The sequence below is a fragment of the Streptomyces sp. NPDC002564 genome, assembly GCF_042889645.1.
GTDB lineage: Bacteria > Actinomycetota > Actinomycetes > Streptomycetales > Streptomycetaceae > Streptomyces.
This window is the reverse complement of sequence record NZ_JBIARE010000002.1, coordinates 1-56,258: the sequence shown is the minus strand read 5'-3', so window position 1 is coordinate 56,258 and position 56,258 is coordinate 1. Positions and strand designations below refer to the sequence as shown.

49 protein-coding genes and 2 pseudogenes (1 of these 51 running past the window's edge) are annotated in these 56,258 nt (G+C 73.1%); 33 read left to right on the top strand and 18 right to left on the bottom strand.

The genetic code is table 11. From position 1 onward, the window contains the following. A protein-coding gene (locus ACFYXE_RS07060) for a hypothetical protein (RefSeq protein WP_389309764.1) crosses the window boundary here: on the top strand, positions 1–830 show its 3' portion. Its footprint begins 283 nt before the window's first position; 830 of the gene's 1,113 nt are visible here — the last part of the coding sequence; the start codon falls outside the window, past its left edge; it ends in the stop codon at positions 828–830. An 84-nt stretch (positions 831–914) separates the two neighbouring features. On the opposite strand, the gene ACFYXE_RS07055 is transcribed toward ACFYXE_RS07060, so the two are convergent. Continuing rightward, the gene (locus ACFYXE_RS07055) at positions 915–1,676 is read right to left on the bottom strand and encodes an isocitrate lyase/phosphoenolpyruvate mutase family protein (RefSeq protein WP_389309762.1); all 762 of its coding nucleotides are present in this window, start codon (positions 1,674–1,676) and stop codon (positions 915–917) included. 172 nt (positions 1,677–1,848) lie between these two features. On the opposite strand from ACFYXE_RS07055, the gene ACFYXE_RS07050 reads away from it, so the two are divergent. The 3 genes from ACFYXE_RS07050 (at position 1,849) to ACFYXE_RS07040 (ending at position 2,977) form a co-directional block, all read left to right on the top strand. Continuing rightward, positions 1,849–2,076: a hypothetical protein gene (locus ACFYXE_RS07050; RefSeq protein WP_361167027.1), complete on the top strand. Its 228-nt coding sequence runs from the start codon at positions 1,849–1,851 to the stop codon at positions 2,074–2,076. 156 nt (positions 2,077–2,232) lie between these two features. Next, positions 2,233–2,667: a GNAT family N-acetyltransferase gene (locus tag ACFYXE_RS07045; RefSeq protein WP_389309760.1), complete on the top strand. Its 435-nt coding sequence runs from the start codon at positions 2,233–2,235 to the stop codon at positions 2,665–2,667. Between the two features lie 10 nt (positions 2,668–2,677). Beyond that, entirely contained in the window at positions 2,678–2,977 is a 300-nt protein-coding gene (locus ACFYXE_RS07040; protein WP_361167021.1) for a YciI family protein, read from the top strand. A 28-nt stretch (positions 2,978–3,005) separates the two neighbouring features. Here the strand turns inward: ACFYXE_RS07040 and ACFYXE_RS07035 are convergent, their stop codons facing one another. Further along, positions 3,006–4,106, bottom strand: coding sequence for a YCF48-related protein (locus ACFYXE_RS07035; protein WP_389309756.1), 1,101 nt, complete (start codon positions 4,104–4,106; stop codon positions 3,006–3,008). 222 nt (positions 4,107–4,328) lie between these two features. On the opposite strand from ACFYXE_RS07035, the gene ACFYXE_RS07030 reads away from it, so the two are divergent. Beyond that, positions 4,329–4,745, top strand: coding sequence for an SsgA family sporulation/cell division regulator (locus ACFYXE_RS07030; protein WP_361167015.1), 417 nt, complete (start codon positions 4,329–4,331; stop codon positions 4,743–4,745). Positions 4,746–4,853: 108 nt separating this feature from the next. On the opposite strand, the gene ACFYXE_RS07025 is transcribed toward ACFYXE_RS07030, so the two are convergent. Then, a complete protein-coding gene (locus ACFYXE_RS07025; RefSeq protein WP_389309753.1) occupies positions 4,854–5,540 on the bottom strand; it encodes a GPP34 family phosphoprotein in 687 nt (228 codons plus the stop codon). Positions 5,541–5,857: 317 nt separating this feature from the next. On the opposite strand from ACFYXE_RS07025, the gene ACFYXE_RS07020 reads away from it, so the two are divergent. From ACFYXE_RS07020 to ACFYXE_RS07005, 4 genes are all read left to right on the top strand, one after another. Continuing rightward, entirely contained in the window at positions 5,858–7,501 is a 1,644-nt protein-coding gene (locus ACFYXE_RS07020; protein WP_389309750.1) for an ABC-F family ATP-binding cassette domain-containing protein, read from the top strand. A 10-nt stretch (positions 7,502–7,511) separates the two neighbouring features. Then, positions 7,512–9,815, top strand: coding sequence for an ATP-binding cassette domain-containing protein (locus tag ACFYXE_RS07015; RefSeq protein ID WP_389309747.1), 2,304 nt, complete (start codon positions 7,512–7,514; stop codon positions 9,813–9,815). 38 nt (positions 9,816–9,853) lie between these two features. Beyond that, positions 9,854–10,630, top strand: a complete 777-nt coding sequence (gene ddaH, locus ACFYXE_RS07010; protein ID WP_389309744.1) for a dimethylargininase — start codon at positions 9,854–9,856, stop codon at positions 10,628–10,630. Positions 10,631–10,788: 158 nt separating this feature from the next. Next, positions 10,789–11,760 (top strand): acyl-ACP desaturase, encoded by a 972-nt coding sequence (locus tag ACFYXE_RS07005; RefSeq protein ID WP_389309741.1) that lies wholly within the window; start codon positions 10,789–10,791, stop codon positions 11,758–11,760. A gap of 238 nt (positions 11,761–11,998) precedes the next feature. Here ACFYXE_RS07005 and ACFYXE_RS07000 read toward each other — a convergent pair whose 3' ends face one another. Further along, positions 11,999–12,247, bottom strand: coding sequence for a WhiB family transcriptional regulator (locus tag ACFYXE_RS07000; protein ID WP_389309738.1), 249 nt, complete (start codon positions 12,245–12,247; stop codon positions 11,999–12,001). A 136-nt stretch (positions 12,248–12,383) separates the two neighbouring features. Then, on the bottom strand, positions 12,384–13,181 hold the full coding sequence (locus tag ACFYXE_RS06995) for a VOC family protein (RefSeq protein ID WP_389309735.1): 798 nt from the start codon (positions 13,179–13,181) through the stop codon (positions 12,384–12,386). Between the two features lie 291 nt (positions 13,182–13,472). On the opposite strand from ACFYXE_RS06995, the gene ACFYXE_RS06990 reads away from it, so the two are divergent. Then, a complete protein-coding gene (locus ACFYXE_RS06990) occupies positions 13,473–14,696 on the top strand; it encodes a glycoside hydrolase family 64 protein (protein WP_389309732.1) in 1,224 nt (407 codons plus the stop codon). Here the strand turns inward: ACFYXE_RS06990 and ACFYXE_RS06985 are convergent. Next, a complete protein-coding gene (locus ACFYXE_RS06985) occupies positions 14,674–15,120 on the bottom strand; it encodes a MarR family winged helix-turn-helix transcriptional regulator (protein WP_389309729.1) in 447 nt (148 codons plus the stop codon). The genes ACFYXE_RS06990 and ACFYXE_RS06985 overlap by 23 nt on opposite strands. Positions 15,121–15,176: 56 nt before the next feature. Between ACFYXE_RS06985 and ACFYXE_RS06980 the strand changes: the two genes are divergently transcribed. Next, positions 15,177–15,713 (top strand): DUF6790 family protein, encoded by a 537-nt coding sequence (locus ACFYXE_RS06980; RefSeq protein WP_389309726.1) that lies wholly within the window; start codon positions 15,177–15,179, stop codon positions 15,711–15,713. Positions 15,714–15,888: 175 nt separating this feature from the next. Here the strand turns inward: ACFYXE_RS06980 and ACFYXE_RS06975 are convergent, their stop codons facing one another. Beyond that, the gene (locus ACFYXE_RS06975; RefSeq protein WP_389309724.1) at positions 15,889–16,920 is read right to left on the bottom strand and encodes a LacI family DNA-binding transcriptional regulator; all 1,032 of its coding nucleotides are present in this window, start codon (positions 16,918–16,920) and stop codon (positions 15,889–15,891) included. Between the two features lie 258 nt (positions 16,921–17,178). Between ACFYXE_RS06975 and ACFYXE_RS06970 the strand changes: the two genes are divergently transcribed. Further along, positions 17,179–18,687: a hypothetical protein gene (locus tag ACFYXE_RS06970; RefSeq protein WP_389309721.1), complete on the top strand. Its 1,509-nt coding sequence runs from the start codon at positions 17,179–17,181 to the stop codon at positions 18,685–18,687. 131 nt (positions 18,688–18,818) lie between these two features. On the opposite strand, the gene ACFYXE_RS06965 is transcribed toward ACFYXE_RS06970, so the two are convergent. Continuing rightward, the gene (locus ACFYXE_RS06965; protein ID WP_389311355.1) at positions 18,819–19,910 is read right to left on the bottom strand and encodes a multicopper oxidase domain-containing protein; all 1,092 of its coding nucleotides are present in this window, start codon (positions 19,908–19,910) and stop codon (positions 18,819–18,821) included. A gap of 224 nt (positions 19,911–20,134) precedes the next feature. Here ACFYXE_RS06965 and ACFYXE_RS06960 point away from each other — a divergent pair, with 224 nt between their 5' ends. After that, the gene (locus ACFYXE_RS06960; protein WP_389309717.1) at positions 20,135–22,660 is read left to right on the top strand and encodes a ThuA domain-containing protein; all 2,526 of its coding nucleotides are present in this window, start codon (positions 20,135–20,137) and stop codon (positions 22,658–22,660) included. Between the two features lie 89 nt (positions 22,661–22,749). Continuing rightward, a complete protein-coding gene (locus ACFYXE_RS06955; protein WP_389311353.1) occupies positions 22,750–24,897 on the top strand; it encodes an OmpL47-type beta-barrel domain-containing protein in 2,148 nt (715 codons plus the stop codon). Between the two features lie 21 nt (positions 24,898–24,918). Here ACFYXE_RS06955 and ligD read toward each other — a convergent pair whose 3' ends face one another. Beyond that, positions 24,919–25,998 carry a non-homologous end-joining DNA ligase gene (gene ligD, locus ACFYXE_RS06950; protein WP_389309713.1) on the bottom strand — a complete coding sequence of 360 codons (1,080 nt, stop codon included), beginning with the start codon at positions 25,996–25,998 and terminating at the stop codon, positions 24,919–24,921. Between the two features lie 74 nt (positions 25,999–26,072). On the opposite strand from ligD, the gene ACFYXE_RS06945 reads away from it, so the two are divergent. The 3 genes from ACFYXE_RS06945 (at position 26,073) to ACFYXE_RS06935 (ending at position 30,253) form a co-directional block, all read left to right on the top strand. Next, complete coding sequence (locus ACFYXE_RS06945; RefSeq protein WP_389309710.1) at positions 26,073–27,149, top strand: ATP-dependent DNA ligase; 1,077 nt, start codon at positions 26,073–26,075, stop codon at positions 27,147–27,149. 286 nt (positions 27,150–27,435) lie between these two features. Next, on the top strand, positions 27,436–29,229 hold the full coding sequence (locus ACFYXE_RS06940) for an FAD-dependent oxidoreductase (RefSeq protein WP_389309707.1): 1,794 nt from the start codon (positions 27,436–27,438) through the stop codon (positions 29,227–29,229). Between the two features lie 82 nt (positions 29,230–29,311). Next, entirely contained in the window at positions 29,312–30,253 is a 942-nt protein-coding gene (locus ACFYXE_RS06935; RefSeq protein WP_389309704.1) for a DUF3048 domain-containing protein, read from the top strand. Between the two features lie 8 nt (positions 30,254–30,261). Here ACFYXE_RS06935 and ACFYXE_RS06930 read toward each other — a convergent pair whose 3' ends face one another. Continuing rightward, positions 30,262–30,774, bottom strand: a complete 513-nt coding sequence (locus ACFYXE_RS06930) for a MarR family winged helix-turn-helix transcriptional regulator (protein ID WP_389309701.1) — start codon at positions 30,772–30,774, stop codon at positions 30,262–30,264. A 206-nt stretch (positions 30,775–30,980) separates the two neighbouring features. On the opposite strand from ACFYXE_RS06930, the pseudogene ACFYXE_RS06925 reads away from it, so the two are divergent. From ACFYXE_RS06925 to pcaD, 6 genes and pseudogenes are all read left to right on the top strand, one after another. After that, positions 30,981–31,733 (top strand): annotated as a pseudogene (locus ACFYXE_RS06925) (CoA transferase subunit A); the annotation flags it as partial. A gap of 170 nt (positions 31,734–31,903) precedes the next feature. Beyond that, positions 31,904–32,539 (top strand): annotated as a pseudogene (locus ACFYXE_RS06920) (3-oxoacid CoA-transferase subunit B); the annotation flags it as partial. A gap of 307 nt (positions 32,540–32,846) precedes the next feature. Next, positions 32,847–33,650, top strand: a complete 804-nt coding sequence (pcaH, locus tag ACFYXE_RS06915) for a protocatechuate 3,4-dioxygenase subunit beta (RefSeq protein WP_389309698.1) — start codon at positions 32,847–32,849, stop codon at positions 33,648–33,650. Beyond that, positions 33,650–34,213 (top strand): protocatechuate 3,4-dioxygenase subunit alpha, encoded by a 564-nt coding sequence (gene pcaG / locus ACFYXE_RS06910; protein WP_389309696.1) that lies wholly within the window; start codon positions 33,650–33,652, stop codon positions 34,211–34,213. Before pcaH ends, pcaG begins: the two co-directional genes overlap by 1 nt. Continuing rightward, complete coding sequence (pcaB, locus tag ACFYXE_RS06905) at positions 34,210–35,559, top strand: 3-carboxy-cis,cis-muconate cycloisomerase (RefSeq protein WP_389309693.1); 1,350 nt, start codon at positions 34,210–34,212, stop codon at positions 35,557–35,559. The genes pcaG and pcaB overlap by 4 nt, the downstream gene beginning before the upstream one ends. Further along, positions 35,556–36,701: a 3-oxoadipate enol-lactonase gene (gene pcaD / locus ACFYXE_RS06900; RefSeq protein WP_389309690.1), complete on the top strand. Its 1,146-nt coding sequence runs from the start codon at positions 35,556–35,558 to the stop codon at positions 36,699–36,701. The genes pcaB and pcaD overlap by 4 nt, the downstream gene beginning before the upstream one ends. Positions 36,702–36,838: 137 nt before the next feature. Here the strand turns inward: pcaD and ACFYXE_RS06895 are convergent, their stop codons facing one another. From ACFYXE_RS06895 to ACFYXE_RS06885, 3 genes are all read right to left on the bottom strand, one after another. Further along, positions 36,839–37,582 (bottom strand): type 1 glutamine amidotransferase, encoded by a 744-nt coding sequence (locus tag ACFYXE_RS06895; RefSeq protein ID WP_389309687.1) that lies wholly within the window; start codon positions 37,580–37,582, stop codon positions 36,839–36,841. A 112-nt stretch (positions 37,583–37,694) separates the two neighbouring features. After that, entirely contained in the window at positions 37,695–38,621 is a 927-nt protein-coding gene (locus ACFYXE_RS06890; RefSeq protein ID WP_389309685.1) for an SDR family oxidoreductase, read from the bottom strand. A 21-nt stretch (positions 38,622–38,642) separates the two neighbouring features. Beyond that, positions 38,643–39,407 carry an SDR family oxidoreductase gene (locus ACFYXE_RS06885; protein WP_389309684.1) on the bottom strand — a complete coding sequence of 255 codons (765 nt, stop codon included), beginning with the start codon at positions 39,405–39,407 and terminating at the stop codon, positions 38,643–38,645. A gap of 68 nt (positions 39,408–39,475) precedes the next feature. On the opposite strand from ACFYXE_RS06885, the gene ACFYXE_RS06880 reads away from it, so the two are divergent. The 4 genes from ACFYXE_RS06880 to ACFYXE_RS06865 are packed head-to-tail and all read left to right on the top strand — an operon-like array spanning position 39,476 to position 43,012. Continuing rightward, positions 39,476–40,246 (top strand): enoyl-CoA hydratase family protein, encoded by a 771-nt coding sequence (locus ACFYXE_RS06880; protein WP_389309681.1) that lies wholly within the window; start codon positions 39,476–39,478, stop codon positions 40,244–40,246. Continuing rightward, positions 40,243–41,142 carry a CoA transferase subunit A gene (locus ACFYXE_RS06875; RefSeq protein WP_389309678.1) on the top strand — a complete coding sequence of 300 codons (900 nt, stop codon included), beginning with the start codon at positions 40,243–40,245 and terminating at the stop codon, positions 41,140–41,142. Before ACFYXE_RS06880 ends, ACFYXE_RS06875 begins: the two co-directional genes overlap by 4 nt. Further along, positions 41,139–41,930 carry a CoA-transferase subunit beta gene (locus tag ACFYXE_RS06870; protein ID WP_389309675.1) on the top strand — a complete coding sequence of 264 codons (792 nt, stop codon included), beginning with the start codon at positions 41,139–41,141 and terminating at the stop codon, positions 41,928–41,930. The genes ACFYXE_RS06875 and ACFYXE_RS06870 overlap by 4 nt, the downstream gene beginning before the upstream one ends. 35 nt (positions 41,931–41,965) lie before the next feature. After that, positions 41,966–43,012, top strand: coding sequence for an NAD(P)H-dependent flavin oxidoreductase (locus ACFYXE_RS06865; protein ID WP_389311351.1), 1,047 nt, complete (start codon positions 41,966–41,968; stop codon positions 43,010–43,012). Positions 43,013–43,091: 79 nt separating this feature from the next. Here the strand turns inward: ACFYXE_RS06865 and ACFYXE_RS06860 are convergent, their stop codons facing one another. The 4 genes from ACFYXE_RS06860 to ACFYXE_RS06845 all read right to left on the bottom strand — a co-directional run bounded on the left by ACFYXE_RS06860 (position 43,092) and on the right by ACFYXE_RS06845 (position 48,541). Further along, entirely contained in the window at positions 43,092–45,740 is a 2,649-nt protein-coding gene (locus tag ACFYXE_RS06860) for an ATP-binding protein (protein WP_389309672.1), read from the bottom strand. A gap of 148 nt (positions 45,741–45,888) precedes the next feature. Continuing rightward, the gene (locus tag ACFYXE_RS06855; protein WP_389309670.1) at positions 45,889–47,046 is read right to left on the bottom strand and encodes an acetyl-CoA C-acetyltransferase; all 1,158 of its coding nucleotides are present in this window, start codon (positions 47,044–47,046) and stop codon (positions 45,889–45,891) included. Positions 47,047–47,092: 46 nt separating this feature from the next. Continuing rightward, the gene (locus ACFYXE_RS06850) at positions 47,093–47,743 is read right to left on the bottom strand and encodes a TetR/AcrR family transcriptional regulator (RefSeq protein WP_389309667.1); all 651 of its coding nucleotides are present in this window, start codon (positions 47,741–47,743) and stop codon (positions 47,093–47,095) included. A 15-nt stretch (positions 47,744–47,758) separates the two neighbouring features. Beyond that, positions 47,759–48,541, bottom strand: a complete 783-nt coding sequence (locus ACFYXE_RS06845) for an SDR family oxidoreductase (protein WP_361166927.1) — start codon at positions 48,539–48,541, stop codon at positions 47,759–47,761. A gap of 108 nt (positions 48,542–48,649) precedes the next feature. On the opposite strand from ACFYXE_RS06845, the gene ACFYXE_RS06840 reads away from it, so the two are divergent. The 4 genes from ACFYXE_RS06840 to ACFYXE_RS06825 all read left to right on the top strand — a co-directional run bounded on the left by ACFYXE_RS06840 (position 48,650) and on the right by ACFYXE_RS06825 (position 53,438). Then, positions 48,650–49,897, top strand: a complete 1,248-nt coding sequence (locus tag ACFYXE_RS06840; RefSeq protein WP_389309664.1) for an acyl-CoA dehydrogenase family protein — start codon at positions 48,650–48,652, stop codon at positions 49,895–49,897. Then, on the top strand, positions 49,897–50,895 hold the full coding sequence (locus tag ACFYXE_RS06835) for an acyl-CoA dehydrogenase family protein (RefSeq protein ID WP_389309661.1): 999 nt from the start codon (positions 49,897–49,899) through the stop codon (positions 50,893–50,895). Before ACFYXE_RS06840 ends, ACFYXE_RS06835 begins: the two co-directional genes overlap by 1 nt. A 354-nt stretch (positions 50,896–51,249) precedes the next feature. Then, positions 51,250–52,431 carry an anhydro-N-acetylmuramic acid kinase gene (locus ACFYXE_RS06830; protein WP_389309658.1) on the top strand — a complete coding sequence of 394 codons (1,182 nt, stop codon included), beginning with the start codon at positions 51,250–51,252 and terminating at the stop codon, positions 52,429–52,431. 62 nt (positions 52,432–52,493) lie between these two features. Then, positions 52,494–53,438, top strand: coding sequence for a DUF2510 domain-containing protein (locus ACFYXE_RS06825; RefSeq protein WP_389309655.1), 945 nt, complete (start codon positions 52,494–52,496; stop codon positions 53,436–53,438). A gap of 214 nt (positions 53,439–53,652) precedes the next feature. On the opposite strand, the gene ACFYXE_RS06820 is transcribed toward ACFYXE_RS06825, so the two are convergent. Further along, on the bottom strand, positions 53,653–54,237 hold the full coding sequence (locus ACFYXE_RS06820; protein WP_389309652.1) for a TetR/AcrR family transcriptional regulator: 585 nt from the start codon (positions 54,235–54,237) through the stop codon (positions 53,653–53,655). 162 nt (positions 54,238–54,399) lie between these two features. On the opposite strand from ACFYXE_RS06820, the gene ACFYXE_RS06815 reads away from it, so the two are divergent. After that, a complete protein-coding gene (locus ACFYXE_RS06815) occupies positions 54,400–55,233 on the top strand; it encodes a phosphatase PAP2 family protein (protein WP_389309649.1) in 834 nt (277 codons plus the stop codon). Beyond that, positions 55,230–56,150, top strand: coding sequence for a DMT family transporter (locus ACFYXE_RS06810; RefSeq protein ID WP_389309646.1), 921 nt, complete (start codon positions 55,230–55,232; stop codon positions 56,148–56,150). Before ACFYXE_RS06815 ends, ACFYXE_RS06810 begins: the two co-directional genes overlap by 4 nt. The last annotated feature ends 108 nt before the right edge of the window (positions 56,151–56,258 follow it).

Genomic DNA, 56,258 nt, shown 5'->3' with positions numbered 1-56,258 from the left:
GGGAGGCGGCCGAGGCGCTGGAACGGATCGATCCGGCGTGGGGCAGGCGGTTCCGCGACGGCGGCCTGGACGAGGCGGGGGCGGTACAGGCGGCGACGGTGGGGACGGAGGCGGTGCGGACTGAGTCGGTGCGGACGGAGGCGGTCCCGGCGGGAACGGTCGAGGCGGAGGATGTCCGGGCCCGCCGGTGCGACCCGCTGGAGGGCCTCGCCTGGATAGCCGGGTCCTGGCGCGACCAGGACCCGTACACGGTGCTTTCCTTCTTCCGCGCGGGGGCCGGGCAGACGGTCGACCCCGAACGGCTCGCCCTGCTGTACGGGGCCGATCCCGCACAGGTCGCGGCCGGCACGCGGCTGAGGGATCTGGAGTCCCTGGACGGCGGCCGGACCCACTGGGACCGGCAGTGGGAGAGCTGCTGTTACGGGCAGGCGGGCGGGTGGACGTTCCTGCTGCACCACGACACGCCGCCGGGTGCCTTCGCCGACAAGGAGGCGTACGCGGCGCTCGGCATCGAGGAGAGCGTGTGGCTGTCCGCCACCTCCGCGAAGGCCATCTACACCTTCGACTACCTGCGGGGCGGTCGTCGCGTCGACGACGACTGGGGCATGCTGGAACTGATTTGGTACGAGCGCGGCCGAGCTCCCTATCTGCGGGGCGGCGAGCTGGACTTCCTCAACCGTGCCCTGCGCCGTGCCGAGCTGGACCACCCCGAGGTGACCAACACCTTCGAGCTGTACTTCCACGCCCTGGAGACGTCCCTCGGTCTGCGCCTGCCGCGCCGGGACTTCGCCGAGGGGGACGTGCGGGCCGCGTACTGGGCCGAGACATAGGCCTGGTCCGACGAGTGATCACGTGCGGCCGCCCGTGCGGCGGAGGCGGCGGGAGGGTGTGCCTCCCGCCGCGCCGTCAGCTGCTCAGGGCGCCCACGGGCCGAGCATGCCCTTCATGGCGTCGGTCATCGCGAACTGGAGCAGCGGGCCGTAGGTGATCCGGCCGACGCCCAGCCGCCGGAAGCGCTCGAGGTCGTGCTTGACGGGATGGGCCGTGGAGTTCACGGGCACGGCGACGGCGCCGGTGACCGCCGTCAGGAGGTCGTCGTCGTCCTGGATGCCCACCGGGTAGACGCTGTCGGCGCCGGCCCGCTCCAGGGCCCGCAGTCGCTCGACCGCCTCGTCCAGGACGTCGGAGGGCTTCTCCGCGTGCAGGAAGAGGTCGGTGCGTCCGTTCACCCACAGGGGGATGCCCGCGTCGTCGGCCGCCGCGCGCAGGCCGCCGATGAACTCCGCGTGCTCCTGCGTGCCGCGCACCCGGCCGCCCTCGGAGTGGACGGTGTCCTCGATGTTGAGGCCGACACCGCCCGCCTCGGTGAGCCCGGCGACGAGGTCCGCGGGCTGCTGCCCGTACCCGGCCTCCAGGTCGACGGAGACGGGGACGTCGACCGCGGCGATGATCGTCCGGACGGCGGTGAGCACCTCCTCGAAGGTCTGTCCCTCGTGGTCGTCCGCCCCTCGTGAGTCGGCGAGCGGATGGCTGCCGATCGTCAGGGCGGGGAACCCGGCGTCGGCCGCGGTCCGCGCGGACCAGGCGTCCCAGACGGTGGGGAGCACGAGCGGCTTGTGTTCGGCGTGCAGTTCGTTGAGACGCTGGGCACGCGCGACAGTGGTACGAAAGTCCATGCCGAGGACGCTACCCCCGGATCACCCCGAACACCGGCTTCCGGGAAGAACCCTCTCCTCCCGTTCAACTGCTGTCGACCGCCGGTGCGTACGGCGCCGCATGAGGGGCAGACGAAGGGTGAGGCAGCTGCCGTGTTGAGCAGTTGTACCGACCCTGCGCGGAGGTGCGGCGATGAAGCATGCCCTGATCCTGGCGTCGTTCCCCGCGGGGTCGCCCCGTGGCTCCTGGCCGGCCGAGGAGTTCGCGGCGCGCGTGCGCGCCCAGGGGCAGGGGGCCGAGGTCGTCATGGACCTCGCCGCCGACGCCTTCCTGGTCGTCGACCCCGCTCCCCCCGAGCTCGTCGACGTGAGCGCGTCCGGCACGGCTCCCGTCCAGGAGCAGTACACCGCCGCCTCGTAACCGGCTCTCGTCCCGCAGGGGATCGCGGTGGTGCGGGTCGCGGTCGGCCGCCCGGCCCCGCGCGCCGACCGCGGCATGCGCCCGTGGACGCCGACCGCGGCAAGCGCCCGTGGACCCGGTCGTCGTCCGCGAACACCCGGCGGCGATACTTCGATCATGGACTGGGCACTGCGTTCCGCGACGACCGCGGACATCGAGGAGATCGCCGACCTGCGGGCGACGGTGATGCGCCCTGATCTGGAGCGGCTCGGCCGGTTCGACCCGCACCGGGTGCGCCAGCGCTTGCGGGACTCCTTCTCCGCGCACACCTCGGTGATCGAGACGGCCGGCGTCCTCACCGGATGCGTCACGCTGCGGCCCGCCGAGGACGGCTGGTGGCTGGAGCACTTCTACCTGGCCCCGCGGGCCCAGGGGCGGGGCCTCGGCTCTGCCGTGCTCGGCGCCCTGCTGGCGCGGACCGACGCCGAGGGCGTCCCCGTTCGCCTGGACGTCCTGCAGGGCAGCGCCGCGCGACGGCTGTACGAGCGCCACGGATTCACCGTGGAGTCCGAGGACCAGGTCGACGTCTTCATGGTGCGCGCACCCGGGTAGCCTCGCGATCATGTTCATTCTCGAATTGACCTACACCGCGCCGCTCTCCGCCGTGGACGAGCAGCTCGAGGCCCACGTCGCCTGGCTCGACCAGCAGTACGAGGCCGGTGTCTTCATCGCGTCGGGCCGCAAGAACCCGCGCGACGGCGGCGTGATCATCGCCGTCGCGGACGACCGCGCGCGCGTGGCCGAGATCGTCGCGGCCGACCCCTTCACGGTGGCGGGGGTGTGCGAGTACCGCGTCACCGAGTTCTACGCGACGAAGACGGCCCCGGACCTCGCCGCGTACCGCGAGCAGCTGCCCGCCTGACGCCCCCGTCCGGGCACACCCGCCCCCGCTAGCGGCGCGCCAGCCGGGCGATCCGCCCCTTCTCGCCCGCCGCCCAGCAGCCGCCGTCCGGCGTGCAGTCCACGGTGTCGTACGAGCCCGTGTCGACCGTCCGCCAACTGCGGCCGCCGTCCGTGCTGACGTCGGTGCCCGTCGGGCCGACCGCCAGGGCCGTGGTGCGGCTGTGCGGGAGCCAGGTCACGCCGGAGCGGTAGGCGGGCGGCGGGCGCCCCGCGGGGTCCCAGCGGCGGCCGCCGTCCCGGGTGACCGCGGCCGCCCGCGGCGAGGGCTGGTCGGCGCGGTAGTCGCCGCCGACCGCGAGGCCGTGCGTGCGGTCGCGGAAGGCGAGGCCGAAGACGCCCTGGGCCGGGTCGCCCGCCGGGATCGGCGCGTCGGTGGCCCGCCAGGTGAGTCCGCGGTCGGCGGAGTGCAGGACACGGGCGCGCGACGCCCCGCCGGTGGCCAGCCAGACGTCCCGGGGCCCCGAGCTCACCAGGCACTGGCCGCTCGCGGCGAAGCCCGCCTCGCCCTCCTGGGCGGCGGGCATGCCGGTGTCGGGCAGGACCTTCCAGGAGCGGCCGCCGTCGGCGGTGGAGAGGATGCGGAACCTGCCGTCGACCGGGTCGCTCATCGCCAGGCCGTGGCGGCGGTCGAAGAAGGTCATGCAGTCGTAGAACGCCTTAGCGTCGGTGTTGCGGAAGGACTCCTTCCAGGTCGCGCCGCCGTCGTCGGTGCGCAGCACCCGGGAGGCCTCGCCCTCACCGATGGCGAGCACGACGGCGCGACGGCCGTCGAAGGCCTCGATGTCGCGGAACTCCAGATCGGCCGCCCCCGGTGGGGAGACTTCGCGCCAGGTCCTGCCGCCGTCGGAGGTACGCAGCACGGTGCCCTTGGTACCGGCCACCCAGGCCGTGCCACGGCTGACGGCGGCGAGCCCGCGGAAGCGGGCGTCGGTGCCGCTCTCCCGCAGCTGCCAGCGCGGACCCGGATCCGGGTGGCGCGCGGGACCGTCCGCCAGCGCGGTGCCGGGCGCCGCGAGCAGGGTCCCGGCGAGCGCCGCCCCGCACAGTCCCGCCCACACCGGGCGCCTCATCGACTTCGTCTTCCCCATGCCCCTCATGGCGGGCGAAGCTAGCCGACGCGCGGGGCCTCGTCCAGATGGCCGGAAGGCCTCCCCCAGGGGGTGGGCACCGGGAACCGCGGGCGCCGCCACGGTGTCGCGGTGACAGAGGTCACTCGGTCTCACCCCCTCTCCGTGTGCACGGATCTCGCCGTTCCGTCGTCTAGTCAAGTGCCGAACCAAGTCGTCCAGCAGTCAGTGAGGGAGCAGGCGTTGTCCACTGTCATCGAGCAAGCCGTTGAGGCCCGCCTCGTCGCCGCCGCACCGCGGATGCCGACCATCCCCGCCCGGCTCCACTACGACCGGCGCGACCCGTTCGCCGTGCGGATGAGCTTCCCCGCGCCCGCGACCCTGGAGGGCATCGAGGTCTACTGGACCTTCGCCCGCGAGCTCCTCACCGACGGCGTCGAGCACGCGGCGGGCGACGGGGACGTGCGGGTGCGTCCGTACGGCTTCGACCGCACCGTCGTGGAGTTCCACGCGCCCGAGGGCACCGCGATCGTCCACATCCGCACCGGGGAGCTGCGCAGTTTCCTGCACCGCACCACGACGCTGGTGCCGGTCGGCCAGGAGTCCCGCCACGTCGACCTGGACGAGGACCTCGCCGAGCTGATGCGCGACGCCTGCTGAGCCCCACCCTGTGCCGATGGTCCCAGAGCGGCAGGGCTGTGCTCCCTCCTGATTCGGCTTCTTTCCGGACGTCCGACCCGGCCTGCTCCCCGGGCGACGCCCCCGCGCTCAGCCGCCGCCCCCTCCCCCGGACGAGCGCGCCGCCTCGGCCGCCGCGACCGCCGATGCCAGCGCCTTGCGCAGGCCGTGCAGCAGCACCCGCAGCTCCGGCGAGGCGCCCCCGCCGCGGTCGGTCAGCGCCTCCAGCCGGTCCTTGTACCGCCTGCGGTCCGCCCCGGTGGCGAACGGCCGCACCTTGCCGGTGGCCGCGCACACGACGAGCACCGCGTCGCTCTCCGTGACCTCCTGGACCGGCGCCGGACCGCGCAGCACGGCGAGCGCCTCCGCCCGCAGGATCTCCGCGTAGCCTTCGCGCTCCAGCTCCCAGTGGCGCGCGGGAAAGAGGCCGAGGACCCGCCTGCGCCCCTGCGTGAGGTAGCCGTGGGCGGTCAGCTGGTCACGTACCGCGGCGAGGGTGCCGCGGGAGCGGTGGGTCATCCAGCCGCGCCACTTGCGGGGCCTGGACTGCTCGACGAGCTCGGCCAGGGCGTCCAGTGCCGTGTCCCCGGTGCGCGCGCCGACGACCGGGGTGACGATGCCGTCCGACTCGGCCAGGACGCCGCGCAGGGCGAGTTCGGCGAGCGCGGCGGCGCGTACCGCGAGGTGCAGGTCGGGGCCGCCGGTGAACCTCTTCTTGTCGGGATGCCAGGCGAGCAGGTAGAGCCTCGCGGGCAGGGACAGCGTTCCGTGGTGCACGGCGCCTCCTCGGATTCGTCGTCGTGCGGTGTCGCGGGGGCTCGCGGGGGCCTCGCGATAAAACATTGACACGCCACGGGGGCCCTCCTACGGTGTACGAGGTTCTGTTGCCGTCGATAGGAGTAGGACGTTGCTCGTCTGAGGTCATGAGACACCGCGTCACGCAGCCCCGCTGCCGTGCACGCCGTTGTGCGACCTCGGCATACGAGCCGTCCCGTACCCCCGGCACAGGCCTTTTCTCTTTTCCGGCCCCCTTTTCGCCGCGGTGTCTCGAACGCGTTGCCCCCATGTCGGACCCACGCAACCGCGAGGCCTGTATGTCTCCTGTCCCCACCTCCATCAGCTGCACCTCACTCTCCTTCGCCTGGGCCGACGGCACCGCGGTCCTCGACGGCCTCCAGGCCGCCTTCGGGCCCGGCAGAACGGGGCTCATCGGCACCAACGGCTCCGGCAAGTCGACGCTCCTGAAGCTGATCGGCGGCGAGCTGACGCCCACCGAGGGCGTGGTGCGCGTCGCCGGCGAGGTCGGCCACCTGCCGCAGAACGCCACCCTCGACACCGGGCTGCGCGTCGACGAGGTGCTCGGCATCGCCGCGACCCGCGCCGCGCTGCACGCCATCGAGGGCGGCGACGCGCGCGAGGAGCACTTCACCGCGGTCGGCGACGACTGGGACGTCGAGGAGCGCGCCCGCGCCACCCTCGACCAGCTCGGGCTCGGCCACATCGGCCTCGACCGCACCACCGGCGAGGTCTCCGGCGGCGAGTCGGTGCTGCTGCGCCTGGCCGCGCTGCTGCTGCGCCGCCCGGACGTGCTGCTGCTCGACGAACCGACCAACAACCTCGACCTGTACGCCCGCCGGCGCCTGTACGACGCCGTCGAGGCGTGGTCCGGTGTGCTCGTCGTAGTCAGCCACGACCGTGAGCTCCTCGACCTGGTCGACCAGATCGCCGATCTGCGGGACGGCGAGATCAACTGGTACGGCGGGAACTTCAGCGCGTACGAGGAAGCCCTCGCCGTCGAGCAGGAGGCGGCGGAGCGCATGGTGCGCGTCGCCGAGACCGATCTGCGCAAGCAGAAGCGCGATCTGGCCGACGCCCAGGTCAAGTTGGCCCGCCGCAAACGGTACGGCCAGAAGATCCAGGACAGCAGGAGCCAGCCCAAGATCCTCATCGGCGCGCGCAAGCGGGCCGCGCAGGAGTCGGCGGGCAAGCACCGCATCCTGCACGAGGAACGGCTCACCGAGGCCAAGGAGCGCCTGGACGAGGCCGCCGACGCGGTGCGGGACGACGACGAGATCCGCGTCGACCTGCCGCACACCCTGGTCCACCCGGGCCGCACCGTGCTCACCCTGAGCCGGCTCGTGCCGGTCCACGGCGCGCGCGTGGAGGGCGAGTTCGAGCTGCGCGGGCCCGAGCGGATCGCGCTGATCGGGCGCAACGGCGCGGGCAAGTCCACGCTGCTGCGCACGATCGCCGGGGAGCTCGCACCCGTCTCCGGCGAGGCGGTGACCCACGTGCCGACGCGGTTCCTGCCGCAGCGCCTGGACGTGCTGGACGGCGGGCTGACCGTCGCCGAGAACGTGGCGGCGTACGCCCCCGGCGCGACGAACAACCGGATCAGGGCGCGGCTGGCCCGCTTCCTGTTCAAGGGCGCCAAGGCCGACCAGCGGGCGGCGACCCTGTCGGGCGGCGAGCGGTTCCGGGCGACGCTCGCGGCGCTGCTGCTCGCGGAACCCGCGCCGCAGCTGCTCATGCTCGACGAGCCGACGAACAACCTGGACATGGCGAGCGTGCGGCAGCTGTCGGCGGCCCTGGAGTCCTATGAGGGCGCGCTGATCGTGGCCAGCCACGACCTGCCGTTCCTGGAGTCCATCGGCATCACGCGGTGGCTGCTCCTGGACGGAGAACTGAAGGAGATCACCCAGGAAAAGAAGACAGAGGCTGTCGGGTATTCCGCCTAGCTTCGACAGCATGCACCAGGACACGCACCAGCACATCACCATCGACGGAGCCCGGGAGAACAACCTCCGTGCGGTGAACCTGCGCATCCCGAAGAGCAGGCTCACGGTCTTCACGGGGGTTTCCGGGTCCGGGAAGTCGTCGGTCGTCTTCGACACGATCGCGGTGGAGTCGCAGCGCCAGCTGAACGAGACGTTCACCTGGTTCGTGCGCAACCGGCTGCCCAAGTACGAGCGGCCGCAGGCGGACGCGATCGAGGACCTCTCCCCCGCGATCGTCGTCGACCAGAAGCCGGTCGGCGGCCACTCCCGCTCCACCGTGGGCACGATGACCGACATCTACTCCGTGATCCGCGTGCTCTTCTCGCGGCACGGCACGCCGAGCGCGGGCCCGGCGGCGGCGTACTCGTTCAACGACCCGTCGGGCATGTGCCCCGAGTGCGACGGCCTCGGCCACACCGTGCGCCCCGACTACGACCGCATCATCGACCCGGCCAGGTCCCTGGCGGACGGCGCGATCCTCTTCCCGCCGTTCGCCGCCGGGACCTGGCAGGGCCAGACGTACACGAACACCACCGACCTGGACACGCACAAGCCGGTCGGCGCGTTCACCGCCGCCGAGCGGCAGTTCCTGCTGCGCGGCGGCGAGCGGCCCAGCAAGGTCAGCGTCGACAACACGGGCGGTGCCCGCGCCATCGACTACGAGGGGCTCGCCGACCGCTTCGAGCGGCTCTACCTCAACCGCGACCTGTCGGCGCTCTCCCAGAAGACCCGCGACCTGGTGCAGGGCTTCCTCGACGAGGACACCTGCCCGGTCTGCGACGGCGCCCGGCTCAACGCGGCGGCGCTCGCCACCCGCGTCGACGGCCTGGGCATCGCGGACTGCACCCGCATGGAAGTCACCGATCTCATCCGGGAGTTGTCCCGCATCGACGACGCGGTGGCGGGTCCGGTCGCCGGAGCCGCGGTGGCGGCCCTCGAACGGATCGAGGCGATCGGCCTCGGCTACCTGAGTCTGGACCGCGCGACGTCCACGCTCTCCGGCGGCGAGGGCCAGCGGCTGAAGATGGTGCGCCACCTCGGCTCCAGCCTCACCGGCATGACGTACATCTTCGACGAGCCGAGCGTCGGGCTGCACCCGCGCGACGTGGGGCGCCTCGGCGACCTCCTGCTGCGCCTGCGCGACAAGGGCAACACCGTGCTCGTCGTCGAGCACGACCCGGACGTCATCGCGATCGCCGACCACGTCGTCGACATGGGCCCGGCGGCCGGCACCGACGGCGGTCTGGTCGTCTTCGAGGGCACCCCCGACGCGCTGCGCCGGGCCGACACCCTCACCGGCCGTCACCTGCGCCGCGCCACGGGCGTCAAGGAGCGACCGCGCACGGCCACCGGCGGCCACTGGATCAAGGACGCCGACCTGCACAACCTCAAGAACGTGAGCGTGCGCGTCCCCACCGGCGTGCTGACGGCGGTCACCGGGGTCGCGGGCTCCGGCAAGAGCACGCTGGTGTCGGAGGCGTTCACCGCGGCACACCCGGACACGGTGGTCGTCGACCAGTCGTCCATCGGCATCTCGGGCCGCTCCACCCCGGCGACGTACCTCGGGATCATGGACACCGTGCGCAAGCTGTTCGCCCGGGAGACCGGCGCGAAGGCGAGCCTGTTCAGCTTCAACTCCCACGGCGCGTGCGAGCGCTGCCAGGGGCGTGGGGTCATCTTCAGCGACCTCGCGTTCATGGATCCGGTGACCACGACGTGCGAGCAGTGCGCGGGGCGGCGGTTCAAGGAGGACGTGCTGCGGCTGACCGTGGACGGCCGGACCGTGGTGGACGTGCTGGAGATGACGGCCGAGGAGGCCCTCGGCTTCTTCGAGCGCTTCGACGACCCGGCGGTACGCCGCCGCCTGCACGCCCTGCGGGACGTGGGCCTGACCTACCTCACGCTCGGCCAGCCGCTGAGCACCTTGTCCGGCGGCGAGCGCCAACGCATCAAGCTGGCCACGCAGTTGCACCGCACCGGCACGACCTACGTGCTCGACGAGCCGACCACCGGGCTGCACATGGCGGACGTCGACGGACTGCTCGCGCTGCTCGACCGGCTGGTCGACGCGGGCAACACCGTGCTCGTCGTCGAGCACAACCTCGACGTCGTCAAGCACGCGGACTGGGTGATCGACCTCGGACCCGACGCCGGCAAGCACGGCGGGCGGATCGTCTTCGAGGGAACACCCGCGCAACTCCTCTCGGCCGAGGGGTCGTTCACCGCCGAGCACCTCCGAGGCGCTCTGGGCCGGGGACGGCCGCGCGCTGCATGATGAGCGGCACTGCCCCGCCCACGTGAGGAGAGCCGGCCGTGCCCAGCCAGAAGGCCCTGATCCGCCGTCCGAGCCCGCGCCTGGCCGAGGGCCTGGTGACCCACCTGGAACGCACACCGGTCGACACGGGGCTCGCGCTGCGGCAGTGGGAGGCGTACGCGGCCACGCTGAACCGGCACGGCTGGGAGACCTTCGAGGCGGCGCCGGCCGACGACTGCCCGGACTCGGTGTTCGTCGAGGACGCGGTGGTCGTCTTCCGCAACGTGGCCCTGATCGCCCGGCCGGGCGCCGAGTCCCGGCGCGGCGAGACGGCGGGCGCCGAGGAGGCGGTGGCCCGGCTCGGCTGCTCGGTCAACTGGGTGTGGGAGCCCGGCACCCTCGAAGGGGGTGACGTCCTCAAGGTCGGCGACACGCTCTACGTGGGGCGCGGCGGCCGGACGAACGCGGAGGGGGTGCGCCAGCTGCGGGCCGTCTTCGAGCCGCTGGGGGCGCGGGTCGTCGCCGTACCGGTCGCCTCGGTCCTCCATCTGAAGTCCGCGGTGACGGCGCTGCCCGACGGGACCGTCCTCGGGTACGAGCCGCTGGTCGACAGCGCGTCCCTCTTCCCCCGCTTCCTGCCCGTGCCGGAGGAGACGGGGGCGCACGTGGTGCTGCTCGGCGGGTCGCGGCTGCTGATGGCGGCGAGCGCACCGAAGAGCGCGGACCTCCTCGCCGACCTCGGATTCGACCCGGTTCTGGTGGATATCAGCGAGTTCGAGAAACTCGAGGGCTGTGTGACGTGCCTCTCAGTCCGGCTCCGCGAACTGTACGCCTGACCTGCGATGAGGCCACAGTCGCCGGTCGAGACGGGTGGGACCTTGGTCCTCGGGCTCTTTACGGTGGGTTTAACCTACGGCAACGTAACCTACGACACCGTAGGTAGTGCACCGCTCGCACTGCTCGTAAGTACTCCCGTCCCCCTTCTGGAGCCCCCGTGACGATCACCTCTCCCCACCTCGGCAGCGCGGACAGCTGGACCGACGCCCGGCTGCTCTACGCGCTGGAGGAAGTGGTCGAGCAGGAACTCAATCGCCACCTCAAGGTGGCCAAGGACTGGATGCCCCACGAGTACGTCCCGTTCTCGGACGCGCGCAACTTCCCCGGCCTCTTCGAGGACGGCGAGGCGTGGGAGAAGGGCCAGTCCCCGGTCACCGACATCGGGCGGATCGCCCTCGTGGTGAACCTGCTCACCGAGGACAACCTGCCCAGCTACCACCACGAGATCGCCTCCCTCTTCGGCCGCGACGGCGCCTGGGGCACCTGGGTGCACCGCTGGACCGCCGAGGAGGGCCGCCACGGCATCGTGATGCGCGACTACCTCCTGGCCTCCCGCGCCGTCGACCCGGACGAGCTGGAGCGCTTCCGGATGGCCCACATGAGCGAGGGCTTCGAGTCGGACAACCGCCACTCGATGCTGCACTCGGTCGCGTACGTGGCCTTCCAGGAGCTCGCGACCCGGATCTCGCACCGCAACACCGGCCACCAGTCCGGCGACCCGGTCTGCGACCGGATGCTGGCGCGCATCGCCACCGACGAGAACCTCCACATGGTCTTCTACCGGAACCTCCTGAAGGCCGCCTTCGAGATCGCGCCCGACCTCACCATGCAGTCCGTGCGGGACGTCGTCGTCGACTTCCGCATGCCCGGCCACGGCATGCCCGGCTTCGAGCGGGCCGCCGCGCAGATGGCCATCGGCGAGGTCTACAACCTGCGGATCCACCACGACGACGTGCTGCAGCCCGTGCTGCGCTTCCTGAAGGTCCTGGAGATCGACGGGCTCGGCCCCGAGGGCCGCAAGGCGCAGGAGGAGCTCGGCTTCTTCATGGGCGGCCTCGACGCGGAGGCGTCCAAGTTCGACGAGCGGCTCGCCGCCCGCAAGGCGCGGATGGCGGCGCGCGGCGCCTGACCCGCGGGAACCGAAGGCGCGCCCGGGAGGGGTCCCGGGCGCGTTCTCATGTCCCGCGGCAGGCCGTCGCCACTGTCCCGCGGCAGGCCCTCGCCACCGCGCCGTCGACCAGGTCGCGGAGCTGGGCGCGGCCGGTCACGCCGCGCCCTGACAGGTCGTGGGCCCGCGCGTACGCCCGGAAGCCCGCGGGCTCCTGTCGGGCATCGTCCTAGATGCCGAGGAGCCCGCGGGCCGGGACTCAGGCTCGGGATGCGCGTCTGAGCGCGTACCGCTCCTTCTCGGAGAGGCCGCCCCAGACGCCGAATCGCTCGTCGTTGTTCAGCGCGTACTCCAGGCAAGCCGGGCGCATCTCACACATCCGGCAGATGTCCTTCGCCTCACGCACCGAGCTGCCGGGCTCGGGGAAGAAGAAGTCGGCTCCCGTCTGGGCGCACAGCGCCTGCTCCTGCCAGGCCAGTCCGGGCTCGGCTGTCATGTCGATCTGCATGCCGCCGATGCTGTCGCACCGCGCGAAACAAGCGATCAACGAACGATCAACGCCCGTATATCCGGCCGCCGGAGCTCCGCACGGCCGGCCTGCCCCGCAGAGGGCTGCCCACCGGGCGCCCGCGCGAAACCGCCGGTCACGGCGCGCCCTGCTCGCCGGGAGGCGACGGCTCAAGCAGCGCGAAGCGCGCGCCCGCCGGATCGGCGAGCTTGGCGAAGCGGCCGACACCCGCCATCGAGAGGGGCTCCATCCGCACCGTGCCGCCCCCTTCCCGGGCCCTGGCGACCGCCGCGTCGCAGTCGTCCACCTGGAAGTACGGCAGCCAGTACGCCTCCGTCTCCGAGGGGTCGCTGTCCAGGGGCACCACGCCGCCGAACATGTCGTCCGGTGTGCCGTCCGCGGGGTGCACCATCGTGTACGTGCCGCCGGGGAAGGACGTCTCGGTGGCCTGCCAGCCGAACACGGAGCCGTAGAACCCCAGGGCCGCGGAGACGTCCGGGGTGTACAGCTCGGTCCAGACCAGGCCGCCCGGTTCGTTCAGGACATCGAGGCCCTTGAGCTGCCCCTGCTGCCACACGGCGAACGGGACGCCCGCGGAGTCGGCGAGGCCCGCCATGCGGCCGAGGTCGAGGACGTCCACGGCCTCGAAGAGGCTGCTGCCGCCGGCCTGCTCCACGGCCTTCACCGTGGCGTCCGCCTCCGGCGTGCGGAAATAGAGGGTCCAGGAGGGCAGCGCCTCGTCCGCCGGGATCGCCATCGCGCCCGCCGCGGTCCTGCCGGAGATTCCGTACTGGCCGTAGCCACCCACGTCCGCGCCGCCCTGCCGGAGGTCCCAGCCGAACAGGTCGCGGTAGAAGCCGCTGACAGCGGCGAGGTCCGGGGCGCACATGTCCACCCAGACCGGTGCCCCCGTCACGAAACGAGCATTGAGCATGATCGACTCCTTTGTCGCATCTTGCTTCTCTCCTTCCGAGTCTGGCACTGGGCACTGACAACGGCGGCCCCGTCGGCCCGGGCGGCCACCTGCCGCCCTCCCGCGCCCTCCCCCGCACTCCCGGCTTCGTCCGTGACGGCCTCGTCCGGAACGGCCTCATCTCGCCATTTCGTGAAGGGAGAAGTTTTTTGAGAGCGCTCTCAGTCACAACTCTTGACGCCGCATTCGCCCGTCGGGACAGTGGTGCACCACCCCCCACCACCCCCCACAGCCTTGTGCAGGAGACCTTCCGTGATATCGCGTCGAACGTTCCTGACCTCCACCGCCGTCGCCGCGGGCGCCCTCAGCTATCCCGTCTGGGGCAGCGCGCTGAGCCCCGGCGCCCAGGCCGCGCCCACGACCTGCGAGCTGGCCCTGGTGAACAAGTCGCTTCCCGGCCAGGTGCGCGCCTACGTCACCGGGCACGAGCAGGGCACCGGCCGCTGGGTGCTGCTCAAGCCGGACGGCGGCGTCTACCGCCCCGACTCGCCCTCCGCGCCCCAGACCCCGCTGCCCGTCGACTGCGCCATCCCGCTCGGCGCCGCGGGTTCGGCCCCCAAGGTGCTGACGCTCCCCCAGATGTACGGCGCGCGCGTCTACTTCGTCCGCGACGACAAGCTGGACTTCTTCCTCAACCCGGGCCCCGCCCTGGTCGAGCCCGCCTTCGCCACTCCCGCCGACCCCAACTACGGGCGTACGTGGTCGTTCTGCGAGTTCACCTTCAACCCCCAGCAGCTCTACGCCAACATCAGCTACGTCGACCTCGTCACCGCGCTGCCCATCGGCCTGACCCTGGAGGGCGACGGCAGGCACACCGTCGCCCCGCTGCCGGACGGCGCCGTCGGCAGGATCGCCGCCGGCCTCGCGGCGCAGACCGCGAAGGACGGCCAGCCGTGGGACAAGCTGGTGATCCGCGGCAACGGCGGCGTGCTGCGGGTGATCTCGCCGCAGAACCTCATGGCCCCGTACTTCGACCGGCCCGACCAGATGCCGTTCCGCGACCTCTGGACCGGCTACATCGACCAGGTGTGGGACAAGTACCGCGGCACGGACCTCAAGATCGACCTCCAGGGCGGCCGGGGCGTCTTCACCGGTCGCGTCAGCGGTGACGTCCTGACGTTCAACGGCGGGCACTCCTTCACCAAGCCCACCTCGAAGGACGTCTTCACCTGCAACCACGGCCCGTTCGCCAACAACCCGAATGACCCGGACGACAAGAAGGGCCTGCTCGCCCGGCTCGCCGCGGGCTTCAACCGGAGCATCATGCTCACCCACCCCTCGCAGCCCAACGGCACGACCACGGCCGACTACTACAAGGGCGCGGTCACCAACCACTGGTCCCGGGTGGTGCACGCCAACTCCCCCATCGGGTACGCCTTCCCGTACGACGACGTGCGCCCCGACGGGCAGCCGGACGTGTCGGGCGCCGCACACGACGGCAACCCGCGACGGTTCACGGTGAGCGTGGGGTCCTAGGCCCTTCGGCGGGTGTCAGCAGGGCGGCGAGCCGGAGGGTGTCCGCCAGGTAGCGCTCGTAGGGGAAGCCGGCCGCCAGGAGGGCCGCGCGGAGCTCTTCCTCCAAGGGCTTCCCCTCGGCGAGGAAGGTGGCCTGCCCCATCGGCGTCAGGGACACCAGGCGCCGGCGCCGGTGGGCGGGGTCGACGCTGATCGTCACGTGTCCCTCCGCCTCCAGCGGGCGCAGCGCGCGGCTGATGGCCGGGTCGGACAGGCCCAGCGCCTCGGCGAGCTGGTGCTGGGTGGCGGGCTGGATCTCCTCAAGGGTGCCGAGCAGGCGCAACTGGCTCGGGGAGAGGCGCTGCTCGGGGCCGGAGCGGCGCCGGGCCGCCTCCCCCATCAGCATGACCACGCGGTACAGAAGCTCTGCCAGTCCTTCGTCCATGAGCTCACCCTATCGGATACTTGCGAGGTTAATATTAACCATGCAACACTCGATGCATGGACACTCTCCCGTATGCGGTTCAGACCACGTTCCCGCTCCTGTTCATGCTGGTGCCCGCCCTCGGGGCGCACCTGAGCTGCCGACGCCACCCCGACCGGCCCGCGGCGGAGATCTGGCAGCGCTGGTGGTCCGTCGGCGCCCTCGGCATCGGCAGTCTGTGGATCACGCTCTCGTTCCTGGCGTTCCCGGACGGGATGGCCGACGCCATCGGCTTCGCCCACTCGCCGTTCCAGTTCGAGATCGCCTTCGCCAACCTCGGCTTCGCCCTGCTGGGCTTCCGCGGCGCGTCCGCATCACCCCGTGAACGCCTCACGAGCGGGCTCGCTGCCGCCGCCTTCCTGTGGGGAGCGACGATCGGGCACGTCCACCAGTGGGTCGCCCACGGCGACCACGCCGCCGGAAACACGGGCGGCATCCTGGCCAACGACGTCCTCATCCCCGCCGTGATGATCGCCCTGGCGGCACGCGACCTCCGCCGCGCGCGCTCCGACCGCGGCCCCGCCGTCGCAGCGGCCGCCCCGGCTCTGCGGTGACCACCGCCACGTGAGCGGCGACGGCCCGCGCCGGCCACCGACCGGGCCGCACCGCACGCCACTTCGAGCCCCGCGCCCGCGGACAGCTCCGCTTCTGTCCTCCGGCATATCCCGCCACCGATCGCTGATACGGAACCTCGCGTCCGTGGCACACGTCCCGCAGGGTCCAGACCTGTTACGCCGACGCCCTGCGCACCAAGGACGTCGGCAGGACCACACCGGCCGGCTCCGCGGCGGGATCCGCCCCCGCCCGGTCGCGCACGAGCATCCTGGCCATCAACCGGCCCATCTCCTCGATGTCCTGACGGACCGTCGTCAGCGGCGGATCGGTCTGCTCGGCGACCGGCAGCATGTCGTCGAACCCGACCACCGCCACGTCCTCCGGCACCCTCCTGCCGTGCTCGCGCAGCACCCGGAGGGCGCCGGACGCCGTGAGGTCGTTGGCGGCGAAGACACCGTCCACCTCCGGGCAGCGACGCAGCAGCTCGCGCATCGCCCGCTCCCCGCCCGCCGGGGTGAAGTCGCCCTCGGCGACCAGCGACGGATCCACCTCGCCCAGCACGTCACGGAAGCCGTCCAGCCGGTCCACCGCGGAGGTCTGGTCGAGGGCGCCGGTGATGTGCGCGACGCGGCGGCGGCCGAGTCCCACCAGGTGGCGCACGGCCTCGCGCGCACCGCCCCGGTTGTCGCAGTCGACGTACGCCGCGCCCGGCCCGTCCGGGCCCAACTGCGGCCAGCCGGGCCGCCCGCCGAACACGGTCGGCACCCCCGCGCGCCGGATGATGCCGGGCAGCGGGTCGTCCAGGTGCAGCGAGAAGACGAGCGCGCCGTCCACATGACCGCCCGCGAGATAGCGGCCGACCCGCTCGTGGTCGTCCCGCCCCTCGGTGAGCAGCAGGACGAGCTGAATGTCGTGCGCCGTCAGTTCCTTGCTGATGCCGCGCAGTTGGAGGGCGAAGAACGGGTCGGCGAAGACCCTGTTCTCCGGCTCGGCGATCACCACGGCGACCGCGTCGTGGCGCCGGGTGACCAGGCTGCGGGCGGCGCGGTTGGGCACGTAGCCGAGCTCGTCGACCGCGATCCGCACCTTCTCCGCGAGCACTTCCCGTACCCCAGGGTCGCCGTTGACGACACGGGACACGGTGGCTCTGGAGACCCCGGCGCGGGCGGCCACGGCCTCCAGGGTGGGGCGCGGTTCCTCGGTCACCTTCGGTCACTCCTCCCTGACGGTGTCAGGAGGCATCTTCCCGTATCGGCCACGGAGCCCTCCCGGCGAGGGGCCTCGCGGGGGCGGCCGAGGGGCCCGTCGCGGGGCGTGCGGTGCCTTCCGTCGCATGCCTCGGTCGTATCCGGACCGCCCCGTCGTCCGCCCGCAGGGCGGGCCCGCCGCGACCGGCGCGCGCCCCGGGCCTGTTGGGCATCGCGGGGCGGACGGGGGTGTATGGACACGGCCTAGGCTGCCTCCATGTTCACGAAGGTCACGAACTCCATGTTCACGAAGCGGAGAGAGCGCAAGCAGGCCGAGCTGCACGAGGAGTTGGCAGCCGCCCTGCGGTCCCCCGACGCGGCGGTCCGCGCCGCGGCGGCGACGCGGGCGGCGGAGGCGGCCGGCCTGGAGTGGGCGCTGCGCGAGCTGGCGTCGGCCGTGGCGCGCGAACCGTGGACGGACGACTTCGACGAGGGCGTGGTGGACGGCTTCGCCATCGCGCTGCGCCGCGACGCAAAGGTCCGCGGGCGCGCGGAACGGCTCGTCGCGCGGCACCTGGACGACCCGGAGGGCTTCGTGCGGGCGTGGGCCGCCTTCGTGGCCGGGCTCGGCGGCCCGCCCGGCCCGCAGGAGGTCGGCGAGGACCTTCAGGACGACATGCGGGCCCGCCTGACGTCCCTGCGGGCGCACGGCTGGACCGCCGAGGGCCTCGACGGTCTCGGGCCGCCGGGGTTCTTCGCCCGCGACCTGGCGTTCGACCTCGCGGTGGTGCTGGCCTCGCTCGTACTGCTCCGGAACCGGCAGCTGCCGCCGGCGGAGGCCGAGCGGGTACGGGCGGAGACGCGCGAGGTACTGGAACGGGCGCTGGCCTTCCCGCCCGACAGCGACGACCGCCTCGACCTGATCGCGCCGCTGGCCGAGATACCCGACGTGGAGGCGTGGACGGACCGGGCCCTGCGCGGCATCCAGCTCGACGAGACACTGGCGCTCTGCACGAGCGACGACGACGCCCGGGCGGCACTGGGCGTCGAGGCACTGCACCATCAGTGCCTGTGCGACGACATCCTGCGGCGCCGAGGCATCATCGAGGCCCTCGACCATCTGGTGGCACGCGAGCGGGAGCCCATGGTCCTGCAGCAGATCCTCGACTGCTACGGCAGGCTGCACGTCCTCTCGCCCCTGGAGACGCGGCCGGTGGAGCTGTTCCGCACCGCGCTGGGCCACGCCGACGCCGACGTCCGCAAGTGCGCCGCGTCGGGCATGGGCCTGCTGGCCCGCGGCACTCCCGACGAGATCCGCGCCGTCGACACCCTCGTCGGGATCCTCGACCACGACGTGGACGAAGAGGTCCGCGGGTTCGCCGCCCAGAGACTCGCAGGGATGGCCCGCGACGAGGAGGAGCGCGGCACCCGGACCATCGCCGATGCCATGGCGCGCCACGCCGGCTCGGCCTCGCCCCTGATCCGGGCCGCGACGCTCCAGCACGCGCTGGAGGACGGCGCGCCGGACGCGTACGACCGGCTGCTCGTCGAGTTCGACTCCCCCGACGTGCCCTGGCCGTTCCTGGCGGCCTGCCAACTGGTCCTGATCGATGACGACTTCAGCATCCCCGACGACATCCGACCGCGCCTCGTGGAGCGTCTGGAGCGGCTGCGGGCGTCCGGCTGGGCGGAGCGGGACGTGGAGCCGCGCGGCTACCCCGACCCGGACGACCGTGCCGAGATGCTCGCCGAACTTTTGGAGCAGGTAGGCGCGGTACGGGGCTGAGCCGGGCGCCGCGCGGCAACTCCCCGTGCGGCCGCCGGGGGTGATCCCGGCGGCCGCACGGGTCCGCCCAGGGCGTGTTGCGACAGTGACGTCGTGCGCCCGCCGGGCAGACGGGACTTTCGCAACACGCCCTAGTGGTGGTCGTGCCCCTCGGCCGCGTCCTCATTCTCGGGCTTCTCGGGCTTCTCGGGCTTCTCGGGCGACGCACCCGCGTCGCCGTCCTTGGGGGCCGACTTCTTGGAACCGCCGCTCTTTTTCGCCGACGCGCCATGGTGCGGCTCGTAGTCCGGGATCGTGCCGTCCGCCTTCTTCACCAGGAAGAGCCCGGCCATGCCCATGTCGGAGTGGCTCTGCACATGGCAGTGGTACATCCAGGCACCGGCTCCCACGCCCTCACCCGCGATGACCTGGAAGCCGAACGAGTCGCCAGGTCCGGTGATCTTGTCGTCGAGGATCTGGCTCGGGTCGTCGGGGCCGGTCAGCAGGCCGGTGCGGTTGTCCGCCCAGCGGTGACCGTGCACGTGGAACGTGTGGTAGTACTCGCCGTGCGTGATCGACACGAACTCCACCCGGTCGCCGACGGTCGCCTCGAAGGCCGGACTGTCGTGGCCCGCCTTGTTGTTGATGGTCATGTCGTTGAAGACGACGGTGAAGGTCTTGTCCGGCAGCAGGTCGCCCTTGCGCCGCACGATGAGCGCCCCGTAGAGCCCCTTGCGCACGCCGCCGGTGCCGTGGTCGGTGCCGACCACGTGGTCGTGGTAGTGCCAGTAGCCCGCGGTGCCGGGGCGCCAGGTGCCGTCCTTGCGGCGGCCGGGGGCGTGCGTGCGCCAGGTGTAGGTGCGCTTGCCGCCCGGCTCGACGTGGCTCTTGGTGTGCCGGGTGCCGTCGCTGGAGATCTCGTAGTCCATGCCGTGGACGTGCAGACTGGCGTCCACGTCCATGGTGTTCTCGAACTCGATGTGCAGGGTGTCGCCCTCGTTGAGCTCGATGAGCGGACCCGGGATCGAGGCCTTGCCCTTCTCCAGGCCGTAGCCCATCTGCCCGTCCGGGAGCTTCTCCGCGTACATCTTGATGCGCTTGACCTCGCCGCCCGCGGGCGCGGTCCTCGGCGGCGCCTCGGCCGTGCTCGCGTCGGGCGCGCCGGCGACCGACAACGATGTCACCCCGGCGGCCGCGGCCGCGCCGCCCACGAGCATCCGCCGGTTGAAGCTGCGTCTGTCCAGATTCCGTCGGTTCGGCCGGTCCATGACGAACTCCCCACTGCGGTACGGAGACTGACGGGGCGCAGGATGCCCCGGGGACGGCCACACGGTATCGGCCGGATCTTTGTTTATCCACACGCAGGACAAAGTTGGTGCTATCGCGGTGATACCTATTGGCGAGTTGCGAAAAGAGGTCTAGCTTCGTCGGCGCCTGTTGCTGTGACCGACGAGGGGTGGGTGTACTCATGCGGCGCACACCGCATCAAAGGCCCTTGGCTGTACGAGGGTTGACCAGAACACGACGCAGACCGATCCGTTCCCGCCGGGCCTGGGCGGCCGCCCTGCTGTCCGGGGCGCTGGTCACCGGCGCGCTCTCGGCGCAGGCCGCCTCCGCGCGGCCGTACCCGGAACCGCCGTTGACAACGATGTCGCTGCCCTCGCCGCCGGGCGGGGCCAAGGTGAAGGTGCTGGTGTTCCACGGCTCGGCGGCGGGCGGCGACGAGTCGCCGGTCGTCGACGCGGGCATCGCGGCGATCGAGAAGATCGGCCAGTCGGGCCCGGCCGCCCAGCGGTTCACCATCGAGGCGACGGACGACGCGGGCGTCTTCACCGACGAGAAGAAGCTCGGCAAGTTCAACGCCGTGGCGTTCCTGACCGGCGGCGGCGACGTCCTCGACGCCGAGCAGGAGGCGGGTCTGGAGGCCTACATGGAGGCCGGCGGCGGCTTCCTGGGCATCCACGACGCGGCCCGCGCCGAGCCGTACTCGACGTGGTTCACCGGCCTGATCGGCGCCCGGCCCGCCGACGCGAGCCCGACGAACGTGCAGCGGGCGACCGTCGAGGTCGGTGACCGCGAGCATCCGGCCACCAAGGACCTGCCGCTCCAGTGGAAGCGCCCCGACCGGTGGCTGAACTGGACGAAGAACCCCTCGGGCGACGTCCACACGGTCGCCCGCGTCCGCGAGTCGACGTACCAGCCGGGCGAGGGCAAGAACGGCTGGGACCACCCGGTGTCGTGGTGCCGCGACTACGACGGCGGCCGGTCCTTCTACACCGGCATGGGCGGCACCGCGGACTCGTACGACGAAGTGGACTTCCGCAGTCATCTGCGGGGCGCCCTGCTGTGGACCACCCGCATCGCGCGGGCCGACTGCAAGGCGACGATCACCGCCAACTACAAGGCGGAGCGCCTGACCCGGCCCAACCAGCCGGGCCAGAACGACCAGATCGGCGAGCCGCACGGCATGGTCACGGCGCCCGACGGGCGGGTGTTCTACATCGGCCGCGGCGGCGCCGACTCCTCGCAGCCGGTCGTCACCGACTGGAACAACCCCGATGTCGGCAAGGGCAAGGGCGAGATCCACGTCTACGACCCCAGGACCGGGAAGACGACCCTCGCGGGCGCCCTGACGGTCTTCGGGAACAAGGGCGGCGGCGACGAACTCATCAAGGTCGAGGAGGGCCTGCTCGGCATCGAGCTGGACCCGAAGTTCGCGCAGAACGGGTGGGTGTATCTGCACTACACCCCGCACGCGAAGATCAACCGCGAGACGCACATGGCCGAGCGGTACGTCTCCCGCTTCACCCTCGACCAGGCGACCGGCAAGCTGGACCTGGGCAGCGAGAAGGTGCTCCTGAAGTGGCCGGTGCAGATCCACAGCTGCTGCCACGCGGGCGGCGGGATGGCCTGGGACTCCAAGGACAACCTGTACATCGCGACCGGTGACAACAACTCCTCGCAGTTCAGCGACGGTTACTCGGGCAACAACCCGCAGCCGAACTTCAAGGGCGTCTCCTTCGCCGACGCGCGCCGCACGGCGGGCAACACCAACAACCTCAACGGCAAGATCCTGCGCATCCACCCCGAGGCCGACGGGACGTACACGCTCCCGCAGGGCAACCTCTTCACCGGCAAGGAGCAGGACGAGGGCGGCGGCAAGACGCGCGGCGAGATCTACGTGATGGGCGTGCGCAACCCGGCGCGCATCTCGATCGACAAGAAGACCGACACCCTGTACGCCGGGTGGGTCGGACCGGACGCGGGCGCGCCCTCGACGACGTGGGGCCCGGCCAAGTACGACACGTTCGCCGCGATCACGCACGCCTCCAACCGCGGCTGGCCGTACTGCATGGGCAACAACCAGCCCTACCGCGACCGCAATCTGCCGGACCCGACGAAGCCGCTGGGCTGGTACGACTGCAAGAACCTCAAGAACGAGTCGCCCAACAACGACGGCCTGGTGAACATCCCGCCGGCCGAGCCCAACAACATCTGGTACTCGCCGCAGGGCGGCGGCGTGGACTACCCGCGCGACGCCAAGGGCGTGCCGAGCTACAAGACCGAGGAGCAGAAGACGCTCCTGCCGTGGCTGAAGGGCGGCGGCCAGGCCACCATGAACGGCCCGGTGTACCGCTTCGACGCGGCGAGCACGAGTGCCGACAAGTGGCCCGCGTACTGGGACGGCAAGTGGTTCGTCGGCGACTTCTACGACTCCGACCAGCCGCGGCACGCGGTGGTCACCGATCCGAAGACGGTGGGCAGCGGCGGACTCCCGGTGCACGCCGAGTCGTTGAAGAAGATCATCCCGATCGGGAACGACGGCATCAAGAACCTCATGGACTGGAAGTTCGCGCCGGACGGTTCGCTGTACGTCCTCGACTACGGCCGCGGCTTCTTCACCTCGGACTCCAAGTCGGCGCTGTGGCGCGTGACGTACAAGGGCGGCGCGGCGACCCCGGCCGCCGCGGACCTCGCGAGGAAGGCGGGATGATGCGCACATCCGGGACCGCGTCCGGCAGGCGGGCGCGCACCGCGTCCGGGCGGCGAAGACTGTACGCGGCGCTGTTCGTGTCGCTGCTCATGGTGCTCGGGCTGACCTCGACGGCCGCCACGGCACGCACCGACAACTCCGGTCTGGCCGCGGCGCAGACCCTGACCTGGACCGCCGACAACGACATCACCAAGTACAAGTCGGTGCCGACCACGGCGGTGGCGGGCCCGACGACGATCGTCTTCGAGAACAGCGAGGCGACCGGCAACACCACGGGCATGCCGCACACGCTGACGTTCGACACGTCGGACCCCGAGTACAACAACGACGTGCCGCTCAACATCATGGCGAACCCCAACGACGACCAGGCCGGCAAGCACACCGCCGAGGTCACGCTCACCCCGGGCCGCTACCGCTTCCACTGCACCATCCCGGGCCACGGGGCGATGCAGGGCATCCTGGTGGTGACCGAGGGCGGCGGTGAGGACACCACGGCGCCCGTGGCCTCGGCGAAGGTCGAGGGGACGACCAACGCCGACGGCGCGTACGTCGGTTCGGCCACCGTCGCGGTGACCGCGACGGACGAGGGGTCGGGCGTCGACAAGGTCGAGTACGCGGTCGGGGCGGACGGCGCGTGGCAGCCGTACACCGCGCCGGTGGTGGTCGACCAGGTCGGCACCCACAAGATCCGTTACCGGGCCACCGACAAGGCGGGCAACGTCTCCGCCGAGAAGGCCGTCGACTTCACGGTGGTCGCGCCGCCGACGGACGACAAGACGCCGCCGGAGACGTCGGCCACGGTGTCCGGCGAGAAGAACGACCAGGGGCAGTACGTCGGCATGGCGACGGTCACGGTGACGGCGTCCGACACCGGCTCCGGCGTCAACAAGATCGAGTACGCGATCGGCGACGGCGCCTGGACCGCGTACACCGCGCCGGTCATGGTGCACGAGACGGGCGCGCACAAGGTCCGCTACCGGGCGTCGGACAAGGCGGGCAACCAGGCGGCCGAGAAGTCCGTCGAGTTCACCGTGGTCGCGCCGCCGGTGCAGGACAAGACGCCGCCGGAGACCTCGGCGAAGGTCGAGGGCACCAAGGACTCGGACGGCGCCTACCTGGGGAAGGCGAAGGTGACGGTCACCGCCACGGACGCCGACTCGGGTGTCGCCAAGGTCGAGTACTCCCTGGACGGCGGCCCCTACCTGGCGTACGAGGCGCCGGTCGTCGTGGACCGGGTGGGCCGGCACAGCGTGGCGTACCGGGCGAGCGACAAGGCGGGCAACGCGTCCGCGGCGAAGACCGCGTCCTTCACGGTGGCCGAGGGCGGCGGCGTGCCCGCACCCAACTGCCCCGAGTACGACGAGCGGTCGACGGTGTTCGTCGGCACGGTCGACACGGGTATCCCGAACCGCGTCACGAACAACCGGTGCCGGGTGGGCGAGCTGATCGAGGACGAGAAGGACTGGTCCTCGCACGCTCTCTTCCTCAAGCACGTCAAGACCGTGACGGACAAGCTCCTGAAGGACGGTGAGATCGACCGGCGCGAGTACAACAAGATCAACCGCGCGGCCAAGCAGTCCGGCATCGGCAAGCCCGGCCAGACGGAGGGCTACACCAAGCTCCTCGACGGCACGAAGGAGAGCTTCGACCGCTGGGAGCAGGTGGGCGGCGGCAAGTTCGGCCTGAACGCCGACGGCACGATCACCAGCTCCACCTCGGTCGAGGGCATGGGCATGCTGTGGTTCCCCAAGCGCAAGTACGGCGACTTCTCGCTGAAGCTGCAGTGGCGGGACGACGCGCCGGGCAACGGCAACACCAACGCCGGTGTCTTCGTGCGCTTCCCGCAGGTCCACGACCACCCGGAGGAGTCCCGTCCGGAGTGGGTCGCCATCAAGTACGGCCATGAGATCCAGATCCACGACCGGCCCGACGGCGACATGTACAAGACCGCGTCGATCTACGGCTTCGACCGGGTGGGGCTCGCGGGCGCGGGCGTCACCCCCAAGGGCACGTGGAACGACTACGAGGTCCGTGTGGTGGACCAGCACTACTCGATCTACCGCAACGGCGTCCTGCTGAACGAGTTCGACAACGTCGGCGGCCAGGACTTCACGCCGCCCCGCGGCGACGACCCGGGCACGGACGGCCGCCGCTTCGCGTCCGGCTACCTCGGACTCCAGGTCCACGGCGTGACGGACGTGGTGTCGTACCGCGACATCCGTATCAAGGAGCTGTAGGGGAGGACCCGCGGCCCTTCTTCAGGCGCCCTCACCCCTGCGGGGGTGGGGGCGCCCTGTCTGTTCCGCGGGCTCCTCGTGCCTCGCCCGGCTCGGCTGGACGCGTTTGGGCTCGCCCGGCATCTTGGGGTACTCCGGGGGGTACGGGAGGTCGCCGAGGCCGTGGTCGCGTTCGTCCTTGTCGGCCAGGGCCAGGAGCGCCTCCAGGGAGTGGGCCCGGTCGTCCATGCCCGCGTGGAGGTCGCCGACCTCGGCGAAGCGGGTCGGCATGGTGGCGAGGTCGAAGTCCTCGGGCCGGGCGTCCTCGACCTCGTCCCAGCGCAGGGGCGCCGAGACCGGGGCGTGCGGCCCGGCGCGCAGCGAGTAGGCGGAGGCGATCGTGCGGTCCCTGGCCGTCTGGTTGTAGTCCACGAAGATCCGCTTGCCCCGCTCCTCCTTCCACCAGGCGATCGTGACGGCATCGGGCATCCGGCGTTCCAGCTCCCGCCCGACGGCGATGGCGGCCCTGCGCACCTGGGTGAAGGTCCAGCGCGGTTCGATCGGTACGAAGACGTGCAGTCCGCGTCCGCCCGACGTCTTGGGCCAGCCTTCCAGGCCGCCGAACTCGTCGAGCACCGAGCGGAGTTCGAGGGCGGCCCGGACGGCGTCCGCGTAGTCGGTGCCGGGCTGCGGGTCGAGGTCGATGCGGAGTTCGTCGGGGTGGTCGAGGTCGGCGCCGCGCACCGGCCAGGGGTGGAAGGTCAGGGTGTTGTACTGGACCGCCCAGATGACGGCCGCCAGCTCGGTGGGGCACATCTCGTCGGCGGTGCGGCCGCTGGGGAAGGCGATGGTGGCGGTGGGGATCCAGTCGGGGTGGTTCTTCGGGACGCGCTTCTGGTAGAAGAAGTCGGCCGCCGCCCCTTCGGGGTACCGCTGCAGGGTCGTGGGGCGGTCACGCAGCGCGCGCAGGATGCCGGGCCCCACGGCCAGGAAGTACTCCGCGACGTCACGCTTGGTGAAGCCCCGCTCGGGAAAGACGACCCGGTCCGGGCTGGAGAGCCGCACCTCGCGCTCCCCCGTGTCGATCTGCACGGCCGCGCTCTTGCCCTTGGCTGCACCCATGCCTGCCACGCTAGACGCGTGGGACATTCGCCGCACACCAGGCGGTAAGCCGCGTCGCGTCGCAGAATCGGACCATGGACCTGCCGGTGATGCCGCCCGTGAAGCCCATGCTCGCCAAGCCCGTGGCGAAGATCCCGCCGGGCATGCAGTACGAGGCGAAGTGGGACGGTTTCCGCGCGATCGTCTTCCGCGACGGCGACGAGATCGAGCTGGGCAGCCGCACCGGCAAGCCGCTGACCCGCTACTTTCCCGAGCTGGTGGCGGCCCTGCGCGAGCGCCTGCCGGAGCGGTGCGTCGTGGACGGCGAGATCGTCATCGCCACGGACGGCCACCTGGACTTCGACGCGCTCACGGAACGCATCCACCCCGCGGCCTCCCGCGTCGCGCTGCTCGCCGAGCGCACGCCCGCCTCGTTCGTGGCCTTCGACCTGCTGGCACTCGGTGACGAGGCACTGCTCACCACGGGCCTCGCCGAGCGGCGCGCCCGCCTGACGGAGGCGCTCGCGGGCGTCACGGCCCCGGTGCACCTGGCACCGGCGACCACGGACCCCGCGGAGGCGCGGGTGTGGTTCGAGCGGTTCGAGGGCGCGGGCCTGGACGGCGTCATCGCCAAGCCGCTGGACCTGCCCTACCGCCAGAACGAACGTCTCATGTTCAAGATCAAGCACGAGCGCACGGCGGACTGCGTGGTCGCGGGCTACCGCTTCCACAAGAGCGGCCCCGTCGTCGGTTCGCTGCTGCTCGGCCTCTACGACGACGAGGGGGCCCTGCAGCACGTGGGCGTGTGCGCGGCCTTCTCGATGAAGCGCCGCGCGGAACTCGTGGAGGAGCTGGAACCGCTGCGGATGGAGTCCGCGGCCGGCCACCCGTGGGCCGCCTGGACGGACGAGAGCGCCCACGAGACGGCCCGGATGCCCGGCGCCCCGAGCCGCTGGTCGGGCAAGAAGGACCTGTCCTGGCTGCCGCTGCGGCCCGAGCGGGTCTGCGAGGTGGCCTACGACCACATGGAGGGCGGGCGGCGCTTCCGCCACACGGCCGCGTTCCGCCGGTGGCGCGCGGACCGGACGCCGCAGAGCTGTACGTACGCACAGTTGGAGCAGCCGGCCCGGCACACGCTGACGGACGTCTTCGGCCCCTCCGCCCCCGCCTGACCGCCGTCGCGGGGCGCACCACGGACGGCCCACCCGGCCGACCTCCACCCGGCAGCCCCCGGCGACCCCTCGCCCAACAACCCCCTCTCACCCGTCCGGCCGCACGCACGCCCCGCCCCGCGCCCAGGGCTCCTGGCCCTTCCGGCACACCCGCCCCTCCGGCACCCCCGCCCACCGCAATCACGCCAATGTTCGACGCGGCCACCGCGTACCTTCCACCCCACCGGACGCGACCGTATGCTCCTGCGCCTGACACGTACGTTACCGGCGGTAATGGGGGCGGGACATGGGGCACAGTGGTGCCGAGGGACAGACGCGGCGGGGGTTCGTGGCGGGGGCCGCGGCGGTCGGCGGGGCGGCGGCGCTCGGCGTGGGCGCGGGGGCGCTGCCCGCGGCGGCGGCCGTACCGGGCGCGCCGGGAGCGCCGCAGTCCGTGGCCGTCCTCGGCGGTGGCGTCGCCGGCCTCACCGCCGCGCACGAGCTGGCCGAGCGCGGCTTCGCGGTGACCGTCTACGAACGCAGGGCGCTCGGCGGCAAGGCCCGCAGCATGGACGTGCCGGACAGCGCCAAGGGGAACCGCAAGCCGCTGCCCGGCGAGCACGGCTTCCGCTTCATCCCCGGCATCTACCGCAACCTGCCGGACACGATGCGCCGCATCCCCTTCCCCGGGAACGCGAACGGCGTGTGGGACAACCTGATCGCACCCCGCGAGATGATGTTCGCGCGCACCGGCCGCGAGGACATCCGGATGCCGATCCCCTGGCCGGGCAGCGAGCCGGAGAAGCTCACGCTCGACGACATCCGGCGGGCGCTGGCAGGACTGCTCGACACCGCGTTCAACCTGCCGGCCCACGAGGCCGCGTACTTCGTGAACCGCGCCCTTGTCTTCCTGACCAGCTGCGACGAACGCCGCGACGACGACTGGGAATCGACCCCCTGGTGGGAGTTCACCCGGGCGGACCGGATGTCCAAGGACTACCAGCGCATCCTCGTCATCGGCGTCACCCGCAACATCGTGGCGACGAAGGCCGAGGAGGCCAGCACCCGCACCGTCGGGACCCTCGGTGAGGCCTTCGTCCTCAATGCCCTCGGCCAGGGCGCGGACGGCCCGCCCGACCGGATCCTGAACGCGCCGACGAACGAGGCGTGGATCGACCCCTGGGTCGCCCATCTCCGCTCCCTGGGCGTGGAGTTCCGCATCGGCTGGACCGTGCGCGAGCTGGGCTTCGGCGGCGGGCGCGTCACCAAGACCGTCGTGGAGGACCCCGACGGCGTGCGCCGTGACATCGTCGCCGACCACTACGTCCAGGCCATGCCGGTGGAACACGCCCGCCGGACGTGGAGCGCGGACATGCGGGCGGCCGACCCGCAGTTGGCGCGCTGCGACAAACTGGAGACGGACTGGATGACCGGCATCCAGTTCTATCTGACGGAGCGTCCGCCCGTCGTGAAGGGCCACTTCAACCTGATCGACTCGCCCTGGTCGCTGACCGGCATCGCGCAGGCCGGGCACTGGCCCGGGCGGAACTTCCCCGCCGACTACGGCGACGGCGTCGCGGTCGACTGCCTCTCGGTGGACATCTCCGAATGGGACAAGCCGGGGATCCTGTACGGCAAGACGGCCAAGCAGTGCACCCGCGACGAGGTCGCCAAGGAGGTGTGGGCGCAGCTCAAGGCGGCCCTCAACGACACGGGAAAGACGGTCCTCAGCGACAGCAAGCTGCACTCGTGGTTCCTCGACCCCGGCGTCGACGGGCTCGGCACACCGCATCCCACCAACGAGGACCAGCTCCTCATCCACCCCGTGGGCACCTTCCACAACCGCCCCTCGGCGGCGACGAAGATCCCGAACTTCTTCCTGTCCGGCGACTACGTCTCGGTGGACATCGACCTGGCCACGATGGAGGGCGCCAACGCGTCGGCGCGGCAGGCGGTCAACGCCCTGCTCAAGCAGGCGGGTTCGGACCACGAGCCGTGCACGGTGACGCCGCTGCACCGCGTCCCGGCGATCGAGGTCCTCAAGCGCCACGACCGCACCCGCTACCGGCTCGGCCTGCGCAACGCCCTCGATCTGGGCTGACGGCGGGCGATCCGGGCGCCTCGCGGGGCAAGACCTCCGCCAGGGGGTAGGACTCCGGGCGCGTTCGGGGTAGGACATCCGCATGACACGGCGGACGCGTACACGCATACGGGCCGGGGCGGCGGTGGCAGTCGCACTCGCCGCCCTGGCGTCCGGCTGCACGATCGAGCCCGACGGCACGGCAGGGAACCGGCCCGGGTCGGACGAGGGCGGCGGCGTGCTCGCCGTGAAGATCGACAACGTCGGCCCGGCCCGCCCGCAGACCGGCCTCGACGCGGCGGACGTCGTGTACGTCGAGCAGGTGGAGGCCGGCCTCAGCCGCCTGATGGCGGTGTACGCGTCCCGGCTGCCGCCGGTGATCGGCCCCGTGCGCAGCGCGCGCGAGACGGACCTGGAGCTCCTGCGCCAGTTCGACCGGCCCGCGCTCGCGTTCTCCGGCGCACAGTCCAAGCTCCTGCCACTGATCGCCGCCGCGCCGGTGCGGGCCCTGCCGCCGGGCAAGGCGCCCGGCAGCGCCTACTACCGGGGCGGCGGCAAGGTCGCGCCGCACAACCTCTTCCTGCGCCCGAGCGCGCTGAGGACCGGCCCGAGCGCGGGCGCACTGGACAGCACCGGATTCCGGTTCGGGCCGCGCCCGGACGGCGGCACCCCGCAGACCCGGCGCACGGTCCGCTTCCCCGCGGCCCGGTTCACCTTCGACTGGGTGGAGTACGAGGGGCGTTGGCGGATCGCGATGGACGGGCGGCGGGCACGCACGTCCGCCGGCAAGGAACTGTCCGCGTCGACGGTCGTCGTGCAGTACGTGAAGGTCCGCCCCTCCCGCTTCCACGACCGCGGGGGCAACGTCTCGCCGTTCACCGAGACGGTCGGGCGGGGGTCGGCGAGCGTGCTCAGGGACGGGCGGGCGTACCCAGCGCGCTGGCAGCGCTCGTCCCCGGAGGACGGCACGGAGTTCACCACGCCGGACGGCAAGTTGCTGCCGTTCGCCAAGGGGCAGGTGTGGGTGGTGTACGCGAAGGCCTGAGCGGCGTGTCAGTCGGCGGCGGCCGCCGCTGCCCGCCGCGTCTCGCCGACGGGTGCGGCGGCTGCCCGCGCGGGCGGGACCGCCGGGTCGCGCAAGCTCTCCGCCGCGTCCGCGACCCGCTGGATGAGGTCGAGGAAGACGGACTGCTCCGCGGTCGAGAGCGGCGCGAGGAGGACCTGGTTCATCCGGGCGGTGCGCACCGTCAGCCTGCCGTGGGCGCGCCGGCCCTCGTCGGTGGGACGCAGCAGACAGCGGCGGCCGTCCCGCGCGTCGCGCACCTTGGCGAGCAGCTCCCTGCGGATCAGCCGGGCCACGACCTCGGCGATGGTGGACCGGTCGAGGCCGACCCGCTCCCCCACGGTGCGCTGGTCCAGGCCGGGTTCGGCGACCAGGGCGTTGAGGACGGCGAACTGCGGTGACGTGATCTCCTCGGACACCATCGTGGTCCACAGGAGGTGGTGCGCCTGCTGCAGGCGCCGGGCCAGATGCCCGGGGTGGGTGGCAAGGTCCACCGCGGCCATGGGGTCCTCCGCTCGTCGTGTCCCGACCGGTCCTCGTCGTCGCGTCCGGCCAACATGTCTCGTACGTGCACGGAACAATACCCGCTGCCGTCCATCAACACCCCAGGTCTTGTGCGGGAGTTCGACTGCTCCTATCCTCGCCGAAATAGTCAGTGCCCTGAGGAATCCGTCCGGCCGTCCGGGCGGGGAGGAGAGGGGACGAGCGGATGGACAAGGTGACGGCCTCCGCCGCAGAGGCGGTGGCCGACGTGTGCGACGGGGCGTCGGTCGCGGTCGGCGGCTTCGGCCTGAGCGGCGTACCGACCGTGCTGGTGAACGCGCTGCACGCTTCGGGGGTCTCGGGCCTGCGGGTGGTGTCCAACAACTGCGGCGCCATGGAGTCCGGCCTCGCGGTGCTCCTCGCGGCGGGCCGCATCGCCCGGGTGACCGGGTCCTACATCGGCGCCAACAAGGAGTTCGCGCGCCAGTACCTGGCCGGTGAGCTGGAGGTCGAGATGATCCCGCAGGGCACGCTCGCCGAGCGGCTGCGGGCGGGCGGCACGGGCATCCCCGCGTTCTTCACCCCGGCCGGGGTGGGCACACAGGTCGCCGACGGCGGGCTGCCCTGGCGCTACGACGGGCAGGGCGGGGTCGCGGTCGCGTCCCCGGCCAAGGAGGTGCGGGAGTTCGACGGCATCCCCTACGTCCTGGAGCGCGGCATCCGCACCGATTTCGCGCTGGTCCGCGCGGCCCGGGGCGACCGGCACGGCAACCTGGTCTTCCACCGCTCCGCCCGCAACTTCAACCCGCCGGCGGCGATGGCCGGGCGGGTGACCGTCGCGGAGGTGGAGGAACTGGTGGAGCCGGGCGACATCGACCCGGACGCGGTGCACCTGCCGGGCATCTTCGTGCAGCGGGTCGTGGCCCTGACGCCCGGGCAGGCCGCCGACAAGCGCATCGAGCGACGCACGGTGTCCGGGGTGTCCGGGGCGTCTGGGGTGTCTGGTGTATCCGGGGCGCCTGGGGTGTCCGGGATGTCTGAGGTATCCGGAGTGTCCGGGGTGTCCGGGGTTTCCGCTCCCGCGCGGTCCCCCGGCGCCCCGACCGCGACAGCCTCCGCGGATGCCACGGACGGGGCGGTGGGTGCCTGATGGCCTGGACCCGCGAGGAGATGGCCGCCCGCGCAGCGCGCGAACTCCGCGACGGCCAGTACGTGAACCTCGGCATCGGCCTGCCCACGCTGATCCCCGACCAGCTGCCGCCGGGCGTGGAGGTCGTCCTGGAGTCGGAGAACGGCATCCTCGGCGTGGGCCCCTACCCCACGGAGGACGAGGTCGACCCCGACCTCGTCAACGCGGGCAAGGAGACCGTGACCGTGCTGCCCGGTGCCTCCTTCTTCGACTCGGCGCTGTCCTTCGGAATGATCCGCGGCGGCCATATCGACGTCGCCGTCCTGGGCGCGATGCAGGTCTCCGCGCGCGGGGACCTCGCCAACTGGTCCGTCCCCGGCAGGATGATCACCGGCATCGGCGGGGCGATGGACCTCGTGCACGGCGCCCGCACGGTCGTCGTCGTCATGACGCACACCGCCAAGGACGGCACGGCGAAGATCCTCGACGCGTGCACGCTGCCGCTGACCGGCCGGGGCTGCGTCGACCGGATCGTCACGGACCTGTGCGTCCTGGAGGTGACCGGGCACGGCCTGGAAATGGTGGAAACGGCACCCGGGGTGACCGTCGCCGAGATCGCCGCGAAGACCTCGGCGGAGATCCATGTGCCCGACGGCTTCACACCGACGGCGGGCGTCACACCGACTACCGGCGTCACGCCAACTGCGGGCGGCGCGCAAACTGCGGGCCTCACACCGACGGCGGGCCTCACACCGACGGCGGGCGTCACGCCACGGGACGGGCACGGGTCCCGGGGCGCACCCGTCGCATGAGACCGCGCCCCTCGTACTCCCGAAGAGGCACCCCCCTCCCGGACAGGGGCACCCGGCCGTGACGCCCCCTCCTGCCGACCCCGTGCCGCAGCCCCTCCCGCCCCCTGCTCCCCTCCCGCCCCCGTCTCCTCCTCGTACGGAGCCACCAGAGATGCCTCTCACCGCCTCACCCGTGCCCCAGCCCCGACCCCGGCCCGGGCCCTTGCCCGACGGGCTCAGCCAGGACGCCCTGGACGCCGAGGTCGCCAAGGCGCAGGGCGCGTCGGGGGGCGCGCACCATCCGCCGCGCGACTACCCGCCCTACCGCAGCAGCCACTACCGGCACCCGAAGCGGCCTTCGATCCCGCTGCGCGACCCGGAGGCGGTCGAGCTCAGCGGACCCGCGTTCGGCGTCACCGACGTCACGGAGCCGGACCGCGACCTGACACGCGGCCACGCGGGCGAGCCGCTGGGCGAGCGCATCACGGTGAGCGGCCGGGTCCTGGACCGGTGGGGCCGGCCCGTGCGCGGCCAGCTCGTCGAGCTGTGGCAGGCCAACGCCTCGGGCCGGTACGCGCATCAACTGGACCGGCACCCGGCGCCCTTGGACCCCCACTTCACGGGTTTCGGCCGCTGCCTGACCGACGACGACGGCGGGTACTCGTTCACCACCATCAAGCCGGGCGCCTACCCGTGGCGCAATCACGTGAACGCCTGGCGCCCCGCGCACCTGCACTTCTCGCTCTTCGGCACGGCGTTCGCCCAGCGCCTGGTCACGCAGATGTACTTCCCCGGCGACCCGCTCCTCCCGTACGACCCGGTGCTCCGCTCGGTGACCGACGAGTCGGCGCGCCGACGGCTCGTCTGTGCCTACGACCACGGCCTGTCCGTCCCCGAGCGGTCGCTCGGGTACCGCTGGGACATCGTCCTCGACGGCCCGGCGGCCACCCTCTTCGAGGAAGGCGCCCCGCACTGATGCACGCCCCCACGCCCTCCCAGACCGTCGGCCCCTTCTACGGGTACGCGCTGCCCTTCCCGCACGGCGGCGACGTGGCGCCCACCGGACACCCCGACACGATCACCCTGCACGGGTACGTGTTCGACGGCGCGGGGAAACCCGTCCCCGACGCGCTGATCGAGACCTGGCAGCCCGCTCCGGACGGCACGCGCGCGGGGGTGCCGGGGTCGCTGCGCGGCGATCCCGTCTCGGGGCGGCCGGTGGGGCGCGACGGTGTCGCGTTCACCGGGTTCGGCCGGGTGCCGACCGACGCGGACGGCCACTGGGCGGTGCGGACGCTGCCGCCGGGCGGCGTCTCGTACGTCTCGCTCGCCGTGTTCGCGCGCGGGCTGCTCCACCACCTGTACACGCGCGCGTACCTGGTGGACGAGCCCGGTGACCCGCTGCTCGCCGGGCTGGACGCGGAGCGGCGCGCCACGCTCGTCGCCCGGAGCGAGGCGCCGCGCACCTACCGGTTCGACGTCCACCTCCAGGGGGCGGACGAGACGGTGTTCCTGGAGTTCCCGGCGGATTCGGCGTGAGCGGCCTGTTCGCGCCCGGGTGGGCGGGCTCGGCCGCCGCCGACGCGACCTCCGACCGCGCCTTCCTTGCGGCCCTGCTGGCCGTCGAGGCCGCGTTGGCCCGGGCGCAGGCGGCGGTGGGTCTCGCGCCCGGGGAGGCCGCGGCGGCGGTGACGGAAGCGGCCGCGGATGTCGACCGGTTCGACGCGCGGGACATCGCGCTCCGCGCGCGCGAGGGCGGGAATCCGGTGATCCCCCTGGTGGCGGAGCTGACGGCCGCGGTGCCCGAGGCGGCGGCGCCCTACGTCCACCGGGGCGCGACGAGCCAGGACATCCTGGACTCGGCGCTGATGCTGCTGTCCGCCCGGACACTGGACCTGGTCCTCGCGGATCTGGCCCGGGTGGAGGGGGCGTTGGCGCGCCTCGCCCGCGTCCACCGGGACACGGTGATGCCGGGGCGCACGCTCACGCAGCACGCGGTGCCGACCACCTTCGGCCTCAAGGCGGCGGGATGGCGGTCGCTGGCCCTCGACGCGCGGGACCGGGTCGCGGGCGTGCGGGCGGCCCTTCCCGTGCAACTGGGCGGCGCGGCTGGCACGTCGGCGGCCTTCGACGCGTACGCGCCCCCCGGGCCCCGCAGGGACCTCGGGGCCGGGGGGATCGCCGCGGCGCTGGTGTCGGCCTTCGCCGCGGAACTGTCCCTGGCCGCGCCGCCGTTGCCCTGGCACACCCTGCGTACGCCCGTCGCCGATCTCGGCGCCGCCCTGGCCGTCACCGCGGGCGCCCTCGGCAAGACGGCGGCCGACGTCCTCGTCCTCTCCCGCACCGAGATCGGCGAGGTCTCCGAGGGCGCGGGCGGCGGCTCGTCCGCCATGCCGCACAAGGCGAACCCGGTACGTGCCACGCTGATCGCCGCCGCCGCGCGCCGCGCGCCCGCTCTCGCGGCGATCCTCTTCGGCGCGCTGACCGCCGAGGACGAGCGGCCCGCGGGTGCCTGGCACGCCGAGTGGGAGACCGTGCGCGATCTGCTGCGGCTGGCCGGGGGCGCGGCGCGGGACGCGGCGGAGCTCGCCGAGGGGTTGCGCGCGCACCCGGAGGTGATGCGCGAACACCTCGGCCTGACGGGCGGGTCGATCGTCTCCGAGCGGCTGGCCGCCGAGCTCGCGTCCCTGCTCGGGCGGGCCCGCGCGCGGCAGCTCCTGGCCGACGCGGCCCGGCGCGCCTGTGCGCAGGGGCGGTCGCTCGCGGAGGTCCTCGCCGCGGAACCCGCCCTCAAGGACACCGTCGACTTGGACGAACTCACCGACCCCGCTCACTACACCGGTGCCGCCGGTGCCCTCACCGACCGCGCCCTGGAGCGACGTTGACGCACGAGCCGAACGAGATCCTTCCGCACCACACCACGGAGGGGGCGGCCACCGCGCCCCCGCTCCTCCTCGGCCCTTCCCTGGGCACCTCCACCGCCCTGTGGGACGCCGTCGCGCCCGAACTCGCCGCCGCCCACCGGGTCGTACGGTGGGACCTGCCCGGCCACGGGCGGTCCCCGGCCGACCTGATCGGGCCGGGGGCGACGGTCGCCGATCTCGCCGGGCTCGTCCTCGCGCTCGCCGACGCCCTCGGCATCGACCGCTTCGCGTACGCGGGGGTCTCGCTCGGCGGTGCGGTCGGACTGCACCTCGCGGCCCGGCATCCCGAGCGGGTGACACGGCTCGCGGTGATCGGCTCGTCGGCGCACTTCGGGGGCGCGGGACCGTGGCGGGAGCGGGCCGCGCTGGCGCGCCGCGAGGGCCTCGCCGGGATCGCCGCGGCAGCGCCGGGGCGGTGGTTCACGCCGGGGTTCACCGCGGAGGCGCTCGTCGCGGACCTGCGGGCGGCCGATCCCGCCGCGTACGCCGCGTGCTGCGATGCGCTGGCCGTCTGCGACCTGCGGGATTCGCTGGCCTCGATCTCGGCGCCGACACTGGTCGTCGCCGGGCGCGAGGACCCGGCGACGCCGCCCGCCCACGCGCGGGAGATCGCCGACGGCGTGCCGGGCGCCTCACTCGTGGAGCTCGCGGGTGCCTCGCACCTGGCGCCCGCTGAGCGTCCCGACGCCGTCGCCGCCCTCCTGCGCGCCCACTTCACGGGCCTGCCCGGCGCCGGGACGGCGGCGCGCCGCGCGGTGCTCGGGGACGCCCACGTGGACCGCGCGCAGGCGCGCACGACGGCGTTCACGGCCCGTTTCCAGGACTTCATCGCCCGCTACGCGTGGGGCGAGATCTGGACCGATCCGACGCTGGCACACCGCGAGCGCAGCATGATCACGATGACCGCGCTGGTCGCCCACGGGCACCTGGACGAGCTGGCCCTGCATGTCCGCGCCGCCCGTCGCATCGGGCTCACGCCCGAGGAGATCGGCGCGGTGCTGCTGCAGACCGCGGTCTACTGCGGGGTTCCCGCGGCCAACGCGGCGTTCGCCGTGGCCCAGCGGGTCCTGGCGGCGGAGGACGAGGCCTCGGAGCCGGGTTGACGGGGCCCGGAGCCCTGCCTGCGTCCCTGCGTGACGGGGCCCGGAGCCCTGCCTTGTGGGCCTGCGTGACGAGGCCCGGAGCCCTGCCTTGTGGGCCTGCGTGACGAAGGCCCGGAGTCTCGTCCGCGGTCCTCTGCCTAGAGCTCCGCGCGGGCCGTGCAGAGGGACCGCAGGTGGGCGAGGCTCCGCTCGGCGAGGGGCCGCAGGGTGGGGGCGACGGCGCGGGCGTCGGCCCGCAACCGCTCCACGGCGCCGGGTCCGTGTGCGGCTGTCGCCTCGGCGGCGAAGGACGGCTCGGCGAGCCAGTCGTCCAGCAGGCCGGGCGTGACCTCCAGATGGAACTGCAGCCCCCAGGCCGCGGGGCCCGCGCGGAAGGCCTGGCAGTCGGTGGTGGCGGTGCGGGCGAGGACGCGGGTGCCGGGCCCGGGCACGATCCGGTCGCCGTGCCAGTGCAGCACGGCGGGCGCGTCGGCGAGCGGGCCGACCACGGGGTCGTCGCGGTCGACGTCCCGCAGCGCGGCCCAGCCGACCTCGCTCCCCTGGCCGAGCTCGGCGCCCGGGCGGACGGCCAGTCCCTGGGCCCGGGCGAGGAGTTGCGCCCCCAGGCAGACACCCAGCGTCGGCAGCTCGTCGCGCAGCGCGTCGACCAGCAGATCGCGTTCCAGCTTCAGCTCCGGGTACCCCGTCACGTCGTCGGCGTTCATGGGCCCGCCCATGACGACGAGCCCCGCGAGGTCGGCCACCGGCGGCAACGCGCGCCCCGGGCGCTCGAACAGGTTCCGCACGTCGACATCGAGTCCGCTGCCGCCCAACGCGTCGAGGATCAGGCCGGGCTTCTCGACCTCGACGTGCTGGAGTATCAGGACGGTGCGCGCGGGCATGGGGGATCTCCTCGGCGGGACTCAGGGATGATCCACCCTAACGTGGCAGGTCAGCGCCCTGATCAGAGGCCCGGGGAGACCGGTGCCCGCCGCCCGTGGGCGTGCGCCGCGGTCACCTCGCCCCGTACACCGGCTGGGGCGTCCCGGCGGCGGCCAGGAGTTTCTGGGCCGTCTCCCCGGCCTCCGCCGGGGTCCAGCGCGCGCCCTTGTCCGCCGTCGGGCCGGGGCGCCAGCCCTCCATGACCGTGAGGCGGCCCGCCTCGGCCTCGAAGACCCGGCCGGTGACGCCCGCGGAGGACGGGGAGCCGAGCCAGACGACGAGCGGGGACACGTTCTCCGGGGCCATCGCGTCGAACACGCCGTCCTCGGGGGCGGCCATCGTCTCGGCGAAGGTCTGCTCGGTCATCCGGGTGCGGGCGGCGGGGGCGATGGCGTTCACGCGCACTCCGTAGGAGCCCAGTTCGGCGGCGGCGACCATGGTCAGGCCCAGGATGCCGGCCTTGGCGGCGCTGTAGTTGCCCTGACCGACGCTGCCCAGCAGGCCCGCCCCGGAGCTGGTGTTGACCACGCACGCGTGCACGGCGCGGCCCGCCTTCGCCTCGGCACGCCAGTGCGCGCCCGCGTGCTTCAGCGGCAGGAAATGCCCCTTGAGGTGGACGCGCATCACCGCGTCCCAGTCGTCCTCCTCCAGGTTGACCAGCATCCGGTCACGGAGGAAGCCCGCGTTGTTGACCAGGGTGTCCAGACGGCCGTACGTGTCGAGCGCGGCGCGCACCAGGGAGGCGGCGCCCTCGGACGTCGCGATGTCGCCGCCGTGGGCGACCGCGTCGCCGCCCGCGCCGCGGATCTCCTCGACGACGTCGTGGGCGGGGCCGCCGGAGCCGCCCGACCCGTCGGGGCCCACCCCGAGGTCGTTGACGACGACGCGGGCGCCCTCGGCGGCGTACGCGCGCGCGTGGGCCCTGCCCAGGCCCCGGCCCGCACCGGTGACGATCACGACGCGGCCCTCGCAGAGACCGGACTTGGCAGCTGACGTCATGGCAGAACTCCTCGGGTGCGTTCAGTGGTTGACGGACGCCGCGGCGAGGAACGCGGGGCGCTCGCCGCCGCCGTGCAGGTGGAGCGCGGCGCCGCTGATGTACCGGGCGCGGTCGGAGGCGAGGAACACGCAGGCGTCGCCGACGTCGGACGGGTCGGCGAGGCGGCCGAGCGGGACGGTCGCGGCGACCCGCGCGATGCCCTCCTCGTCGCCGTAGTGCAGGGCGGCGCTCTCGGTGCGGGCGAGGCCGAGGACGACGGTGTTGACCCGGACGGCCGGGGCCCATTCGACGGCCATGGTCGCGGCGAGGTTCTCCAGGCCCGCCTTCGCGGCGCCGTACGCGCCGCTGCCGGGCGAGGGCCTGCACCCGCTGACGCTGCCGATCATCGTGATGCTGCCGCCCGTCTCCTGAGTGCGCATCACCTCGTGGGCGGCGAGCGAGGCGTAGAGCGGCGCGAGGAGGTTCAGTTCGACGATCTTCGCCTGCCGGGCCGCCGTCGACTCGGCGAGCAGCCCGAAGGGGGTGCCGCCCGCGTTGTTGACGAGGGCGTCGACCGCGCCGTGGTCCGCCGCGACCCCGGCGAAGAAGGCGCGGGCCGCCTCCGCGTCCCGCAGGTCCAGGGCCCTGAACTCGGCGCTCCCGCCCGCCGCTTCGACGGGTGCGTCCGGCGGCCTGCGCGCGCAGACGACGACCCGCGCCCCCGCGGCGAGGAAGCTCCGGGCGATTCCGGCACCGACGCCCCGGGTGCCGCCGGTCACGACGACCACCTGTCGTGTGTCAGTCATCGCTGCTACCTTTCCAACTAACAAATGTTTGGTTGAAGGCGTGTGATTGAAAGGTAGCGGATCCTCTGATGCCTGTCTCCACCTCCGTCCCGGACCGGGGCGTGGCCGTCGTCACCGTCGACCACCCGCCGGTCAACGCCCTTCCTGTGCAGGGCTGGTACGACCTGGCGGACGCCCTGCTCGCCGCCGGGCGCGACCCGGAGGTCCGCTGCGTGGTGCTGACGGCCCGGGGGCGCGGATTCAACGCGGGCGTGGACATCAAGGAGATGCAGCGCGACCCCGGCCACACCGCGCTGATCGGCGCCAACCGGGGGTGCTACGCCGCCTTCTCGGCGGTGTACGAGTGCGAGGTCCCGGTCGTCGCCGCCGTGCACGGCTTCTGCCTGGGCGGCGGCATCGGCCTCGTGGGCAACGCGGACGCGATCGTGGCGAGCGACGACGCCACCTTCGGCCTGCCCGAGCTGGACCGGGGTGCGCTCGGTGCCGCCACCCACCTGGCCAGGCTCGTCCCGCAGCACCTGATGCGCGCCCTGTACTACACCTCACGGACCGCGACCGCCGCCGAGTTGCACGCGCACGGCTCGGTGTGGCGGGTCGTCCCGCGCGCGGAACTGCCGGAGGCGGCGCTGGAGCTGGCGCGGGAGATCGCCCGCAAGGACGGCACGCTGCTGCGCTTCGCGAAGGCCGCGATCAACGGAATCGATCCCGTCGACGTGCACCGCAGCTACCGCTTCGAGCAGGGCTTCACCTTCGAGGCGAACCTCAGCGGCCTGGCCGACCGCATCCGTGAGGACTTCGGGACGCAGGACGGCGCACGGCGAGAAGGGGGCAGGGCATGAGCGGCGGGACCGCCACGAGGACCGACGGCACGAGGACCGACAAGAGGATGACGCCCGACGAGATCGTGGGGCGCCTGAGAAGCGGGATGACGCTCGGCATCGGCGGCTGGGGCTCGCGCCGCAAGCCGATGGCGCTGGTGCGCGCGCTGCTGCGCTCGGACGTCACCGACCTGACCGTCGTCGCGTACGGCGGCCCGGACGTCGGGCTGCTCGCCGCCGCCGGCCGCATCCGCACGCTGGTCACGGCGTTCACGACGCTCGACTCGATCCCCCTGGAGCCGCACTTCAGGGCCGCACGCGAGCGGGCCGCCTTCGACCTCGTCGAGCTGGACGAGGCGATGTTCATGCAGGGGCTGACCGCGGGCGCGCAGCGGCTGCCCTTCCTGCCGATCCGGGCGGGGCTCGGCTCGGACGTCCTGCGGGTCAACCCCCAGCTGCGGACGGTCACCTCGCCCTACGAGGACGGGGAGGAGCTCGTCGCGGTGCCCGCCCTGCGGATGGACGCGGCGCTGGTCCACCTGAACCGCGCCGACCGCCACGGGAACGGCCAGTACCTGGGCCCCGACCCCTACTTCGACGACCTGTTCTGCGAGGCCGCCGACACCGCGTACGTCTCGTGCGAGCGCATCGTCGACCCCGCCGAGCTCACCGCCCACGCCGCGCCCCAGACGATGCTGGTCTCCCGGCACTCGGTGACGGGCGTGACCCAGACACCCAAGGGCGCGCACTTCACCTCCTGCGTGCCCGACTACGGCCGCGACGAGCCGTTCCAGAAGGAGTACGCCACGGCGGCCGCCGACCCCCGGGCCTGGGAGGCCTTCCGCGAGCGTTTCCTGACCGGGACCGAGCAGGACTACCACCTGGCCGTCCAGACCTGGCACAAGGAGCAGCGATGACCCGGCCCGACCCGGCACGGTCCACGACGGCCCGGCCGGGCACCACCCGCGCCGAATACTGCGTGATCGCCTGTGCGGAGGCCTGGCGGGACAGCGGCGAGATCCTCGCCTCCCCCATGGGCACCGTTCCGTCGATCGCCGCGCGCCTGGCCCGACTGACCTTCTCCCCCGAGCTGCTCCTCACCGACGGCGAGGCCCTGCTCATCGGTGACGTCCCCGCGGTCGGCGCCGCGTCGGCGGTCACCGAGGGCTGGCTGCCGTACCGGAGGCACCTGACGATGGTGATGGGCGGGCGGCGGCACGTGATGATGGGCGCGAGCCAGATCGACCGCTTCGGCAACCAGAACATCTCGTGCATCGGGAGCTGGGAGCGCCCCCGGCGTCAGCTCCTGGGCGTGCGCGGCGCCCCCGTGAACACTTTGAACAACCCGGTGAGTTACTGGATCCCGCGCCACTCGACCCGCGTCTTCGTCGAGAAGGTCGACATGATCAGCGGCGTCGGCTATGACAGCGCGGCCGCCGCGGGCCCCTCCGCGACCCGCTTCCACGACCTGCGCCGGGTCGTCTCCGACCTGGCCGTGCTCGACTTCGCCACGCCCGACCACGCGATGCGCCTGGTGTCCCTGCACCCGGGCGTCACCCTCGACCAGGTCCGCGAGGCCACCGGCTTCCCGCTCGTCGTGCCGGACGACGTCCCGTACACCCGCGAACCGACCGGCGAGGAGCTGCGGCTGATCCGGGAGGTGGTGGACCCCCGCGGTCTGCGGGAGCGCGAGGTGCGCGCATGAGCGGGCCGCCGGTGCCGCCCGCCGGAGTGCCCACGCTGGACACGCCGCTGACCGCGCTGGTCGGCGTCCGGCACCCGATCGTGCAGACCGGCATGGGCTGGGTGGCGGGCCCCCGCCTGGTCTCCGCGACGGCGAACGCGGGGGCGCTCGGCATCCTCGCCTCCGCGACCATGACCGTCGAGCAGTTGCGCACGGCCGTCCGCGAGGTCAAGTCCCGTACGGACGCGCCGTTCGGCGTCAATCTGCGCGCCGACGCGGGCGACGCACGGGACCGGGTCCGGATCATCGTCGAGGAGGGCGTGCGGGTCGCGTCGTTCGCGCTGGCGCCGTCCAAGGAGCTGATCGCCGAGCTCAAGGACGCGGGCGTGGTGGTCGTCCCCTCGATCGGCGCGCGACGGCACGCCGAGAAGGTCGCCGCCTGGGGCGCGGACGCGGTCCTCGTCCAGGGCGGCGAGGGCGGCGGCCACACCGGCGAGGTCGCGACGACCGTGCTGCTCCCGCAGGTCGTCGACGCGGTGGACATCCCCGTGATCGCGGCGGGCGGGTTCTACGACGGCCGCGGCCTGGTCGCCGCGCTCGCCTACGGGGCGGCGGGGATCGCGATGGGCACGCGTTTCCTGCTCACCTCCGACTCGACGGTGCCGGACGCGGTCAAGGCCCGCTATCTGGCGGCCTCCGTCAAGGACGTCACGGTCACCACGCGCGTGGACGGGCTGCCGCACCGGATGCTGCGCACCGACCTGGTGGCCGCTCTGGAGCGGTCGGGCCGGGCCGCCTCGCTGGCGCGTGCGGTGCGGCACGCGGCGGCGTTCCGCCGGATCTCCGGCCTGGGGTGGCGCGCCATGGCCAGGGACGGCCTCGCGATGCGGCACGGCAAGGACCTGACGTGGAGCCAGGTGCTCCTCGCGGCGAACACGCCGATGATGCTCAAGTCGGCGATGGTGGACGGGCGTCCGGAGGCCGGGGTGATGGCCTCGGGGCAGATAGCCGGCCTGATCGAGGACCTGCCGTCCTGCGCGGAGCTGGTGGAGCGGGTGGTGGTGGAGGCCGGGGAGGTCATGGGCCGGTTGAAGTCCCCGTGAGCGCGTGCCGGATGCCGGGTCCCCCGCCCGGTGTCCGGCACGGGTGCGCCGGCCGCGCCCTCCCCACACGCGCCGGGCGTCAGCGGCGGACGAGGGAGAGGTGGTCGAGGGCACGGTCGGCGAGGCCGTCCGCGCCGCAGGTGCGGGCCAGCGTCAGGCCGCGTTCCAGGTCCGCCGCGGAGTCGGCTGCGATGCCGTACTCGACGCGGGCGACCGCGTGTTCGTACGCGCAGGGCGACGCCTCCAGGTACGTGGCCGCCTGGCGGTACAGCGCGGCCGAGCGCGGTCCGGTCTCCAGGGCCGCCGCGCACCGCAGGGCCTCGCCGATCGCGGTGTCCGTGCCGAACCGCTCGGCCTGCCTGCGGGCGTCCGCGACCAGGTGCGCGGCCCGCGCGGGATCCTCGTGGACCAGCGCGCGGGCGAGGTCGTAGGCCCACGGCGCGAGGACGGTGTTGTACTGACCGCGTGCGGTCAGCGCCTTCGCGGTGGCCTCCAGTTCGGCGAGCCCCTCCTCGGTGCGGCCGAGGGCGAGCAGGAGCCTGCCGCGCACCGACGGCGCGTCCGGGACGTAGATCGTGGAGGCCGAGGGCGGCGCGAAACCGTACTGGTCGGCGACGGCGCCCGCCTCCGCGACGTGGCCGCGGGCCAGCAGCGTGTCGATGAGCATGCTGGCCGCCTCCCAGTGCATCGGCAGGCCCTGGCCCACCCGGTCGGCCAGGCGCAGGCTCTCCCGCAGCGAACGCTCGGCATCGGTCAGCCGGCCCCGCCTGCGGTACACGTAACCGAGGAAGGCGTGCGAGAGCGCGAGGTGTCCGCCGCTCCAGCCCGCCGTCTCGTAGGCGCGTACGGCCTCGGTGAACAGGCTTTCCGCGCGGTCCAGCCGGTCCGAGAAGGCGTACGACCCGCCGAGCATCAGGCGGAGTTCGAAGCTCCACTCCGTGTCGGTCCAGCCGAGTCCCGGCGCGAGCCGCCCGTTGACCAGCGCGCGGTCGCAGAGCTCGACGACCAGTTCGGCGCTCTCGCCGCGCGTCATGGCGTCGAAGGCGCGCAGGATCAGCAGGGCGCGCTCGGAGTTGTCGCGGCCGGTGAGCGGACCGGCAAGATCGGCGAGCCGCCGCGACCGTCCCGGCGAGTCCTCCTCGCCCGCGTGGATGCCCTCCCACATGTAGTGCACGGCCTGCAGCCGCAGCCGGTCGGGCCCGGGTTCGAGCCGGGACGCCTCTTCGGCGATGGCCCGCAGGCCCTCTTCGAGCTGGTCGTTGTGGACGAGCGCCTGCGAGAGGCGGCAGACCGCGTCGACGCGCAGTTCCTGGGCGAGGCCGCGCATGGAGAGGGCTTCGCGCAGGTGCCCGATGGTGGTAACGGGTGAGGTGAGCAGGGTGGCGCAGCCCAGTTCGTAGAGCACGCGCGCGTGGATCTCGGGCAGCGGCGGTTCCCGCAGGGCGCGCTCCAGGCACCGGCGGGCCGCGTCGGGCGCGCCGACGGCGAGGTGTTCGGCGGCGGCCTGGCGCAGTTGCTCGACCAGTTCGGGATCGTCGTCCGGGTGGACTTCGAGCAGGTGCCGGGAGGCGGCAGCGGCGCCGAGGCCGGAGTTGGTGACGACGGAGGCGGCCTGACCGTGGAAGGCGGTGCGGGTGGCCGACGGGATGGAGCGGTAGACCGTGCTGGCGATCAGGGGGTGGACGAATTCGAGGCCTTCGTCGCCGCTGAGCAGGATGCGCGCCGTGCACAGGCGTTCCGCGCAGCGCTCGGCGGTCTCGGGTGTCATCCCGGCGAGGGTGGCGGCCAGGTCGAGGGAGATCGCGCTGCCGAGGATGGCGGCGGCCCAGGCGAAGCGGGTGGCGTCGGTGCCGAGTCCTTCGAGGCGGGCGACGAGGCCGCGGCCGCGGGCCGTGCGGTTGAGGGCGCGCAGTCCGTCGGCGGAGTTCTCCACCGGTTCGAGGTCGCTGTCCTGCACCTTGGCGAGGAGCTCGACGGATTCGTACGGATTGCCGCCGGTGACGGCCCAGACCTCGCGGCAGAACGGGGCGTCGGCGTGCTCGCCGAGCGTGGCGCGGGTCAGGCCCGCGGCGGCGTCCGGGGTGAGGGCGCGCAGGGTGGTGAAGGAGCGGGCCCGGTCGGTGATCGCGGTCAGGTGGCGGGCGCTGTCCCCGGCGGCCTCGCCGGGCCTGCGGGCGACCACGACGAGGACGGGCAGTTCGTCCAGGCGCTGGGCGAAGGCCGCCAGCCAGTGCAGGGTTTCCTGGTCGGCCCAGTGGGCGTCGTCGATGAGCAGGACGAGCGGCCAGTACAGCCGGGCGAGCCGGGAGACGGCCTCGACGAGACCGTCACAGACCGCTTGCGGGTCGGCCTGGCGCCCGCCGGGCTCGGCTATGCCGAGCGCGGGCCCTGCGATGTCGTAACAGTCGCCGAAGTACTCGCGGGCCTCGTCGGGGGTGAGGTGGACGAGGGCGGGCTGCAGGAGCTGACGCACCACGTTGAAGGGGACGGAGGTGACCGTCTCGCCGCCGCGTGCGGACCAGACCGTGGCCCGGCCGGCGGCGATGCGGCGCACTTCGCCGAGGAGCGCGGTCTTCCCGATGCCGGCCTCGCCGCTGAAGGCGATCAGGCCGCCGGTGGTCGTCGAGTCCGCGCAGAGTTGCTCGACGGCCAGGGCCGCCGCGGCGAGTTCGTCGTCGCGCTCCCACAGCGGGGCCCAGGCGGATCCTCCGGGCCGTCCCTGCGTCATCGCGCTACCTCCCGGAGTCGCTCATTCGACGTACAGAAGTCGAGACTAGCCGGGTCGGGGCCCCGATGGTGCGGGGTCGGCGCAGGTACTGCCGCAAGGAGTGAGGAAGTGGGCGGGCGGGGACGGCCGCTGAGGGTCTTCGGGGCGCTCAGAGGCGTTCGACGATGGTCACGTTGGCCTGGCCGCCGCCCTCGCACATGGTCTGCAGGCCGAACCGGCCGCCGGTGCGCTCCAGTTCGTGCAGGAGCGTCGTCATCAGTTTGACGCCGGTCGCGCCGAGGGGGTGGCCGAGCGCGATCGCACCGCCGTTGACGTTGACCCGGTCCGGGTCCGTGCCGGTCTCCTTGAGCCAGGCGAGGACGACGGGGGCGAAGGCCTCGTTGATCTCGACGAGGTCGATGTCGTCCATGCGCAGGCCGGTCTTCTCGAGGGCGTACGCGGTGGCCGGGATCGGCGCGGAGAGCATGCGGATGGGGTCCTCGCCGCGCACGGAGAGGTGGTGGATGCGGGCGCGCGGCGTCAACCCGTGTTCCCGCACGGCGCGTTCGCTCGCGAGGAGCAGGGCGGCCGCGCCGTCCGACACCTGGGAGGAGCAGGCGGCGGTGATGGTGCCGCCGTCGAGGACGGGCTTCAGGCCCGCCATCTTCTCCAGGGTCGTGTCGCGGCGCGGGCCCTCGTCCGCGGTCACGTCCCCGTAAGCGATCAGTTCGCGGTCGAAGCGCCCCTCGTCGATGGCGCGGACGGCCCGCCGGTGCGAGCGGAGCGCGAACTCCTCCATGTCGCGGCGGGATATCCCCCACTTCTCGGCGATCAACTGGGCGCCGTGGAACTGGTTCACGGGCCGGTCGCCGTAGCGCGCCCGCCAGCCCTCGCTGCCCGCGTACGGGCCTTCGGTGAGGCCGAGGGGTTCGGCGGCCTGCCGGGACGCGAAGGCGATCGGGATCATCGACATGTTCTGCGTGCCGCCCGCGACGACGAGGTCCTGGGTGCCGGACAGGACGCCCTGGGCGGCGAAGTGCACGGCCTGCTGCGACGAGCCACACTGCCGGTCGATGGTGACGCCGGGCACCTCTTCGGGCAGTCCGGCCGCGAGCCAGCTGGTGCGGGCGATGTCGCCCGCCTGCGGTCCGACCGTGTCCAGGCAGCCGAAGACGACGTCCTCCACGGCGGCCGGGTCGATGCCGGTGCGCTCGACCAGCGCCTTGAGGACGTGCGCGCCCAGGTCGGCGGGGTGGACCCGGGACAGGCCCCCCTTGCGCCTGCCGACGGGGGTGCGGACCGCTTCGACGATGTAGGCCTCGGCCATGACTGCGTACTCCTCGGTCGTGGGGCGGCGTGCGACGACGCGCCCGTCAGGGACGTACGGAGATGCCGTCCAGGACCATCGACAGGTACTGGCGGGCGATCTCCTCGGGGCTGTGGCCGCCGCCGGGGCGGTACCAGGACGCGGCGACCCAGACGGTGTCGCGCACGAAGCGGTAGGCGAGCCGGATGTCCAGGTCGTCGCGGAAGACGCCTTCCGCGACGCCGCGCTCCAGCGTGGTGAGCCAGGCCTTCTCGAAGCGCTGCTGCGAGTCCGCCAGGTACTGGAAGCGCTCCTGGGCGACCAGCTGGCGGGACTCCTTCTGGTAGATCGCGACGGCGGCGCGGTGCCGGTCGATCTCCCGGAAGGACTCGGTGACGAGGGCTTCGAGGGTCGCGCGGGGGCCGAGCTGGGCGCGGAGCACGGCGTCGTACCCGTCCCAGAGCTCGGTGAGGAAGGTGCGGAGGATCTCCTCGAGCATCGACTCCTTGGAGTCGAAGTGGTAGTAGAGGCTGCCCGCGAGCATGCCCGCGGCGTCGGCGATCTTGCGGACCGTGGTGGCGTTGTACCCCTGTTCGGCGAAGACGTCGGCGGCGATGCCGAGGAGTTCACGACGCCGCTCGGGAGAGGGGCTCACCTGGGCCTTCTTCTTGCCGGTGCGCTGCTCGGGGCCACTGGTGGGCTGTTTCGGGTTCGACACACGGTCATTCTCCGCCTAGGCGTGCTGGCTGCTGACCGAGACCGTCTCCCCGGTCATGTACGAGGAGTAGCCGCTGGCCAGGAACACGATGACGTTGGCTATCTCCCAGGGCTCGGCGTACCGCCCGAACGCCTCGCGGGCGGTGAGCCGGTCGAGGAGCTCGGGCGAGGTGACCTTGGCGAGGTGGGGGTGCATGGCGAGGCTGGGCGAGACCGCGTTGACCCGGACAGCGTGTGGGGCCGCCTCCAGCGCGGCGCAGCGCGTGAGGGCCATGACGCCCGCCTTCGCCGCGGCGTAGTGCGCCTGGCCGGCCTGGGCGCGCCAGCCGAGCACCGAGGCGTTGTTCACGATCACGCCGCCGCGCCCCGCGGCACGCATCCGGCGCAGGGCGGCGCGGGTGGAGCGGAAGGTGCCGTTCAGCGTGACGTCGATGACCTTGTCCCACTGCTCGTCGGTCATCTCGGTGAGCTCGGCGGTGCCGCCCAGGCCGGCGTTGTTCACGACGATGTCCAGTCCGCCGTGCCGCCGCTCCGCCAGGTCGAACAGCGCCTCGATCTGCGCCGCGTCGGTGACGTCGCAGGCGATGCCGTCGATCCGGTCGGCGCCGAACTCCTCGGCGAGCGCGGCCACCGACTCCTTGGTGCGCCGGGCGTGGGCGTCGCCGACGACGATGCGGGCGCCCTCCTCGAGGAAGCGGCGCGCGGTGGCACCGCCGATGCCTGCCCCGGCCGCCGCCGTGATCACGGCGGTGCGCCCCGCGAGCAGGTCGTGCGCGGGCACATAGGCGGGTGCGTCCATGGGCGGCCCCCCGGTTCTGGATGGAGTCCCGCAAGCGGGCTCTCGACTGCGGACTCCCTTCAGGCTAATCTACCAAACACTTGTTAGGGAAGGGCAGGTGGGCCACCGATGGACCTCGACTTCACCGCCGGGGAAGGGGAGTTCAGGCAGCGGGCGCGCGACTGGCTGGCCGCGCACGTACCGGCCGCGCCGCTGCCGTCGCTGGAGACCGAGGAGGGCTTCGCCGCCCACCGCGCGTGGGAGCGCACGCTCGCGGCCGACCGGTGGTCGGTGGTGTCCTGGCCCGAGGAGTACGGCGGGCAGGGCGTCGACCTCGTCAAGTGGCTGGTGTTCGAGGAGGAGTACTACGCGGCGGGCGCGCCGGGCCGCGTCTCGCAGAACGGCATCAACCTCCTCGCGCCCACCCTCTTCGACTTCGGCACCGCGGAGCAGCGCGCGCGGGTGCTGCCGCCCATGGCGACCGGTGAGGTCGTCTGGGCGCAGGCGTGGTCCGAGCCCGAGTCGGGTTCCGACCTGGCGTCACTGCGGTCCACCGCGCGGCGCACGGAGGGCGGTTGGCTGCTCAGCGGGCAGAAGACGTGGTCGTCGCGGGCCGCGTTCGCCGACCGCGCGTTCGGGCTGTTCCGCAGCGGACCGTCCGGGGAGGGCGGCGAGAGCGGTGAGGGCGGAGCAGGTGACGGGAACGGCGGAAACGAAGGGAGCGGCGCACATGGCGGGAGCGGCAGGGCCAAGCCGCACCACGGCCTGACGTACCTGATGTTTCCCCTGGACGCCGAGGGAGTCACGGTCCGCCCGGTGGGGCGGCTCGACGGCAGGCCCGCCTTCGCCGAACTGTTCCTGGACGACGTGTTCGTGCCGGACGAGGACGTCATCGGCGAGCCGGGCCAGGGCTGGCGCATCGCCATGTCCACCACGGGCAACGAACGCGGTCTGACGCTGCGCTCCCCCGGCCGCTTCCTCGCCTCCGCGGACCGGCTGGCCCGGCAGTGGCGGGAGCGGGCCGACCCGGCCGACACGGCCCTGCGCGACCGGGTCGCCGACGCCGTCATCGGCGCGCGGGCCTACGCGCTGTTCACCTGGGCCAACGCCTCGCGGTTCCTGGCCGGCGAGACGATCGGCGCCGAGTCCAGCCTCAACAAGGTCTTCTGGTCGGAGTACGACATCGCGCTGCACGAGACCGCGCTCGATCTGCTCGGCCCGGACGGCGAGCTGACCGACCGGACCCCGGCGGACGGTCCGGACTGGGCCGAGGGGTACGTCTTCGCGCTCGCCGGGCCCATCTACGCGGGAACGAACGAGATCCAGCGGGACATCATCGCCGAGCGGCTGCTCGGCCTGCCGAAGGGACGCCGCTGATGAGGTTCCTCCTCGACGACGAGCAGCGGGCGTTCACCCGTTCCCTGGACGCGATGCTGACGGCGGCCGGTACGGCGGCGGCCACGCGCGCGTGGGGCGCAGGCGATCACGCGCCGGGGCGCGCGCTGTGGAGGCGGCTCGCGGACGCGGGAGTCTTCGCGCTGGCGGTCCCCGAGGAGTTCGAGGGCGTGGGTCCGCTGCCCGTGGAGACGGCGGTCGCCCTGGTCGAGTGGGGACGGCACGCGGTGCCGGGACCGGTCGTCGAGACGGTGGCCGCGGCGGCGCTCCTCGCCCGCCTCGCCGAGGACGGGGAGCGGGAACCGGCCAAACGGTTCCTGCCCTCCCTGGCCTCGGGCACGGCGAGCGCGACGCTGACGCTGCCCGCGGAGCTGCCCGGCGCGGGACCGCTGGCCCTCGACGCGGACGCGGCGGACCTGATCCTGACGGTCACGGACGGCGAGCTGCGGCTGGCGCCCGGACACGCGCGCGTGCGGACGTCGCTGGACGCGGCGCGCCGTCTCGCCGCGCCGCTGCCCGGCGGGGAGTTGCTCGCCGCGGGACCCGCGGTGACAGCGGCGGCCCGGCACGCGGCCCGGTGGGCGGCGCTCGCCACGGCCGCCCAGTCGCTCGGCGTCGGCCTCGCGCTGCTCGACAGGACGGTCGCGTATGTCCGTCGGCGCACCCAGTTCGGGGCGCCGATCGGGTCGTTCCAGGCCGTCAAGCACCGCCTGGCGGACGTGCTGATCCGTCTGGAGTTCGCCCGCCCGCTGGTGTTCGGCGCCGCGACGACCATGGCGCCCGGGGATGTCGCCGCGGCCAAGGTGACGGCGGCCGAGGCGGCGTACGGGGCGGCCCGCGCCGCACTCCAACTGCACGGGGCGATCGGCTACACCGCGGAGTTCGACCTGTCCCTGTGGCTCACCAAGGCGCGGGCGCTGCACGGCGCATGGGGCGACCCGGGGGTCTGGCGGGGGCGGGCCCTCGCCACCGGGGAGTGACCCGCGGCGCCTGACGGGAGGCACCTGACGAGAGGCACCTGACCCCGCGTGCGCGTCGCAAGGCTGACCACGCGTGCGCGTCACGAGACGCGCGGCTCACGGGCGCGCACCGGACGAGACGGCGCCACAGGCGCCCCTTCGCGGCCCGCCACCGACGGATTACGGCCGCGCGCCGCCGTCGTGGGACGGCGGGCGCCGGACGGCGCGCGGGAGTGGCGGACCGGCGTGCGGTGCGGCACCGTGCCGTCGTAAGGCGACCGCACCCCGTGCTGCTTTCCGCCAACCCGATTCGCCCGTGGGCCGCGGGATGCGATGATCAAGCAATTGGTGAGCCGACCGAGAAGGAGGCCCCACGTGCGCGTGATCGGGCTCATGTCAGGGACCTCGTACGACGCGATCGACGCGGCAGCCGCCGATCTGACCCTCGACGGAGATCGACTGACGCTGTCTCCGCTCGGGCTGATCAGCCGCGGGTACGACGAGGGCCTGCGCGCGGACCTCGCGGCCGCGCTGCCACCCGCCGCGACCACGCTCGCCGAGGTCTGCCGCCTGGACACCCGCATCGGCCGGGCCTTCGCCGCCGCCGCGGTCGAGGCGGACCGTGAGCTGTGCGACGGGCAGGCCGAGCTGGTCGCCTCGCACGGGCAGACCGTCTACCACTGGGTGGCGGACGGGCAGGTGCACGGCACCCTGCAGATCGGGCAGCCCGCCTGGATCGCCGAGGCGACGGGCCTGCCGGTGGTCGCCGACTTCCGGCCCCGCGACATCGCGGCGGGCGGCCAGGGCGCGCCCCTGGTGAGCCTGGTGGACCGGATGTGGCTGCGCGGGCGCCCCGGCACGCCCGCCGCGCTGAACCTCGGCGGCATCGCCAACATCACCGCGGCCGACGGCACCGCCTTCGACACGGGCCCGGCCAACGCCCTGGTGGACGCCGCGGTGCGCGCGGCGACGGACGGGCGCCTCGGCTACGACCTGGACGGGGAGCTCGCCGCCCGCGGCCGGGTCGACGACGGCCTGCTGGCCCGGCTTCTCGCCGAGCCCTACTACGCGCTCCCGGCCCCCAAGACGACGGGCAAGGAACTCTTCCATCTGCCCTATCTCCAGGCGGCCCTGGCGGGGCACGAGAAACTGCCCACCGAGGACCTCGTCGCCACCCTCACCCGGCTGACCGCCCGTACGGTCGCCGACGCCGTGCGCTCCGTGGGGGCCTCCGAAGTGATCGCCTCGGGGGGCGGCACCCGCAATCCCGCGCTGATGGCCGCCCTGCGGGCGGAGTTGGGCGGTGTCCCCGTGCGCACCTCCGACGAGCTCGGGCTGCCCTCCGCGGCGAAGGAGGCGTACGCCTTCGCGGTCCTCGGCTTCCTGACCCTGCACGGCCTGCCCGGCACCGTCCCGACGAGCACCGGGGCCCGGCACCCGAGCGTGCTGGGGTCGATCACCCCGGGGCGACGCGGCACGGTGTGGCCCGAGCCGCCGGAGTCAGGCGTGGGGCCTGCGCGGCTGGTGGTCAACGGCCATGGCCACGGGGGCCGGTAGCGCGGCCACCGATGCGGGCCCCTCTCATCCGGCTTTCACGCGGGGCTCATACGCTGGCGGGCATGACCCAGATGACTCCCCCCGGCTGGTACCCCGACCCCGGCCAGACCGCCGGCGGTCCTCCCACCGAACGCTGGTGGGACGGGAACGTGTGGACGGACCAGGTGCGCGCCGCCGCCGGCACCGCGGCGTATCCGACGCAGCCCGCCTTCCCCGCCCACCCCGGACAGGCACCCGCCCCGCGCCGCAGGCTGCGCGTGGCGATAGCCGCCGGCGTGGTGCTCGTCGTGCTCGCCGGGATAGGCGGCGGCGTGTACGCCCTGACCTCCGACGACGACGGGGACGGCGGCGGCACCGCGGCCAAGGAGCCGTCGGCGGGCGGCCCGAAGGAGCCGGGCACGCCCGACTCGCCCCGGGCGCCCCGGACTCCGGACAAGTCCGAGGGCCCGCAGGCGCCCGAGCAGGACCCGGGCTTCGCCCACGACCTGGTGAACGGCCTCAAGATCCCCGTGCCGGACGGCTGGAAGGGCGGCAGCACCCGGTACGGCGCCGGGGTGCAGACCGAGCCGATCCCCTGCCCCGGCAACGCCGAGGAGCAGTGCACCCGCGGCTCCGCCTACTCCCAGTCCGCGGAGCAGCTGAAGATCGACGCCAAGACGCCGGAGGCGGTCGCCAAGGCGGACATCAAGAAGAACGCCAAGGAGGGATACGGCGGCAAGACCTACGGCAAAATCACCTCGCACAAGGTGCTGGCCTCCAAGTCCATCACCGTGGCGGGGCAGAAGGGCTATTACGTCCGCTGGAAGGCCGTCACGGAGAAGAGCGACGACGGCTACGTCGAGTCGCTCGCCTTCCCCTCCCCCGCCGACAAGTCGAAGATCGTCGTCGTCCGCATGGGCATCGACGTGAACGACGAGGCACCGTCGCCCTCGTCCATGGACCGGATCGCCGCGGGCATCAAGTCCGGTCCGGTCGGCGAGCCCGGCGGCAACGGCCAGGACGTCTAGGGTCCCTGGGGCCCGGCCGGCGGACCCGGTCGTCCGCGGGTGACCCGCGCGGCGCGGTGGGCCGCCCCGGCGCGTCCGGGACGCGACGGACCGGGCGGGGTTCCTCGCCGCTCAGGAGGAACCCCGTCCGGCCCGGGGGTGCGCGCCGCCCCCGTCCCCACGGTGCGGCGCGGGCGGGCCCGGGTCACGTCATCCAACAGACCCGGGCCCACGATCAGGTGAGACCCAGCGCGGGCAGCACGCAGGTCTCCACGAAGCGGGTCAGGTACTCCTCGTCGGCGTAGACGCCCTCCAGGATCGGCCTGGCCCGCAGCACGCCGAAGAGCTGGACCGCAAGGAACTCCACCGCCGGGTGCCCCTCGGGGATCTCGCCGCGCTCGACGCCGCGGCGGATGATCGCCGCCACGGCCTGCAGCTCCGGCTCGACCAGCGTCTCGCGCAGCGCGCGCTGCAGGTCCTCGTCCTGGAGGACCGCGTGGCTGAGCGCCTGGACCAGCATGGTGTCCCGCCCCGACTGCTCGCCCGCGGCCCGCGCCGCCTCGCGCAGGTCACCGGCGAGGGTGCCGGTGTCGATGCCGGCGAACCGCACACAGCGGTTGGCGCGCAGCGCGGCGGCCACGAACTGGGGCTTGGTCTTCCACTGCCGGTAGAGCGTGGACTTGCTGCACCGGGTGCTCGCGGCCACGCCCTCCATGGTCAGGGCGTCGTACCCGCACTCGCGGAGCTGCTCGAGGACGGCGTCGTAGAACTCCTGCTCACGCTCGGGCGTGATCTTCGAGCGGCTCGACGTCGACGTCATGGCTCTTCTCCTCGGTACGGCGGTCGACAACGGCTCGATCGACACCCTTCGATACGCCAGTGTACCGGTACGCTTCCGTATCGGTACACTGGCGTATCGATGAGTGGGGCGCCTCCCCGCTCAGCACCGCACCACCCAGTCGTCACGTAAAGGGGCCGGGGGATGGAATCCCGAACCGAGCCTGCCGAACGGGAGCCGGACATAGTCCGGGAGCCGGGCGCGACCGCCGCCCGGAAGCCGGACACCTCTGCCCGACCGCCCCTCGTCCGCGAGCTCCTCCTCGTCGTAGGACTTTTCCTCGTCTACAAATTCGGCAGGCAGCTCGCCAACGGCCACACCGCCGAGGCCTTCCACAACGCGCACCGCGTGTGGGACACCGAGCGCACCCTGCGGCTGCCCGGCGAGGGCGCCGTGCAGGACGCCCTGCTCAGCAGCGACACCCTGGTGCACGTCGCGAACACCTACTACGCGACCGTGCACTTCCCGGCGACCCTGCTGTTCCTGGTCTGGCTGTACCTGCGCCGTCCCCGGCACTACGTCTGGACCCGCCGGGTGCTCGCCGCGCTGACCGCGGCGGCGCTCGTGCTGCACCTCGGCTTCCCGCTCGCTCCGCCCCGGATGCTGGACGCCGCACACCTCGTGGACACCGCGCAGGTGTACGGGCCCTCGGTGTACGCCGCGAAGCCCGCGACCGACACCATGGCGAACCAGTTCGCGGCCATGCCGTCCCTGCACTTCGGCTGGGCGCTGATGCTCGCCGTCGGCCTGATCGCCGCCACCTCGTCGCGGTGGCGCTGGCTGTGGCTGCTGCACCCGCTGCTGACCCTGCTCGTGGTCGTCGGCACCGCCAACCACTACTGGCTCGACGCGCTCGCCGCGACCGCGCTGCTCGGCATCGCGCTCGCCGTCATCCGCCTGCCGCAGCCGGGACGCTCGCTGGTCGTGCGCCGCTCGGCGCCCGCGCGGGAACTGATCCACTCGGGAGCCGGCCGATGAACGCCACCCTGCTCGCCGTCGCCCTCTCCCTCGTCTCCGCCGCCGCGTACGCCGCCGCCGCGGTCGCCCAGGAGCGGCTCGCCTCGCGGGTCACCGAGGGCCGGAGCGGTGTCCTGCCCATGCTGGCCAGCGGCACCTGGTGGTCGTCGGTCGGCCTCAACGCCGCCGCCGCTCTGCTGCACGTGGCGGCCCTGAAGTACGGGCCGCTCACCCTGGTCCAGCCGCTGGGCGCGCTGACCCTGGTCGCCGCCGTGCCGCTCGGCGCGCGGCTCGCGGGCCGCCGGGTCACGCGCCTGGAGTGGCGCGGGACGGGACTCACGCTCATCGGACTGGGGGCGCTGCTCCTGACCGCGTCGGGCCCGGCGCCCGACGACACGCTGACGGTGCCGGAGGCGCTGACGGTGGCCGCGTCGACCATGGCGGTCATCGGCCTCCTGTCCCGTCCGGGCACCCGGCCCGGTCTGCGGCACGCGACGGCCTCCGGCTTCGCCTCGGGCGTCGCCTCGGCGCTCACGCAGACCCTGACGGTCGCCGTCACGGACCGCTCGGGACCGCCGTTCAGCCCGCAGGTGGTGATCGTCGCCGTGCTGGTCGCGGCGTTCGCCGCCGGTGGCCTGCTGCTCTCGCAGACCGCCTACCGGGGCGGTCTGGGCGCGCCGCTCGCCGTGGTCACGCTGGCCAACCCGGTGGCGGCCTCGGTCATCGGCGTGGCGCTGCTCGGCGAGCGGCTCCAGGGCGGGGCGGGCGGGATCCTGCTCGCCGTGGCGGGCGCGGCGGTGGCGGCGTACGGCGTGGTGGTGCTCACGCGGTCGCCGCGGACCGTGGCGGCCGAGGCCACCGAGGCGGTGCCGGAGTTCCTGGCGTCGATCCCCGGCCAGCCGGTGGAACCGAAGGCGCTGCACCTGTCGCGCCCCTGAGAACGGCCCGGAGGGCCTAGGGGGCGTCTCTCCGATCTTCGTGGACAGGCCGCGGCGTCTGGTGCGGTGCATCGCCGTGCGGCCGGGCCGCCCTCGTACTGGTGGTAC

Coding starts and splice junctions, on each gene's coding strand:
- ACFYXE_RS06810 (WP_389309646.1), top strand. CDS start 55,230: ATGAACGCCACCCTGCTCGCCGTCGCCCTCTCCCTCGTCTCCGCCGCC.
- ACFYXE_RS06890 (WP_389309685.1), bottom strand. CDS start 38,621: ATGACGTCAGCTGCCAAGTCCGGTCTCTGCGAGGGCCGCGTCGTGATC.
- ACFYXE_RS06935 (WP_389309704.1), top strand. CDS start 29,312: ATGACACGGCGGACGCGTACACGCATACGGGCCGGGGCGGCGGTGGCA.
- ACFYXE_RS06970 (WP_389309721.1), top strand. CDS start 17,179: ATGTTCACGAAGGTCACGAACTCCATGTTCACGAAGCGGAGAGAGCGC.
- ACFYXE_RS06940 (WP_389309707.1), top strand. CDS start 27,436: ATGGGGCACAGTGGTGCCGAGGGACAGACGCGGCGGGGGTTCGTGGCG.
- pcaG (WP_389309696.1), top strand. CDS start 33,650: ATGCACGCCCCCACGCCCTCCCAGACCGTCGGCCCCTTCTACGGGTAC.
- ACFYXE_RS06930 (WP_389309701.1), bottom strand. CDS start 30,774: ATGGCCGCGGTGGACCTTGCCACCCACCCCGGGCATCTGGCCCGGCGC.
- ACFYXE_RS06995 (WP_389309735.1), bottom strand. CDS start 13,181: ATGCTCAATGCTCGTTTCGTGACGGGGGCACCGGTCTGGGTGGACATG.
- ACFYXE_RS06835 (WP_389309661.1), top strand. CDS start 49,897: ATGAGGTTCCTCCTCGACGACGAGCAGCGGGCGTTCACCCGTTCCCTG.
- ACFYXE_RS07020 (WP_389309750.1), top strand. CDS start 5,858: ATGTCTCCTGTCCCCACCTCCATCAGCTGCACCTCACTCTCCTTCGCC.
- ACFYXE_RS06840 (WP_389309664.1), top strand. CDS start 48,650: ATGGACCTCGACTTCACCGCCGGGGAAGGGGAGTTCAGGCAGCGGGCG.
- ACFYXE_RS06845 (WP_361166927.1), bottom strand. CDS start 48,541: ATGGACGCACCCGCCTATGTGCCCGCGCACGACCTGCTCGCGGGGCGC.
- ACFYXE_RS06885 (WP_389309684.1), bottom strand. CDS start 39,407: ATGACTGACACACGACAGGTGGTCGTCGTGACCGGCGGCACCCGGGGC.
- ACFYXE_RS07040 (WP_361167021.1), top strand. CDS start 2,678: ATGTTCATTCTCGAATTGACCTACACCGCGCCGCTCTCCGCCGTGGAC.
- pcaH (WP_389309698.1), top strand. CDS start 32,847: ATGCCTCTCACCGCCTCACCCGTGCCCCAGCCCCGACCCCGGCCCGGG.
- ACFYXE_RS06815 (WP_389309649.1), top strand. CDS start 54,400: ATGGAATCCCGAACCGAGCCTGCCGAACGGGAGCCGGACATAGTCCGG.
- ACFYXE_RS06945 (WP_389309710.1), top strand. CDS start 26,073: ATGGACCTGCCGGTGATGCCGCCCGTGAAGCCCATGCTCGCCAAGCCC.
- ACFYXE_RS06880 (WP_389309681.1), top strand. CDS start 39,476: ATGCCTGTCTCCACCTCCGTCCCGGACCGGGGCGTGGCCGTCGTCACC.
- ACFYXE_RS06855 (WP_389309670.1), bottom strand. CDS start 47,046: ATGGCCGAGGCCTACATCGTCGAAGCGGTCCGCACCCCCGTCGGCAGG.
- ACFYXE_RS06875 (WP_389309678.1), top strand. CDS start 40,243: ATGAGCGGCGGGACCGCCACGAGGACCGACGGCACGAGGACCGACAAG.
- ACFYXE_RS06955 (WP_389311353.1), top strand. CDS start 22,750: ATGGTGCTCGGGCTGACCTCGACGGCCGCCACGGCACGCACCGACAAC.
- ACFYXE_RS07045 (WP_389309760.1), top strand. CDS start 2,233: ATGGACTGGGCACTGCGTTCCGCGACGACCGCGGACATCGAGGAGATC.
- ligD (WP_389309713.1), bottom strand. CDS start 25,998: ATGGGTGCAGCCAAGGGCAAGAGCGCGGCCGTGCAGATCGACACGGGG.
- ACFYXE_RS07055 (WP_389309762.1), bottom strand. CDS start 1,676: ATGGACTTTCGTACCACTGTCGCGCGTGCCCAGCGTCTCAACGAACTG.
- ACFYXE_RS07000 (WP_389309738.1), bottom strand. CDS start 12,247: ATGCAGATCGACATGACAGCCGAGCCCGGACTGGCCTGGCAGGAGCAG.
- ACFYXE_RS07050 (WP_361167027.1), top strand. CDS start 1,849: ATGAAGCATGCCCTGATCCTGGCGTCGTTCCCCGCGGGGTCGCCCCGT.
- ACFYXE_RS07015 (WP_389309747.1), top strand. CDS start 7,512: ATGCACCAGGACACGCACCAGCACATCACCATCGACGGAGCCCGGGAG.
- ACFYXE_RS06895 (WP_389309687.1), bottom strand. CDS start 37,582: ATGCCCGCGCGCACCGTCCTGATACTCCAGCACGTCGAGGTCGAGAAG.
- ACFYXE_RS06980 (WP_389309726.1), top strand. CDS start 15,177: ATGGACACTCTCCCGTATGCGGTTCAGACCACGTTCCCGCTCCTGTTC.
- ACFYXE_RS06960 (WP_389309717.1), top strand. CDS start 20,135: ATGCGGCGCACACCGCATCAAAGGCCCTTGGCTGTACGAGGGTTGACC.
- ACFYXE_RS06985 (WP_389309729.1), bottom strand. CDS start 15,120: ATGGACGAAGGACTGGCAGAGCTTCTGTACCGCGTGGTCATGCTGATG.
- ACFYXE_RS07035 (WP_389309756.1), bottom strand. CDS start 4,106: ATGGGGAAGACGAAGTCGATGAGGCGCCCGGTGTGGGCGGGACTGTGC.
- ACFYXE_RS06870 (WP_389309675.1), top strand. CDS start 41,139: ATGACCCGGCCCGACCCGGCACGGTCCACGACGGCCCGGCCGGGCACC.
- ACFYXE_RS06825 (WP_389309655.1), top strand. CDS start 52,494: ATGACCCAGATGACTCCCCCCGGCTGGTACCCCGACCCCGGCCAGACC.
- ACFYXE_RS06860 (WP_389309672.1), bottom strand. CDS start 45,740: ATGACGCAGGGACGGCCCGGAGGATCCGCCTGGGCCCCGCTGTGGGAG.
- ACFYXE_RS06820 (WP_389309652.1), bottom strand. CDS start 54,237: ATGACGTCGACGTCGAGCCGCTCGAAGATCACGCCCGAGCGTGAGCAG.